Below are 57,671 nucleotides of genomic sequence, written 5' to 3'. Positions count from 1 at the left end.
ATGCTTATTATGAAAATTTACAGAGCTCTTTACAAGATGATTAAATATCATTTGTCTAAATTTAGTGACAACTTTTCCTGATAACCAAGAAAGACAATACGTTGAAGCATAATTAGACAATCCACGTAAAGCAATTAAACCAATAATGGCTATAGCTATTGAAATCAATATAGCGTAATTCTTGTTCATTAAACCATTATCAAGTAAAGGTTTAGTAAGTGATATTAAGGTAGAATCAGTAATAGCATTCAATATAAGCCCTATTATCGCAACAAATAAAGCTTTTTTGTGTGGTTTTACAAATGGCCAAAGTTGTATAAGGGCAGTCAAAGAGTTATATTTTTTGGGCATATTTTAAATATTTAAAAAAGAATATTAGTTAGATTATACTATAAAAATTTAGTATTAATTAAATTATTGAACTTTTCTAATTAAACTATGATTTAAAATTAGTAAATATGAAAAAATTAATGAATAAGAGTGAACAGTAGATAAATTATAGATCAACTTCATAAAATAATACTCTAATTTTCCATAACAAATTAAATAAGCATAATTAGAACAAATGCAATTTTAACTCTAATTTTTTTGGAAAAATTTATAAAAACTAGTATTAATCTCAAGATACATATTAAAAATACTATTTGTATTCATGAAGATATGATTTAATTCATATCTTCATATTTTAAAAATATGATAAATTTTTTCAAATTCAGGACATTTATGTATTAAAAAATATATACTAATAATTAAAAATAAATAGCTATTAAAACTTTTTTTATAAATTTTTAATCAAACGGCGAACATAAGCAATTTTTTCTTTAAATTTTTTCCTTTTTTCTTTATATCTCTTACGTTTTTTTCCCCAGCATATTTTAGATAATATTTTATAATATACATATTTAGCTCGAATTTTATTATAATTAAAAATATCTTTAAATTCTTTAGATAATACAGTTTTATCAGATACATCAGTATCCATATTTTGTAAATTTTTTTTCAAGTTATCAAAAATAATTCGTTCATAAAAAATCGTTTTTCTAGCATAAAACCAAAAATCTGAAGCTAAATCATTATTCGGTTGAAACCAAGGTTTAACGGCACCAGCATAATGAATGATATAAGGTTTATGTCGACTCTCTATATACTCGTTTAATATTGAACAAGGTAATTTGTTCTTCCAATTCTTATCCCATATAGGAATTTGATATAAAACATTCCATTTTAAATCTAGGAATTTAACTCTATTTTCACAAACAATATTTAAAATGTCTTGATCAACTAAAACGGGATTTTCAATTCTATCTAGTGTATTAAGAAATGCTTCCAGAGAGTTCTCTGTAATCATTTGTTGAATATTAAAAATAAGAACGCCTGAATTAAAATAATTTTCAATATTTCTAATATCTAATTTATTGGTTACATAATCATACCAAAAACCATTATCTATACGATTTAAAGTTAATCGCATCATCTCGACATCCTTGACTGCTGCAATTAAAAAATTTGATGATAAATCCGTGTTATATAATTCACTTATATCATGATTAACAATTAAATCAGTATCAATATACACAATTTTTTGATAATTTTGAAAAATGTAAGGGATAAAAAAACGATAATAAACAGCCTTCGAAAAATGTCCTATTACAAAAAACTTATCTAAAAGTTTATCAGATAAAATATTTTCAATATCAATAAAACGTATAGAATGATTATCTTCATTAGCAATTGATAAAATTTCTTTTTGTTGCCAAATACTAATATTTGATTGAAGAATAACAATATCATAATTATACATTTTGTTTGCATTAGCAAGTAAAGAAGTAATTGCTACACCTAAATAATTTACATAGTTTTTATCACAAGATAAAACGATCGCAATATTATTTTTTTTAAATGCAGGGCGAAGAAATTCACGTTTCACATCGTAATCGGTATTATGTACAAATGTTCTTTTTAGCTCCAAAGATTTATAATTATTATTTTGCATCAGATGAGTATACCAAATACCAAATAACCATTCAGATATATAAGCTAATGCTCTAATTTCTTGAATATTATATTTTGATGTATTAATAAATTTTTCTGCTTCAAAAATAATTGAAAAAAGCCATTTTGCATACTCATTGAACAATTCTTTTTTAAGGATAAAAATATTTGCAAAATAAGCAAAACGTGAAGCATTATATTCTTTAATACTATAACTGTATTCAGGATATAAACGCTCCACTATATCAAGAACTAAATCATAATCTTTTATATGTAATATATCGGGAGAAGTTCTACGATAATGATCATAAGTATTTTTCATGCCCATTCTAGTAACATCAACTTTTTCACCGACTATAACATCATATTCTTTTACTAACGAATTGATATTTTCTTCAGTTAATCCATATTTATCTATATATTCATCATTTATAACATCAGAATACAATAATCCAACATCGTTAGCTTTTTCTTCACATTTTAAATTGAAGCATAAATGTCTTCGATAATGCATGAAACCTATATAATCAGGATTATTCAATTTATCAAAATTCTTCCAGGCCCAATAAATAGATGTTAGCTCACAGAGTTCACGATTTTTTTCTGATATATTATCTCCCGTATCATCGCCAATCATATTTGATAATAACCATTCATAATCAACTTCATCATTTGTTTCATCTTTAGACACTTTACTTACTAAAGATCTTCCCAAATGTATAGGAATAAAAACATCATTTTTTAATAGTGTACTTGGTTTATGATAAGAGACTAATATTTTTAATCCTGACATTTATTTTCACCTATTAATTTCGTCTAAAGTATTGAATAATGTTAATGCTCTTTCAACAACTTGGTCCATATTATAATATTTATAGTCGGCCAAACGTCCTAAAAAATAGATATTTTTCAATTGTTTGGCTTTTTCAAGATATTTATTATACAGTTGATGATTCCTAGCATTTGGAACAGGATAATATCTTTCATTAACACCTTTTTGATAGGCTTCTGAATATTCATATGAAACTATGGTACTTTCAGAGCGTTCATCTAAAAAATATTTATATTCAACACTTCTTGTAAAGTCATAGCTTTCTGGATAGTTTATTTGTGGACCTGATTGAAAGTATTCTTTATCATAATTAACAAATCTTAAATCTAAACTCCTATAGGGTAATTCACCAAACTCATAATTAAAAAATTCATCTATTGGCCCCGTAAAAAAAAGACGTTCATACTTTATTAATTTTTGGATTTCAGAAAAATCAGTATGCAACTTTACACTAATTAATGAGTTGTTAAGCATGTTTTCAATCATTTTAGTATATCCATATGAAGGAATAGCTTGATATTTATCCTGAAAGTATCTTCCATCCCTACTTATATAAATTGGTACACGTGAACTAACTGATTTATCTAAATCTTCAGGCTTAACTCCCCACTGTTTAATAGTATAACCAAGAAACACCTTTTCATAAATAAATTCGGCTAAAAATTTTAAATCAGCATCATCACTTTCATTTAATTCTAAAATAGGTATTTTTTTGTTAAAACCAAAATGTTCTATTACTTTTTTCTCTAATCTATCTGAGATAAATTTTGGAAAAACTTTATGAATAGAATCTATATTAAAAGGAATATTAACTTCATTACCATCAATAACAGCCTTAACTCTATACATGAAATAATGCCATGAAGTAAATTGACTCAAATAATCCCAAACTAGTTTATTATTTGTATGAAATACATGAGGACCATACTTATGAACATTTATTTTTGAAATGCTATCTTTATAATCATAGATATTTCCTCCAATATGTGAGCGTCTGTCCAAAATCAATACTGGTTCATTCAATTGACTAGCTATTCTTTCTGCTATTACTACTCCTGCTAAACCACAACCAACAACTATATTTTTATAATACATATTTAATATTTCCTATTTAGTTCCCAAGTCCAAGCTGTAGATATAATTTCTCTAATATCATTATATTTTGGTACCCAACCTAATATGTTTTTTGCTTTATCATTAGTTGCAAATAGTTGAGCTGGATCACCTTTACGTTTTGCAACATATTCAACTGGACATGTTTTACCAGTTATTGCTTCAGCCGCAGATATAATCTCTTTAACAGAGGTACCAATACCTGTACCTAAATTAATACAACCTGAGTAATTATCTAGTTTCTCAATCGCCAGTTGATGAGCTATTGCTAAATCTTCAACATGGATATAATCTCTTATGCAAGTACCATCAGGAGTATTATAGTCTGCACCAAAAACCTTTATTGGTTTATCTTGATTAATAATTGCTTGTAAAACTAACGGGATTAAATGTGTTTCAGGAGAATGACTTTCACCTATATCTCCATCTTTAGAACAACCTGCGGCATTGAAATATCTTAAAGATATATATTTCAAATTATACGCCTTATGATAATCATACAGTATTTTTTCAATCATTAACTTTGAACGACCATAAGGGTTTATAGGATCTTGTGGATGTGATTCATCTATCGGGATATATTTAGGTTCCCCATAAGTTGCACATGTACTTGAAAAAACGATTTTTTTAATGTTATTATTTAACATAGCTTCAAGTAAATTTAAAGTTCCTAATACATTATTTTCATAATATTTCTTAGGTTCTATTACACTTTCACCTACATATGCAAAAGCAGCAAAGTGCACAACAGAATCAATATGATATTTATTAAATACCTCATTTAATAAATTTTTATCCATTAAATCAACTAGTTCAAAATATGAAGCCTGAATTGCTTCTTTATGTCCATAAACTAAATTATCAATAATTATACAATTGTAACCACTTTTTGATAGCTGTTTTACAGTATGTGAACCAATGTATCCTGCACCACCTACTAGTAATATATTCTTCATTATTTACCTATCCTATTATAGGAAAAGCCTAATTTTTCAACGATTTCAAGATCAAAAAGATTACGTGTATCAAATATAATTTTATTTCTCATTTTTGATGAAATTCGCTCTAAATCACAACATCTAAAATCATCCCATTCAGTCAATATGACTAAAATATCGGCATTATCAGCGACAGAATACATATCATCTGCAAATTCAATTCTATCACCAAGAATTTCTTGAGCATTTTTTATTCCTTTCGGATCAAATGCTATAATATCAATATTACATTTTAGTATTTCAAAAATTATTTCCATAGCTGGACTTTCTCGACAATCATCAGTTCCACCTTTAAATGCGAGACCCAAAACTGCAACTTTAGGTGATTTTATATGACTAACTTTAGAAATTATTTTTTTGGCTATATTTTGTTTACGTTTTTCATTACCTTTTATAGCAGCTTCGATAAGAGTTAAATCCACACCATTTTGCTTAGCCATAAAATGCATAGCATGTGTATCTTTTGGAAAACAGCTTCCACCATAGCCTGGCCCAGGATTAAGAAACTTATTTCCAATACGGGAATCTAATCCCATCCCTTTTGAAACCTCCTGAATATCAGCATTTGCTTTTTCACAAAAATCAGCCATTTCATTAATATAATGAATTTTTATGGCTAAAAATGCATTAGATGCATATTTTATTGTTTCGCTAGATCTTCTTTTTACAAATAATAGCTCTGATTTTTCCGCAAATGGTTGATATAATTCCCTTAGTAATAATTTAGCTCTTTCTGAATCGGTACCTATGACAATTCTATCAGGATTAAAGAAGTCATAAACAGCAAAACCTTCTCTTAAAAACTCAGGTAAAGATACTACATCAAAATCTGCTTGTGGATTTGTTTTAGTAATTAAACATTCAATAGCATCACCAGTACCGACAGGAACCGTTGATTTTGTTGCAATGACAGTATATTTATTTAAATATTGGGCTAGTTCTGTTGCAGCGGCATGAACATATTTCATATCTGCTTCTTTGGTAATAGGGTGAGGAGGGGTACCAACTGCAATTAAAACAATATCAGCATTATTAATTCCTTCTTTCATTGAAGTTGTAAAATGTATATTGCCATTTTGTAAATTCTTTTTTAAAAGATCTTCTAATCCATTTTCAAATAGAGTAATTTCACCTTTTCTTAATTTTTCTATTTTTGATTTTTCTCTATCAATACATATTACTTTATGACCTAAGTCAGCTAAACCAACGCCAGTAGGCAAACCCACATAACCAGTTCCAATAATAGCAATTTGCATTATTTTTTACCTCTGCTTTGTATTTCATTTTTAAAATATTCAATTGTTTTATCTAGACCTTCATCGAGATTGATTTGAGGACACCAACATAATTTTTCTTTAGCTAACGAAATATCGGGTCTACGCTGTGTTGGATCATCTTTAGGTAAATCACAATATCTAAGTTTTGAGTTTCCACCTATTTTTGCTATTACCTTTTCGGCAAGTTCCTTAATAGTAAATTCCCCTGGATTACCAGTATTAACAGGTCCGACAAAATCATCAGGACTTTGCATCATTTTAATCATAGCGTCGATTAAATCATCGACATAACAAAATGATCGAGTTTGCGTGCCTTGTCCATAGATAGTAATATCTTCACCTCTTAAAGCTTGACAAATGAAGTTACTCACTACACGCCCATCTTTAGGGTCCATACGAGGACCGTAAGTATTAAAAATACGAATTACTTTTATTCGTACATTTTCTTCGCGATGATAATCAAAAAATAAACTTTCAGCACAACGCTTTCCTTCATCATAGCAAGCTCTTATACCAATAGAATTAACATTTCCACGATAACTTTCATTTTGTGGATGCACTAAGGGATCTCCATATACCTCTGAAGTTGAAGCTAATAAAATCTTAGCATTCTTTTTTTTTGCTAATTCTAAAAAATTTATTGCACCATATACACAAGTTTTAGTCGTCATTATAGCTGCTTTTCCTTGATATGCTGGAGGTGAGGCAGGGCAAGCTAAATGATATATTTCATCGATGGATTCATTAAGTTGAACTGAATCAATTACATCATGTTTTATAAACAAGAAATTAGGATGATTAATTATATTTTCCAAATTTTTCATCCTACCTGTATAATTATTGTCTAAACAAATAACTTTATTACCTTCGTTAATTAATCTCTCACATAAATTTGCTCCAAGAAATCCACTTCCACCTGTTACCAAAATGCTTGCCATTCATTATCTCCGATATTAATAACTCTATTATTTATTTGACTAAACAGATAATTGCTTTTTACATTTCTATTCCTTTACTTTTTTAATTTATCTTTGAAATTTTCTTAAATTCGTTTTAATTTAACGATTCCAGAATAAAGGATTTTTGTTCTGTTTTTAGCAATTTTTTTTTTTGCGCGCATGAGTATAACTATTTTAGCTTATTTTTGACAATAAATTTTGTAATAATTTCAGTTAAAATGGGATAGTAATAGATTTCTTAACATATTTTTTCATTAATAACTGAATAAAACTCCATATAAATAATACTAAAAGTTAAGTTATTTTTGGAAAAAATATTTGGTTTTTTTGTAAACAATGTTACTATTAATAAATTATCATTATTAATGAATATTTTCCATACCTAGCCTTCATGGTTTTTTTGATATATGCATCATATTCCATATACTAAAATTTATTAAGAAGTTAGCAAATGAATATAACAACTATAATCATTTTATATAATTCCAGTATTGAAGAATCTAGTACTATTCAATCTTTACTTACTTCAAATATTACTAATATTAATTTAAAAGTTATTATTTGGAATAATGGTCCCAAACCTTTAATGAAAGATGAATATTTAAAATTTAAAAATATTTTTGATTCTTATAAAATTCAACTTTCAATATTTGAAAATATTCATAATATAGCTTTAAGTAAAATATATAATTTTTTCGTAACTAAGAAGCAGTTTGATTTTTTTTCCATTTTAGATCAAGATTCCAAATTAAGTTCAGATTTTTTTCAGAATATCAAAAATAATAGTGACTATGATGTAATTGTTCCAGCGATCTACTCATCTGGTTGGAGAACTAAAGAAAATTCTTTATGTTTTCCAATATACCATAAATCACGAGATCTGTTTGATAAACAAATTTTTGAAATGGGAGAAATTGAATCTATTTCATCTGGACTAACAATATCAAAACGATTAAAAGATCGTTTAAATGAAAATAATAATCAAATTTTTAACGAAAGATATGCACTTTATGCTATTGATACATGCTTTTTTATTGACCTAAAATCACTAAGTGATTCAATTTACAAAGGAATTTGCTTAGGCAAAATCGATCACTCCTTAGATTTTAAACTACAAAATCCCAATAAAATCAGCTCATCAAGAAAACTTGAGATGGAATATTCTAAAGTTTTGAACAAAATTTTATATGCTAAAAAAAGCAAGTTAAATGTTTTTCTTTATCTACTTAGAAAATTAGTAAAGCAGAAGTATTCTTTTTACGTATTCATAAAACTTGTTAAATGTCTTATTAAGCATAAACACCCTAGATCTAGTATTCCAATAACAATGAAACAATTACTCTAGTTTAATCTTAGATATAACATGGACTAAAGCTTTCTTCCAATCAGATCCTTCTATATTTAATGATCTTATTTTATCCATGTTTAAAACTGAATACAGAGGCCTTTTTGCTTTAGTAGAATATTGACAAGTCAAAATAGGTTTAACTATTGGCTTTTTGATTCCAGTTAAATTTAACTTTTCTGCAATTGAAAATATTTCTAAACAGAAATTAAACCAACTTACAATTTGGTCACCACAATAATGATAAATACCACCACGGATATTATTCATAAGAATTTTTAAAATTGCATTTGCAATATCTCCAGCATAGGTAGGACATCCTAACTGGTCATCAATAATAGATAATTTATTATGTTTCAATGAAAGTGTTAACATTGTTTTGACAAAATTATTGCCATATTCACTAAATACCCAAGAAGTTCTTATTACAATTGCTGAAGGATCATGTTGAATAACCGCAAGTTCGCCTTCTCGTTTTGTTTTACCATAAACATTAATTGGATTAGTTAAATCAGTTTCAAAATAAGGCGTTTTTTTTGTTCCATCAAATACATAATCTGTTGAGATATGTATTAATTTAATTGAATATTTATTTGCAACTATAGCTAAATTTTGCGGTCCAATAGCATTTACCTTATAGGCTAATTCATCCTCATCTTCAGCTTTGTCAACTGCAGTATATGCAGCCGCATTGACAATGGCATCTGGTTTGCTTATAGCAATGCAAGCTTCAACCGCTGAGAGATCAGTTATATCTAATTCTTGACTATCTTTTGTAATTAATGACCAATCATGAGGGAATATATCTTGAAAACAAGATCCTAATTGACCTTTTACTCCAGTTAATAACACTTTCATAAATTAATTATAATTCCTTTAAATGTTTACCAAGTTTATCTTTTGAGGATAATATAGGTGTTAAAATCGGCCAATCAATATTAACTTCTGGATCATTCCAGAGTAAACATCCTTCAGATAAAGGATCATAGTAATTAGTACATTTATATTCAAAATCTGCAATATCTGATAATACTACAAAACCATGTGCTAATCCCGGAGGGATCCATAATTGAGTTTTATTATTTTCTGAAAGTACAACACCAACCCATTGCCCATAAGTTTTTGAATTTTTTCTAATATCTACTGCAACATCAAAAACCTCACCTCGAACAACTCTCACAAGTTTACCTTGAGGGTTTGAATATTGAAAATGCAATCCTCTTAAAACATTTTTTTGGGAACGTGAATGATTATCTTGAACAAAATCAAGTTGTATTTCTAACATTTCTTGATAACGTTTTTTTTCAAATGTTTCTAAAAAAAAGCCTCTTTCATCCCCAAAAACTTTAGGATGTACAATTTTTACATCTGGAATATCAGTTTGAACAATTTTCATCACAACCTCTATTATAAGGAGCTATCAATTTTGCTAAGTATTGACCATATAATGTTTTACTTAAATAAGTAGCCTCTTCTTTTAGCTGTTCAATAGTTATCCAATCGTTTCTAAATGCTATTTCTTCTAAACAAGCCACTTTTAGACCCTGCCTTTTTTCAATGATTTGTACGAATGATGATGCCTCAAGTAAACTATCATGCGTTCCAGTATCAAGCCAAGCAAATCCACGCCCAAGAATTTCTACATTTAAAAGTCCTGCATCTAAATACATTTGATTGAGCGTAGTTATTTCTAATTCCCCTCGATGAGAGGGTTTTACTTGTTTGGCCATTTCAACCACATTTTCATCATAAAAATAAAGTCCGGTTACAGCCCAGTTTGATTTCGGTTTGGTAGGCTTTTCTTCTATTGATAATGCTTTAAAGTGTTTATCAAATTCAACTACACCAAATCTCTCAGGATCGACGACTTGATAACCAAATATTGTTGAACCGTATTGTTGATGTACAACTTTTGCTAATTTCATTCCAAAACTTTCACCAAAAAATAAATTATCTCCAAGTACCATTGCGCAACGTTGTTTCTCAATAAAATCTTCTCCAATTAAAAAAGCTTGAGCCAAACCTTCTGGTTTATGTTGCTGAGCATAACAAAGTTTTATGCCAAAACGAGAACCATCACCTAGTAATCGTCGAAACATAGGTAAATCTTCCGGTGTTGTAATAATTAAAATATCACGAATACCAGCTAACATCAGTACAGATAAGGGATAATAGATCATAGGTTTATCATAAACTGGCAACAATTGCTTAGAAACCCCACGAGTAATAGGGTGAAGACGAGTACCTGAACCACCGGCCAATACAATACCTTTCATAAATATACCTATTATTAAATAATACCTTGACGTGTTCTTGAATATGATCCATTTTTTATACGATCACACCAATTTTTGTTATTTAAATACCATTGAACTGTTTTACGCATACCTGATTCAAAAGATTCTTTAGGCTTCCAGCCTAAATCATTAAATATTTTAGACGCATCAATAGCATATCGTTTATCATGCCCAGGTCTATCTGTTACATAAGTTATGAGATCTTTAAATTGCTTAATTCCTTCTGGTTTTATGGCTACTAATTCTTCAAGTAATTCACAAATTATATTAACGACATCAATATTTCTTTGTTCATTATTCCCACCGATATTATAAGTTTCGCCGACTTGTGCTTTGGTAGCTACGAGATAAAGGGCTCTAGCATGATCTTCCACATATAACCAATCTCTTATTTGATGGCCATTACCATATACTGGTAATGGTTTACCTTCTAGCGCATTAAGTATCGTTAATGGAATAAGTTTTTCTGGAAAATGGTAAGGACCATAATTATTTGAGCAATTAGTAATAATTGTGGGTAAACCAAACGTCCTATGCCATGCACGAACAAGATGATCGCTAGAAGCTTTTGACGCAGAATAAGGGCTACTTGGAGAATAAGGAGAATTTTCAGAAAATAAATCTTTTGTTCCATGCAAATCACCATAAACTTCATCAGTTGAAATATGATGAAAACGAAATACTGATTGCTTGCTCTGTGTCAACGTTCGCCAATAAGCTAAAGATGCTTCTAATAACGTATATGTGCCTATAATATTTGTTTCAATAAAAGCTGATGGATGATCAATTGAGCGGTCAACATGGCTTTCAGCAGCAAGATGCAAAATAATATCAGGACAAAAATCATTAATTACATGATCTAATGTTGATCTGTCACAAATATCAATTTGTTTAAAATTGAATCTTGTATTTTTAGATATTTCTTCTAATGATTCCAAATTCCCTGCATATGTTAATTTATCAATGACTAAAACTTCATCTTGAGTATTTTCAATAATATATCTAACTAAAGCAGAACCAATGAAACCTGCCCCGCCAGTAACGATTACCTTCATTCAATATTCCTCATTAAACTTATTCGTGAAATGATAATAACAAAGTTAATAAATAGCAATATTTAGAATAAACTATTCATAATCTTTCAATTCCCAGTGATATTGTAATTTTGACATCTACATCTTAAGAGATTGTATTTACAATTCTATATATGTTATATTGTTGCCAATTTCAGATCTAAATCTGTTTCAAATATCAAAATGAAAATAAATGTATTAATTATCTTGTATAATTGCTCCTTATCGGAGTCAATGACAATCAAATCTATTTTGGGATCAGAATTAAATTCTATTCAATTAAATATGATAATTTGGAATAATGGTTCAACTTTACTTGAAGAAAATGACATAGTTAATCATCTTGAAGCTTCTCAGAAAAAAGGAATAAGTTCATTCATATATCAAGATATTAGGAACACATCATTAAGCAAAATTTATAATTACTTTATTCAAAAATTAAACTATGATTTTTTTGTAATTTTTGATCAAGATTCAAATGTTCAATTCTCTTTTTTTCAAAATATATATCAATATACTAATTTTGCTATTATTTGTCCTGCTATCTATCCTAAACAAAAAAATGATAAGCAATGTTTTCCTTCAGATTTTGAACAAAGAGAGTTAGTTATACTTAAAGGTGAATTTAACCTAGGTACAACTAGAACAATAAATTCTGGTACTGCAATTTCTAAAAATTTAATTGAGATATTGTTAGACAAACATAATTATGTATTTGATGAAAAATTTGCATTTTATCATACAGATCATCGCTTATTTGATTTGATCCATGAAACGTCAGAAACAGCTTTACTAAAAGGATTGTGTATTGGTGAGATGTATCATGACATGACATGTGAACTTCCATTAGAAAATTTAAGTCAACATGCAAGATTAGAAATAGCCTTTGCAAAAATGCTAATGCGTATGTATCGCACCCAAAATCCCAAACAACAGATAATTCGTAATCTTTTTTATGCATATAAAATGAAAAAGAAAGATCAATTGAATTTCAATAGTTTTTTAACATTACTTAAATGTGTGATAACAAAAGAGCATCCTCGTTCTAAAGTCACTATTGATAATAACATAAAACCGACTCATAGTTATGTCGTTAATTAACTAAAATGAATCATGATAAAAATCCAAAAACAGTTATTAATCTTTCAATCATAATACCTTGTTATAATGTTGAAGATTATATTGAGCAATGTTTAATATCTATTATCAAACAAGATTTTTTACCTAAAGAAATATTATGTATAGATGATGGTGCCACAGATAGTACAGCAAAAATTATTAAAGTTCTTGCTTTAAATCATCCTTGCATTAAGTATGTGTATCAGAAAAATCAGGGGGTTAGTGAAGCTAGAAATACAGGGTTATCACTTGCTTCTGCAAAATATATTCAGTTTGTCGATCCCGATGATATTTTGCATTGCGATATATTAAAAAAATTTTTCATTTGTTATGAAAAAAATCGTGATATTGAATTGTTTTATTTTGAACATGAATGCTTTGAAAATGATAAAAGTATAGATTATTCTTACTATCAACATGATGATTATTTCATATCTTTTAAGTCCGGTAATGAATTATTTACCTATTTAATTAAGAAAAAAAAATATCCTGGGGCTTGTTGGAAGTATATCTTTATGAAAGATATACTCAATCTTAATTTTGTGGGTAAAAATCATGAAGATCATTTGATTACTTTAGATATACTTACTTCTGCAAATTTGAGCTATTACTATAAAACTCCACTTTATTTTTATAGAAAAAGGGATAACTCTTTAAGTAATAAAAAAAATATTAACAAAAATTATGTTTCTCTATTCTCTCAAGTTGTAATTCAATGTTCTAATTATCTAAAATTCAAAAATCTATCTAATTATACCAAGCAACAATATATTAAATTTCTACGCTTAGATTATCTTTTTAATATTGATATCTATTATTTAGAAACCCAAAAACCAACTATATTGAATGCATATACCCATATTTATACTCGATTATTCATTAAAAATAAATTAAAAACAATAAGTAATATTTGGTATATAATTTGTTATGGTAAAAAAAATAACGTTCCTATCAAACACATTATGATTCTTCTCCAAGTTGCTTTAAATAAGGATATAAATTTCATAACAAACAAAATAAACGCAATGCTGGAGTAATATTTTCATAAACAGAATTGAAGATCAAAATACTTTTAATTGCATACCAACGTTACCGCCCTATCCCATAATCCCGTAATTTATTGGCGATTGCAGTATGTGAAACGCCTAACCGTTTCGCCAGTTTACGAGAACTTGGATACTTATCGTATAACTGTAATAAAATCTCTTTTTCAAACTGCTTGGTCATTTCATCTAATGTCTTATTTTCGATATTATCGATGCCTGATATTCTTGATGAAGTTTGCACAGGTAGCTCAATATCATTGACGGTCAATTTAGTTGAAGTCAACTGAGATAGAGCGCAATATAGGATATTTTTTAGTTGTCTTACATTCCCTGGCCATGAGTAACGGGCTAAATAATCAAAAACTTCATTATCGATATCAGGAGCAGGAATGCCTTGTTTATCGGCAAATTCATTGACAAACATCATGGTTAGCGGAGCAATGTCTTCTTTGCGCTCCCGTAATGAAGGAAGATGTAATGAAAGCACATTGAGCCGATAATAGAGATCTTTTCTAAATTTTCCTTGTTCGACTAAATCGGCTAAATCAACTTTGGTGGCACAAATAATACGTACATCAACATACACCTCATTATCATCACCAACCCGACGAAAATAGCCATCATTGATGAACCGTAATAACTTGGTTTGCATCTGAAAAGACATTTCGTCAATGCCATCAAGTAAAACCGATCCGCCATTAGCCTGTTCAAAAAAACCTTTTTTACTTTCTACGACCCCTGGGTAAGCACCAGCAGCATGACCATAAAGCTCACTTTCAACCACTTCGTCTGGCATTGCAGCACAATTTAACGCTAGAAAAGTCTGATCCCCTCGAGGGCTGTATTGATGACAAGCATAAGCAAGCAGATCTTTTCCAGTGCCTGTTTCGCCCGAAATTAACAACGGTTCACGTTGCATCGCAAACGCTTTTGCTTGTGCAACTAATTTTTGCATGGCATTACTTTGGGTCGCAAAAATGTCAAAAGCCTGATTTGCCACAACATGAATTTTAGATAACCTTTTTTTAAGATATTCTATGGGTTGGATGATAAAAATAGTTTTTGATGTTTCGTTAACTTTTTGTAACAGATAATACTGAGCATTAAGTACAATAATGGTATCATCTAGCTCATTAACACTTTGCATCTTATCCAGATGAAATATTGCCTGAAAATCGAAAGGTTGCTGTAACGTTAACAAAGTCGATGAAAGTAACGCTTGAGCCTTGTCATTATATGCTATAAGTCGTTTATTATGATCAATTTCAATGATGGCTACTTGCATTATAGTCCGCCCATTTTTCGTTTAGTTTCATGATGTTGTTGTATCGATTTTGCCAATCAACCGTTTTGATTAAATCCTCATGGCTGATTTTGTTTTGTGTCAACAGCGATTGCGCTTTAGTTGATCTTAAGGATTGTTGTTTATCTAAACTATTCAATTCCTCTAAAATTGCTAATGTTCCTTGTCGGTTATTACACGCTAACAACAGATCACAGCCTGCCTCTAATGCATTTTTTGCTCGCTCAGCATAATTTCCCATGACAGAAGCACCTTCCATCGATAAATCATCGGAAAAGATGATACCATCAAAATGTAATTGTTGACGAAGCACTGTTTTGAGCCAAAAGCTTGAACCGCTCGCAGGTTTATCATCAAACGCTGGATAGATAACATGCGCTGGCATAATTGCATCAAGTTTTTTATCAGCAATTAATCTGGAAAATATCTGCATATCATGTTCTATTAATAATTGATTGCGATGATCAACTGGCGTTTCTTTATGAGAATCAGCAATAACATGACCATGGCCCGGAAAATGTTTGCCGGTTGTTTTCATTCCTGCACTATGCATACCATCAATCATTGCAGATGCAATTTGATATGCGATATTGGCATCTTGATGAAACGAACGTGAGCCGATAGCTAAACATTCATGACCTAAATCCAATACGGGGGCATAACTCAAATCGATATCAAAGGCAATTAGTTCCATTGCTAACAACCAACCGGCATCAAAAGCTAAGGTCTTTGCTTGTTCAATATCATTTAGCAACGCATACGATTGGGCTGGTGGAATTAACGTAAAACCTTGTCTAAAACGCTGAACTCGTCCCCCTTCATGATCAACCGAAATGAGTAATCGTTCTGGGGATATTGAACGAATCTCTTTTATTAATTCTGATAATTGTTCTACATTCTGAAAATTACGGCTAAATAAAATGACACCAGCAACTAAAGGATTTTGTAAAAGCTCTTGATCTTCTTTAGTTAAGGTCGTCCCCTCAAAATCAATTAATAGTGGTCCCATTACTCATTAGCCTCTGGTTGATTATTATCAGTTTGCGTCTTTGGCTGAACAAAATCTTTCGAAGTTACTCTCCCTAAAATTTCGCCATTTTGGGTGTAAAGTAATTCCATTGAAAGATTAGCATCTGTTCCATTATCATCATTAGGTAATTGATAAAGTGTGGTAAACAAAACATATTGCGCATTCATTGATTTAGCTAACCCAATCATTTTTCCTCGAGAAACTAACGTATCATCTGAAGCAATACCGATTGCCTGTTTAGCTTGATTAATTGATTGTTTATTTGCAACTGAAAAAATTTGTTGTTTACTCATTAATTGGTGTAAAGCTTCATCAATTTGATTATTTGCAACAAAGTCACCTGTACGATTTTGTATATCACTGATTAATAATACTCTATTGCCTTCAGGGATTGATGAGGATTGTAGTATTTTAGTAATAAATGGTGATAAAATACTTCGCCAATCTGTTTTTTTAACAATTTGCGGTGGAGTTTCAATAATGCCGACGGGTGAATTATCAATTGGAGGAATATCGACTGTTTTTTCGGAATCAAGAAGATGACACCCCGCCAATAAACTGACAAATGAACTAAATGCTAATAACCTTATAATTTTTTTCATATTAATTAACCTATTAATCGCCCCAAATTTTTTCCACCTAATAAATGCATATGAATATGAAAGACCTCTTGTCCCGCATCTTTATTACAATTCATAATTAATCGATAACCATTTTCATTAATACCTTCTTGTTTAGCAATTTTAGCTGCCACAATCACCATATGTCCAAGTAACTGTTCATCTTGTTCAGTAACATGATTAACGGTTGGAATAAGTTTGTTTGGGATGATTAAAATGTGAGTGGGGGCTTGCGGTGAAATATCTCGAAAAGCGGTAACTTTATCATCTTGAAAAACGATATCTGCTGGAATTTCATGTCGGATAATTTTACTAAAAATAGTTTCTTCTGCCATTATGTTTTCCTTATAAAACCCGATAAAAGTGAAATTAGTGAAAGCATAACATATTTTTATTATAAAAGTGTATAGATAACGTTACAATTTACAGAAACAAAAAATCCAATTTAAATCAATTATCATTTAAAAAAATACATCATAACGCTAGGAAATAATTAATTTTAAGGCCAATAACAACAAGAAAACACCAAACAACCTAATCAGTTTATCCACTGAAATTCTTTGCGCTATCAGTACGCCCACTTTTGCCATAGGAATACTGGCTAGCATAATGGCTAACACTGCAGGAATATAAACAAAACCAACGCAATATTTGGGTAAAGGCATTACATACCACCCCGAAATGATGTAACCTATCGTGCCACCTATGGCAACCGGTAGCGTAAAAGCTGCTGATGTGCCGATTGCTTTACGCATACCAATACCGCATTTTTTTAGAAAAGGCACGACTAATACGCCTCCACCTACGCCAACTAAAGCAGCAAAAAGACCAATAACACCGCCCATTGCGATATAAATACTAGTATTCAACTTTACCACTTCAGTAGCGTGATTGTGCGCAACTTGACGGGTTTTAAAAACAAATTGACTACCAACATAAATCATGAAAATGACAAAAATCCATTTTAACCAAACACCTGGTATCAAAGGCGTAATGTAGGATCCTACGATAGTACCAATAATACAACCTAAAACCATTCTTTTTAAAATAGACCACTCGATATTGTGGTTTTTATTATGCATCCAGCTTGAAGACAAACTCGTCCCAATGATTGTCGCTAAGGACGTGGCTATAGCGATATGGTTTGTCCAAACACTATTAACGGTAAAGTGGTTGAGTGTAAAAATTAGCGCTGGCACAATCAAAGCGCCTCCACCGATACCAAACATGCCGGCTAACAGACCTGCTGCCGCCCCAATGCAAAGAAACAGAATAAATTCTAGTATCATAAAGCATCCTTTTGATTTAGTAGCTAACATTAAAATCGAGATCATTAATTCATATTTTAAAGAATATTTCAAATAATCATTTGGTTATATATCGAAATTGTACGGTTTTACAGGGTTAATATTTGACAGACCACCTAAGTTTAACATGACAATGTATTCAGTCATGATCAAATAGTGACAGATGACAAAAAATCGCTTATGTTAATAGAAAATCAATGAATAAAATAAATTTTTAAAAATGAAAATGGTAAGGAGTACATCATGAAAGATCGATTAAAATGGGTTGATGAATTTTGTTTTATGGGCGAAACAGCAAGCGGGCATGCCTTAATCATGGATGGCGGAATTGAACACGGCGGTCGCAATCGTGGCGCTCGTCCAATGGAACTATTACTGCATGGTGCTGCAGGTTGCATGGCTTATGATATTGTCGCTATTTTAAAAACAGCTAAAAAAGATATACGGGATCTGTGGATTGATATCGATAAAACTCAAGCTGATTCTTCCCCTAAAGTTTACACCACAATTAACTTTCATATTGTCGTCACAGGTAAAAATATTGACAACGAAGCCGTCGAAAAAGCCATAAAACTTGCATCTGAAAAATATTGTAGTGCCTCAATTATGTTAGGTAAAACAGCAAAAATGAGTTACACCTATGAAATAAGAGAGCACCATTAATCATATAGATCGAAAAGTTATATATAAATAACAAGTTGATCTTAGCTGTATAACCATTCATCCATTAACATATTGAACGTATGCTTTGATTTTAAATGAGAATGGTTATGCCGCAGTTAACAAAGAGTATGCGATTTCGAGATCTGGTCATTCTTGGATTGCTTTTTATTGGACCCGCAGCCCCAGTTGGATTATTTGGGGTATTGGATGCAACGAGTGATGGCGCCACGGCGTTAGTGTATATAGTAGCGACATTAGTTATGGGGTTTACAGCATATTCTTATGCCAGAATGGCAAATGCGTTACCCCATGCCGGATCGGTTTATGCTTACTGTTCAGCGGGAATTCATCCTCATGCTGGTTTTTTAGTCGGTTGGTTATTATTGCTTGATTATTTGTTTATTCCAGCTGTGGCTTATCTATTTAGTGGAATATCCCTTAATGCCCTCATGCCTGATATTCCTGTTTGGCTATGGACGGGTTTAGCGGTTATTGTGACAACAGCACTCAATTTAATAGGGATTAAAAAATCGATTAATATCACTTTAGTTATATTAATTCTTGAAGTCTTAATTTTATTAGCGATTTTAACTGTGGGAATTTGGGTATTATTAACAAGTGATATTGAACGAGACTGGTTAAGACCATTTACAGGTGGACAATTATTTACTTGGGAAAAATTATTTAAAGCGGTATCCATTGCCGTGTTATCGTATTTAGGTTTTGATGCCATCGCAACTTTTTCTGAAGAAAATCGAGGTGAACGCAATTTAGTCAGTCAAGCTATCCTAACTTGTTTATTCATAGCCGGCTTACTGTTTGTTATTCAAATTTATGTCGGTTCATTACTCAGTCCCTACTCTCCCGAATATCTGCAAACGCATACAGAATTACAAGGAAAAGCCTTTTACAATATTGTTAACCAAGAGATAAGTCTATGGCTTGGATGGGCGTTAGGTTTAATGAAAGCAATAGGTGCATCATTTGCTGCCATGGTCGGACAAGCTGCTTCTAGCCGTTTACTATTTAGTATGGGTCGAGATAAACGCTTACCTGCAATGTTTGCGAAGGTCGGTAAGCAAAGCGGTGTACCGACTATCGCAATTTTATTTGCAGCAATTTTTAATTTAGGCTTGGCAGCGATTGCAGCAATCAGTCCAAAAGGATTGCCAACTTTAATTTCATTTGTTGATGTTGGTGCACTCACTGCATTTATTATGTTACACCTTTCAGTGATCGGCTATTTCAAGTTTAAAAAACAGAATTTCAACTATCGTATTTCTTCTTTTATATTTGATATATGTTTGCCTATTATCGGTATCTTGGTCTTAATACCGGTATTACTTCATATTGATAATCAAGCCAAAATAGTGGGGATTATCTGGTTAACAATAGGCATTGTTGTTCTGATTTTTAATCAAGGAAAATGCCAATTAACGGCATTCACTAAAGCGAATATATAACCTAATCAACTTTAATTTATATCAACGATGCTATAGTGTATTGAATAATAGAATGGAATATATCAAAATAACAATTAAATACATTTAAAGGATTATTACACTATGTTGGCGGAAATATTACGGGGAGCGATGATCTCCGGTAGTCTTATTATTGCTATAGGTGCACAAAATTTATTTGTACTAAAGCAAGGTTTATTAAAAAATCATATATTCTTTGTGTCAGCTCTCTGTTTTATATGTGATTTTACCTTAATGTCAATTGGCATCATGGGAGTAGGAACATTTATTAGTGCCAATCCTTTAATTACCAATATCCTTGCCATTTTAGGGGCACTTTTTTTGATATGGTATGGATTTAACGCATTAAAAAGTGCGATTAAAGGCACAAGTAGTATGCAAATTGAATCTCAAGATACAAAAAACAATAGTTTACTGAAAGTCGTGCTTGCGACTTTAGCAGTGACGTTACTCAATCCACACGTTTATTTAGATACGGTTGTTATTGTTGGGGGAATTGCAGGAACGTTAACCAGTGAGCAGAAAATAGCATTTCTAATTGGTGCTGTTTGTGTTTCATTTATCTGGTTTTTTGGTATTGGCTACGGCGCCAGACTTTTAACCCCCCTATTCAAACAAAAAAGAATGTGGGTTATTTTAGATTGCTTGGTCGGTTTGGTGATGTTTTATATCGCTTATCGGTTAATTATGTATGTTTTCCAAGGCATTTAATCAACTAAAAGAATTAATAGGCAATAGTTAACCATCCTAATTTTTCTAAAACTTGTGATCATTACCCAGATCACAAGTTATTCTGGGTATATTTATCCTGTCAGCTAATTATTTTGTTCCAATATATGAATAATAACTAATTTAAATCATCTTTTTGCTTCAATGACGCCCCAAACTAAAAAATTAATTTAAATCTCTGCAATAAACTATTTTAAAGCTAGTTTTTCTAACCAGTTATTTTTTATCATTATTTTTTAAGGCATTAAGCCTGTTTTTTGCATTATTATTACCTTGTAAAGCAGCTTTTTCATACCAATATTTTGCTTTATTTAAATCAGGTTTAGTTCCTTGTCCTTTGTCATACAACAATCCCAAATTATATTGAGCGTTAACATAATTTTGACCTGCTGATTTTTCGTACCATTCTCTCGCTTTTACATAATCTTGGGTTACACCATGGGCTTTATCATACATCACACCAAGGTTATTTTGAGCTTTTGCATTACCCCTATGCGCTGCTTTTTCATACAATTCTTTCGCTTTAGCATAATTTTGCTTAACACCATTGCCAACATGATACATATAACCTAAACTGGTTTCAGCATCGATATTATTTTGTTTAGCGGCTTCTTCATATAATTGTTTTGCTTTCGCAAAATCTTTTGTAACGCCATATCCTTTGTCATACATAACTCCAAGATTATATTGAGCTTCAGCGTAACCTTGACGGGCCGCTTTTTCGTACCATTCTTTCGCTTTAGCATAATCTTGTGTTACACCGTATCCTTTATCATACATCACACCAAGATTATTCTGAGCTTTTACATTACCTAGTAAGGCAACTTTTTCATATAATCCTTTCGCTTTTGCATAATCTTGAGTTACACCATATCCTTTATTATACAACACAGCTAGATTATATTGAGCTTCACCATAACCTTTAAAAGCCGCTTTTTCATACCATTCTTTCGCTTTTGCATAATCTTGAGCTACGCCATGTCCTTTATCATATAGTATACCAAGGCTATTCTGAGCTTTTGCATTACCTAATGAGGCTGATTTTTCATACCATGTCTTCGCTTTTTCATAATCCTGAGTTACACCATATCCTCTGTTATACATTGTGCCAAGATTATACTGAGCTTTATCATTACCCTGAAGCGCAGCTTTTTCATACCATTCTTTGGCTTTAGCATAATCTTGCTTTACCCCAAATCCTTCTTCATACATAATGCCGAGATTATTTTGTGCTTTACTATAACCTTGAAGTGCAGCTTTTTCGTACCACTCTCTAGCTTTTTTGAAATTTTGAGTTACACCTCGACCTTCATCAAACATAATACCTAGATAATATCTAGCTTGAGCATATCCTTGCATGGCTGCTTTTTCATATAACTCTTTTGCTAAATTTAAATTTTGGGGAACGCCATGTCCTTCATCATACATACGAGCAAGATTAAATTGCGCTGTTACGTTATTCGATTTTATTGCTTTCTCATACCACTCTTTTGCTTTTGTAAAATCTTGATTAACACCTAGTCCATTATCATATAAATAAGCAAGATTATTCTGAGCTTGTGCATTGCCCTGAAGCGCGGCTTTTTCATACCACTCTTTTGCTTTAGCATAATTTTTACTTACACCATTACCATTATGATACATAAAACCTAGATTAACTTGCGCTTCAGGATGATTTTGCATGGCTGCCTTTTCATACCACTCTCTAGCTTTAGTTAAATCTTCAGGGACTCCTAATCCTTTATTATAGATATAACCAAGATTATTTTGCGCTAACACATTTCCTTGTTGAGCAGCTCTTTCATACCACTCAATAGCTTTAACATAATCTTGTTCAACTCCTTGTCCTTCATCGTACATTGAACCGAGATTATATTGCGCTATAGCATGACCTTGTAGCGCAGCTTTTTCATACCATTCCTTCGCTTTACTAAGATTTTGAGGAACGCCTTCGCCTTGATCGTACATGGAACCCAAATTAAATTGAGCATCAGCATGACCTTGTAACGCTGATTTTTCATACCATTCTTTTGCCTTGCTATAATTTTTGGCTATTCCTTTACCTTCATCATATAAATATCCTAGATTATATTGAGCTGAAGCATTTCCTTGACTAGCCGCTTTTTCATACCACTCTTTTGCCTTACCAAAATTCTGAGTAACACCATTGCCATTTTCGTACATATAGCCAAGGTTATTTTGAGCCAACGCATTATTTTGAAGTGCTGATTTTTCAAACCATTTTCTTGCTTTGTCGAAATCTTGTTTGACTCCATCACCGTTATAATACATTAATCCAAGATTGATTTGTGCAAGCTGATTGCCTTGAAGTGCTGATTTTTCATACCATTCAAAAGCCTTTTTATGATCTTTTTCAACCATTTGCCCATAATAATACATCAACGCTAAATTATATTGAGCCTCAGGATCATTATTATCATTTGCTTGTTGGTAGATACTTTCGAAAGTTATTGGCACTGTTTCTTCAGCTTGGGCGGAGAAGATAAAGCAAGTAAAGCACATTGATTGTAACAATATTGTAAGTTTTTTATTCATTTCATTTCCATTTCTAACATAATTTATTATTGTGTTTTATATTTCTGATATTTTCTAAAAAAAGCATTTCAAATAATTTTAATTAATTATATCAGTATTATAAAATTATAATTTTATTATTACTCATTTATTTTAACTACAATAGATTAAATAATAGTAAGTATCTTATTAATCTATTCCGATCTTGTCTCTTAAATCTTTTTATGATCGGTTAAAGCTACTTAAATTCTTGTATTATAATTATATTAAGCTTTAACATTATTTAAAAGATGTGTTTTTAACTGTTAGATTTTATCAACACCGCAAACTGTATTTTTCGGGAAAACCAATAAAATTATGATTTAATGATCATTAACTAAGATTTTGAATTGAATCTTCACACTTGCAATATTTTAGAATTGTGAAAAGGCTATTATAGCGGTTTTAATGATTTGGGTTGGGAATTGTACTAAAAAACTAATTTAATTCAAAAATGATAATATTCGAAAGAATAGCAAAATTGACCTGTTAGATTAGATTGATATAAAGGAAAGAAAGTGGTGGGTCGTGAGCTTGATTATTCAGCACTTCGTGTGCCTCACCCCTTCGGGGCCAACACTTCGTGTTGTTCAAATTCGTTCCAGACGAATTTGTCGAACGCTTGCGTTCTCATCGCTTATGTTTACTTAAATTAGTCTCGTTAACTATATTACGAAAGAGGAAAGAAAGTGGTGGGTCGTGAGCGATTCGAACGCTCGACAAACGGATTAAAAGTCCGCTGCTCTACCGACTGAGCTAACAACCCATAGAAAATTACTAAAAGTGGTGGGTGATACCGGGTTCGAACCAGTGACCCCCTCCTTGTAAGGGAGGTGCTCTCCCAACTGAGCTAATCACCCCAAATGTTTTATTGCTAAAACGTCACGGTAAAGATTGGTGGGTGATACCGGGTTCGAACCAGTGACCCCCTCCTTGTAAGGGAGGTGCTCTCCCAACTGAGCTAATCACCCTTACCGTGTGGATGTGCATTATAAGGCACGTCTTATTTCAGTCAACCTTTTTTTTCATAATTTCGCAAAATTAGCCTTGTTCGATTTAATTTTAACCTTATTTTGCGTAATACTTCGCAAAAATTCCTATTTCTCATTTTTATTTGTCCAATGTTGACTATGATTGGCAGGAAATTATTTAAGGTGAAAAGAAATAAATTGAATATGTTTATTAGCAAATGTCGTATTAAAATTCATATTGAACCCGAACTTTTACAATATGAAATGATTTATTTGAATAAAAATAAATCACACAAAGAAAACCAAACAATTGCTTATTATCCCTATCAAAATTTTAACGATGTGGAAAAATTTATAAATGAGCTGAAAAAATGCCTTCCTCGACAAACGGTATTTGAACTTTATCTTGCTGAAAATACTATTCAAACAACGGAACTTGAACTACCTAAGATAAAACTAAAGTCCGAAGAGCTGACTTTATATGTTGAAGCATCAATTTATAAACTATTTGAAATACCAGCTCAAAATATCTATTTCGATTTTATTTATACGACAACGCAAAGTTATATCATCGTTAGCATATGTAATCGTAATGACATAAATGAATGGCTTAATTTATTTAAAAAACATAAGTTAAAATTAAACTTTATTGGCGGATTGATAAATGAAGAAAAAATCAATTTTTTACCTTGGCGACAAAATAAATTTAAAATACATAAGGTTAGTTTAATCTTGGTCGTTATAAGTATTATCGGGATATCCAATGGTCTGTTATGTTATTTATGGCAACAAACACAAACTGAATTAAATCATTATTTATTGTTAAACTCACAACAACAAAAAATAAAAAAGGAATTAACTGAACAAATATCTACCTTTATCCCCAATCTATCGATCAGCCAAAAACAACTTTATCAAACTTTATTGTTACTTTCCAAGCAATTACCTTCAGTGATTTGGTTGGACTCTTTAGAATATCAAATTAATCGAGTCATTATTAAAGGTAACAGCCTACAATATATTGATATTATCAATTTTAGTCATGCTATTTTAAAATTTACTGACATAATAAAATGTCGAATCCTGCAAGTTTGGACTAATAAAAATCATTTATCGTTTGAAATGGAAATTGAATTCAATGAATAATGATTTTTTTTATCGTCCTATTTGGCAACAATACGGTATTTCTTTTTGTGTTGTCATGACAATATTTTTCTTCAACTACCTATTTTTTCTTGAATGATATAACTCAAGAAGTAAACCAACAAAAATTACTTTCACAAACAAACAATCAAGAAATTAATAGATTGCAAACAACCATAGAGAGATATCGGCAAAATCACAATACGATGTTAAGGTTAATTTCTGAAAAAGATTTAGCTAAAGCAATAAATAAAAATCATTTAATCTTAAATTCTTTTAAATATTACAAGGCAAATTCCATTCAAAACTGGGATATAGAATTAAAGGGAAAATTCTTAAATTTTTTGTCTTTTATAAAATGGATGAAGGATAACGATTATTACATTGATATAAAAAATTTAATGATTAATCGAGAAATTAATGATTTAACCATATCATTCACCATAGTATTTGATATAGGAAAAGCATGAAGTATTATCCCGTTTACCTAATAATTTTTAGTATCATTATTAGTTTTTATGTCAATGCTGACAACACTTTGTCACGCGATCCTTTTAACCAGCTTTATCCCATTTCTTGTGCTACACAAGCAGATATATTGCAGGAACAAATACAAAGCTGGCAACTCAAAGGTATGATAAAACGACAAAACAGTAATTATTATCAAATTTGGTTATATTCAAATCAACAATGGTTAACAATAACAAATAATGAAGTTCCCCATGTTTTATTTCCATGGCAAATAAAAGCATTTTTAAGTGATAAAGTGATTTGGCAAGCTAACCTGGCTCTACCATGTAAAGATAGTCTTGCCTGGACTATGTCATTTAATCCATGAGACTAAGGTACAATCTAATGGCAAAAATTCAATTTTATTTTAAAAATCTTTGTAAAAAATGGGAGTTGTTCATTATTATCTTATCAATATTTTGTGTGAACTGTAGCTTCGCAAATGTTAATAAATTTGCTGAATCAACAAAATCCGATCTTATTACTCTGAATTTTCATCAAACTGAAGTTGCTATCATTTTGCAAGCTTTAGCCGATAGTAAGCAACTCAATTTGATCGTGACTGACGATCTTTCTCAAAAACAAACAATCAAACTTCACGATGTTAATTGGAACAAAGCACTGACAATAATACTTAATGCAGCTAAATTACAAGCGAAAATCGAAGATAATATCTTATTTGTTTCTAAAACCGTTGATCCTCAAACTTTACTTCAAAAACAAAAAATAACGCAATTAGAACAAGAGAAAGAACTTCCACTTGATACGCTTACCATCGAAGTAAAACATGCTGATCCAGCAATAATACATGAAACAATTTTACAGCAAGGTATACTCTCTGAACGAGGAAAAGTCTTAATCGATAAACGAACTAATTCAATCATTATTACTGATCTCTCAAAACGATTTAACAATATAAAAAAACTAGTTAAAACCCTCGACAAACCTATACCGCAAGTTCATATTTCAGCTCACATTGTTAATATGAGTGATGAAAGCATGTCTGAACTTGGTATAAAATGGGGATTTTCAGGTCGTTCATCACAAGTGCTAAATAAATTTGATGTTGATTTAAATGTAACAAATCCAAGCACTAATATAGGTTTTAACCTAACTAAAATTTCAGGTAGTTTACTTAATTTAGAGTTATCTGCTTTACAAGCGGAAAATCAACTTGAGATTATTGCTAGTCCAAATCTACTCACCGCTAATCAAAATATGGCATCAATCAAACAAGGAACAGAAATCCCTTACGAAGTATCCAACGGTAACAGTGGCTCGACCTCCATTGAATTCAAACAAGCTGTTTTAGGATTGGAAGTTACACCTAAAATAGTTGGGAACAATATGATGATTTTAGATCTTTATATAACACAAAACACGGCTGGACAAGCGATTAAACGCAGTGATGGTGGTGAATCACTCGCCATAGATACGCAAGAAATAAAAACACAAGTCAAGGTTAAACATGGAGAAACAATTGTTTTAGGCGGAATCTTTCATCAGATTAATAGTCAAAATAATCATAATGTGCCAGGTGTCAGTAAAGTTCCCATTGTAGGTAATCTTTTTAAATACAAGAATAAAAAACAACAAAAACGAGAATTAGTGATTTTTATCACACCACATTTAGTTGAGTAAATGTTAACAGAGTTGTATCATACTTTAACCTATATTTTGAACTTTTACTTTAACAGAGAAATTGGCTTCAAAGTATTGTTTTACATCATTATGATTATCAATTTTTACAATAGCAGAGAATATTATGTTTCAAGTTGTCGCTTCGGATTTAGATGGCACTTTATTAACGCCTGAACACAGTCTTTCACCTTATACCAAACAAGTTTTGCAAGCATTGCGTCAAAAAGGTATTCATTTTATTTTTGCCACAGGGCGACATCATATTGATGTTGCACAGATGCGAGAAAATATGGAAATTGATGCTTATATGATAACTTCAAATGGAGCCAGAGTTCATGACAGTCATGGAAACTTAATTTTTAGCCAAAATGTTGAACCTTCGCTTGCCAGTCAAATCGCCCAAGAGTGCACCGACGATCCATTAGTGTTTACCCATATTTATCGAGGCGATCAATGGTTAATTAATAAAGAAGACACCTATTCACTCAGTTTTCATCAAGAAAGTCATTTTACTTATGAGTTTTTTGATCCTTATAAATTTGAAACAGATGATATTGCTAAAATTTATTTCACGACAAGTGATGATGCCCTTCATCCACATTTAGTCAAATTAAAAAATCGACTTGATGAAAAGTATGGCGATCAAGTCAGTATTGCTTTTTCATCATTAAATTGCCTTGAAATTATGGGGGCAAATGTTTCCAAAGGTAGTGCATTAAAAAAAGTGGCCGACAAATTAGGATTATCGTTAAACGATAGCATTGCGTTTGGTGATGGCATGAATGATTATGAAATGTTAAAAATGGTAGGAAAAGGGTGTATAATGCAAAATGCAACCCCAGATTTACGACAAAAATTACCTGAATTAGAAGTAATTGGTTCAAACGCTGATGATGCTGTACCTCATTATCTTAATAAACTTTTTTCAATAAATCTTTAACCAACATTATTGATAAATATGAAAGCAGACAAAGAACTTAATACAATTGGATTACGCTGTCCTGAACCCATAATGATGGTTCGCAAAACAATGAGAGAGCTTGCTATTGGGCAAGTTCTACTTGTTATTGCTGATGATATGGCAACGACTCGTGATATCCCAAGCTTTTGCAGACATATGGATCATGAATTACTCAGTTCTCAAATTGAATGTCAACCTTATTATTACTGGATAAAAAAAACTCATTAATAACATATAATATGTGTTAATGTTCTATCTTGATTAATCAAGTTAAATCAATTTGATATAAGTAGTAACGAAGCGTTCGCCAATCATCAGGCTTAAGATTATTAGTGATTAAAAAAAGGGTACATCGATGCCCTGTACGTCGTGACTTTAAATTTAAAAGAATAATATACCGAAATATCAGCGGTCTATGCATTAAATACCAGCGCTGATTATGCCAATAGATCTGATTAATATGATGAAATAACGCAAGCTCTCCTGTAATTGTTTGAAAATAACAGATACTACGCCACCACTCAATAATTAATGCTACATCGACTATAAACGTATAAGAGTTTAAATGAGTATCAGCAAATAAAAAAAGGCTGGTCATCATTAGAAACAAATAAAAACTTGAAGAAATGATAATTTGCAAGTAAGATTGATTAAGTTTTGTACTCCACATAATTTCTAACCAATAAAATTAAAATTTAACTATTTCATATTTTGATTAGAGTCATTTGAAATAAAATAATAATTTGTGAAATGATTCTCAAAATAGATGGCGTATTATTGATTGAATGATTCAATTTTAAAGCTAATAGTTTAATTTATAAAACTACGATTAAGCTTTTAAAAACAATTTTTAACTAAAATGTAATATTCATCATTGAGCGTTAATAAACTTTTTTTATTCGAAGAGATAGTTCAAGCATCAAAAATATTAAACAAATGGATAATTTTAAATATGAAGAATTAATATTTTGTTGAATAATGCTTTACACAGTTAAAAAAGAAAACGTTTTCATTAAAGTTCAGTAATCAGAAATATTTTAAACAGAAATACAATATATTTCTCAATAACTAAAACGAATTTCAACAGCTATTTATTTTGTGCAAATTAGTATATTTAGTATATACTCATCACCTTAAAAATATAGAAACCGTAAAGGCAAAATAAATTTTAAATTTATGTTTTTATGCCTTAAGTCAATTGGTTAGGAATTATTTGTAATGTTTATTCGAGTATTAAAATTTCTTCTCAAATTTTTTGCTGGTTGTTTTCTTTGTGGGCTAATTATCGGTATTGCCGGTTATGCCTATTATTCAAAGGATCTACCAGATGTCACTACGCTAAAAGATGTGCAATTACAAACACCGTTACAAGTACTCAGTAAAGATGGTGAGTTAATAGCTATTTTTGGTGAACGTCGACGCACGCCGCTTAAATATGACAAAATCCCTAAAAACGTTATAAACGCTGTAATCGCTACAGAAGATTCTCGATTTTATGACCATTTTGGTGTTGATCCAATTGGTATTATTCGCGCAATGTACATTGGTTTGAAGCAAAAAGGCTTTTCACAAGGCGGGAGTACCATTACTCAACAAGTTGCCAAAAACTTTTTTTTAACATCCGAAAAAAGTATTTCTCGAAAAGCCAGAGAAATAATTTTGGCTATTCGTATGGAAAAAGAACTATCCAAAGATGAAATTATGGAATTATACTTAAATATGATCAACTTTGGATCGCGAGCTTATGGCGTTGCAGCCGCTTCTTATACATTTTTTGGTAAAACACCAGATCAATTAACGTTAGATGAAGCCGCATTATTAGCCGGTCTACCTAATGCACCTTCTGCTTATAATCCAATTTCTCATCCACAAAAAGCATTAATAAGACGCAACTGGGTACTGGGAAGGATGTTAGATCAATCTTATATTACTCAAGCAGAATATAATGAGGCCATTAAAAAACCATTAACTGCCAGTTATCATTCACCGCAAATTGAATTTTCAGCACCTTATGTCGCTGAAATGGCACGCCAATTTATGTTTGAAAAATTTGGTGAAGAGGCTTATACAGATGGATACAAAATCTATACAACCATCACCAAACAAGATCAACTTGCCGCAACAGATTCAATCCAAAAACATATCATAGATTATGACATCCGACATGGTTATCGTGGTGCAGAAAAAGTATTATGGAATGCTACAGAAACCCCATGGAATGAAGAAAAAATACAGAAAACGTTAGATGGATATCATTGCTATAGCGGTATCTGTCCAGCTGTTGTTCTACAATCTTCTGACAAACAAGCTACAGCTATACTCAGTGATAAATCAAACATTGAGATTTTGTTTGAAGGGATGAAATGGGCAAGACCATTTATTAGTGATACAAGACAAGGAGCATACCCGAAAAAAGTGTCAGACACGTTAAAAGCAGGACAACTTATTTGGGTTAAAAAGTCTGATGAAAAATGGGAATTATCACAATTACCTGCAGTAAATGCAGCATTAGTATCATTAGATTCAGAAAATGGTGCAATCAAGGCCATTGTTGGTGGTTTTGACTTTAATTTAAGTAAGTTCAATCGAGCCACGCAGGCACTTCGTCAGTTAGGGTCAAATATTAAGCCATTTATTTATACCGCTGCTCTCGAACAAGGTTTAACCATGGCTACACTTCTTAATGATGCTCCGATAGTTCGTAGTGCAGGTAGTTCGACTTGGCGACCTAAAAATTCACCTCCGCAATATGCTGGCCCTTTACGCCTAAGAATTGGATTAGGTATGTCTAAAAACGTAATGATGGTACGTGCTTTGCGTGCAGTAGGTATTGAATATGCAGCAACCTATTTAGAACGGTTCGGTTTTCCTAAAGAAAACATTTCACACAACGAATCACTAGCTTTGGGCTCTGCATCATTTACACCATTACAAGTTGCCAGAGCATATTCTGTAATTACAAATGGTGGTTACTTAATCACTCCATATTTGATCGAAAAAATAGAATACAATAGCGATAATAAAGTTATTTATCAACATCAACCTCTTATCGCTTGCCATGATTGCAAAGACGATATGACTATTGATGCATCATCTACATCAATATCTTTAAATGATGTTGAAGATACGACTAATGAATCAGAAAATGAAGAACCAGAACAAGCAAATCTCAAAGCTGACGATAATATTATTATTCCAGACATTGAGATTACTAATAAAGAGGCCAACACAAATATTACACCAATGTATGCACCTCACACATTAAGTCGTGATATTGCCTTTATTATGAAAGATGGTTTGCGTTCAACTGTTTTTGGAGGCTCTGATTGGCAAGGTACGGCCTGGCGTGTTAAAGCCTTAGGTCGTAGAGACGTTGGTGGAAAAACAGGAACGACGAATGCTTCTAAAGATGTATGGTTTTCTGGATTCGGTGGAAATATAGTGACGACGGTTTGGATGGGATTTGATGACCATCGTCGTGTACTCGGTAAAACTTATCGAGCTGAAGGAGGAGCTAATACAGCAAATCCTATATGGGTTGACTATATGAAAGTAGCATTAAAAAATGTTCCAATTGTTGTCGATCGAAGACCGGAAAATGTTATTAGCGTAACCATTGACCAAAAAACGGGATTATTACCATTATCAGATTCAAAAACTATGTCAGAATATTTTATAAAAGGCACTGAACCAAAACAGTATGCAACAAAAGAAGTTGGTACAGAAGTGACTGATTCAGATGGTAATACTAGTGAATTATTCTAAATAAGGATTTGAAATGACTGGTTCAATTAGAATAATTGGCGGAAAATGGCGTGGACGTAAATTAGCTGTACTTGACAAGCAAGGTTTGCGTCCAACTACGGATCGAATTAAAGAAACACTATTTAACTGGCTAATGCCAGTTATTCATGATAGCGCCTGTCTCGATTGTTTTTCAGGAAGTGGTTCATTGGGATTTGAAGCTGCTTCACGGGGGGCTAAAAGTGTAACGTTACTTGAAAAAGACAAGCAAGTCGCAAGTCAACTCAACAAAAATAAACAGCTTATTGCATGTAATGCTATCGATATTTACCACACGGATACATTAAATTGGTTGAATAAACCTGCGCCAAGAAAGTTTGATATCGTGTTCATCGATCCCCCCTTTCATCAAGATTTAGTTGCCGATACGGTAAACTACCTTGAGAAAAATAACTGGCTAAACGCCTCATGCTACCTCTACATTGAGACGGAAATCGATCACAATGTATTGAGTTACATTCCGAATAACTGGCATTTACATCGTGAAAAAACTGCCGGTCAAGTTCATAGTTATCTATTTATACGAGAAGAAATTTGATGTTCATATTACTTGGTAAGATTTTTTATTCTATAGTTTGGCTATTTTTATTTGTCAATTTAATCCACCCCTACCCAACTCCAGCCAATGTTGTAGCCTATGTTGGATTACTCATTTTTACGCTTTTGCACGGTTTACAAGCTTGGATTCTTTACTCAACGATGACCAATCAAGAAAAGCGAGAGGATAAATTTAAACCACTTAGATTATTTATTTTTGGTTTTTTTGAATCACTTAGCTGGAAATATAAAAAATAGTTAAAAAAAAATCTTGCGACCTCAAAAATTTTTTGTATAATGCTCACCACTTCTTACGAAGAATTCCAAAAAGCGGGAATAGCTCAGTTGGTAGAGCGCAACCTTGCCAAGGTTGAGGTCGCGAGTTCGAACCTCGTTTCCCGCTCCAATTTCATTTTAATAACATACTCCATACATCTTCATTTATTAAATTATTCTATTGTATATAACAATGATTAACCATTATATCGTCTAGGTAATTCTCGATTGATACTCATTGGTGCTTATTATTTGTACAATCAAATGTACATTGTCACTACCATTGGTACATTAATTTTATTGACTCCCTTTGCTTCAACACTTACTCTTTAAGCACAAAAGCAAACAGTCTTCAATAAGGAAGTTATACTAACTAATATACTCATAAAAATATTTACCTAATAACTACAAGGCATTCACGCTTCGTGATATTCAGGGATTAAATTTTTATATTTCTGCACAAAGAACTATGGAAACCAGTAGGTTATTTCTACTGTATTAGTAGAACGAAGGAAAAGTAAGAAGATTGGGTGATGTACGAAGCGTATGGCAGAAATAACAATATTAGGTTTTCAACTCGCAACTGCTGAATAAACAAGCAGTCATTGACGGCTATGGATCGGTCACAACCCTAAATAGCGACACTTAAGCGGTTAAACGAGTATCCATCCTTCCACAATTGGCGATTAGCTATCCGCCTATGTATCTCTATTATCCCCAAAATAAACATAAAACACCGGCGATGATTGCTCTCATAGAACAATTACGTTGGCAAAATAGGAATTCAATTTAACGGAGTAGATCTCGTATCTCAAAAAAATCGCCTGATGTGATGTGTAAGTTTTCAATGTTGTGCAACACATGAATCAATTCATGGCGCGTTGTTGGGCAGTTACTATATAGCCTTCGATTTTAGATAAACGTTATGAACTAAATTGGTATCAACAAGCTATTTCTTGTATATCTCCATTCACTTTTTAGAATTAATATTTTTAAATAATTTATAAACAATATATGGATGTATAATAGAAACAGGTACCATATATAATCTTCCCCAAAAATTGTGAATCTTAACCGAAGTTATGAGGTATAATTTTTTTTTATGGTCATTCGTTTCAATAATACGAAGACATAAACAAACATCGAGATGAAAATCCCTTATAATTAAGGTAAACGTATCTCTCGTTTTCTCAATAATTGTGAAAAAATGAACTGTACTACCTATATCGGGTTCTTTTTCTGCCAGATTATCAAATCCATTAATAGGTTTGATTCCGATACTTTTTCCTAAAAAATCTCTAATTTTAAACAGCCCTACTAACCATTTAGGTTGATAGGAAGTCATCATTTTATAGACCTCGAATGCAGTAATATTTTTACAAACATCCAGACTCTGATAGCTTAAATAATCAACCTTTTCGTCTATTAATGTTATATTATTCAACAAACTCTTGAGTAGTTTAATAGTAGCCTTTTGCTTTTTTTTCATAAGCTAACTCAATTAATTTTTTATATTGTTTTTCTTTAGGAATATATTCTGAAAAAATATACTCATGGTAATCTTTAAAAATAGCATCCAATCGAGCCAGTTCTTTAATAAAAGCTAAACCATAAATAAAATAAGATAGGTATATGTACCACCAACATACCCAATTGGTTGTTTGAAAGTTTCTTAATAATTTATTAATAGACACTCCTACAACATCGCCAGAGGGATGCATTTGTCGTTAACCTATAAGGACAAACTTTTGTATCACTCATGTTATCCTTTCTACTAAACGACTAAAAACTATTTGTTGTTTTAAAACCACCCCCACCTGATGAGGAACTTGATCTAAATCCACTACTTCTTGAGGAAGAACGCCATGACGAAGAACGACTAGACGATGAACTACTCACTGACCAACCTGATGAATGAGTTTGTTGTTTTACTACTCTATAAGCTAAGAGTGTTTGAATAATGCTTTCAGGGAAAACACGACTATTGAATAAGCTATTCAATAAATCATCAAGTTTTGATGATGATAGATTAAATTCATAGATCGAACTTGGAATATTATTTTCTTTAAAAATATAGAGTGCTTGTTCAAAGCGGTTATAAGTATTCTCTAATTCTCTGATCGTCTTTAATAATGTGATAATATTCATTTCTATATTCTTTATTTTTTTATTTAATAAAAGAATATTTTCTAATAATGCATCATCTTCAAGCGATACTGTCTGCGAGGTAAAATTTGCTAACTTATTGAATGACTGTTCTTGAAATAACTTAGCTAGTTGATTTGATATTGTTCTAAACTGAAAACTTTCGCCTGAACGTACCTCTTCCAGTGTTTTTTCAATATCATGTTTTTGTTTTTTAACGTTCGCTAAATCCTGTTCAGTTTGTACCAACTCTACTTTCAATTCGGGTAATTTTAATTTTTTTTCAACTTCATATTCTTTCTGTTCTTTCTGTTTTAACGCCTGTTCGTATTCCCTAGTTTTATTTTCAAAACGCAATTGAGATTCTTTTATTAACGCTTCAAGTATTGTCTGGTTTTTGTAGTTTTCAGAAAAATTGATAAATCTAGCTACCCAAGAATCTAAATTACGAAATACCCAAAAACCTTTATAGCTACTTTTGCCGAATTGACGTTTAATCAGATAATTATAGTAACGATTTTGTTTATACTGTGCCAATTTAGTTGAAAATTCTTGTTGTGACGCCTCATAGTTTTTTGTTTCTTTTGTTAACGCTATTTTAGTATCGTTATAATGATTAAATAATGAGACATAATCAGCATCACTTTCAAGTTGCAAAACCTTTTTTGTTGTTAATTCATCTAATCGCAAAAGTACATCTGCCATTTTTTGATTATACTCTTCAATGACATGATCTAATTCACCTGATTTGTCTTTCAAATGATGCGATAACTTTTGTAATTGTTGTATGAAATGTTGAATCTGAATATCATCATTTTTAGGCGATTCTAATAAATAAATCGTCGCTATTTTCTGATATATTTCGACCTGTTCGTTTTTCATATCCAAAATTTTTTGACGACAATCTTGCAACTCATTTTTGGTTTTTTTTAATGAATTATTAATACCTGAAAGTTTATCCTCAATATTATTCTCGATTTTTTTAGCTTGCATCTGTTACCACTCCAAAATCCGTCCTGACTTAACCCGATTAGGACAAATAAACGCTAAACGTCCTTTCGGTTTATTGCATAACTGATTGTTATCAATATGCCCATCATCAATTTTATCTGCTCTCACGCTTTTATAGGCTTTTTCAGTTACTTGCTGGCCAAACATATCCACAAATTTTGTTTCACCTGTTTCAATACTTTTTACCCATAGTGAAGTGGTTTCTCCATTAGGCAATGTTGGAGTAACAATAATATACCAAGATTTTCCATTCGTATTTTCATGTGTACGCTCAACACCCGATTTGTAATTTGGGTTATCAACAATCGTTAATGTCAAATTTGTTTGAGCAAGCTTAAGATAATAAGCTATCATTTTTTTATAATTTTCCACATTATCGAAATTGAGATTTTTTAAATCTGCTTGTAAAGCATCTTGTAATGCTATAACTGGTCCCATCTCCGAATTGGGCACTTTAAGTTCTAAAAATTGATTTCTATCAGCTTGAATTTTATTTTCAATAGCTTTTGCTCTTTCAATGGAATTATAAAATACTTCAATTTGACTAAAATCGACAACCTCTTGCCCTTGATTGAGATTGTCAATAATTGTATCAACCGCATGTTGTAATACGGGATACTGTTTACTTGCTTCGATAAATTGGTCACTTTCAATTAATTTAGCTAATCGTTTATCATCTTCAAATAACTTATTTAACGTCTGTATTTGCAAACGTACCTCAGACAATTTATTACTAACGGTAAGACTGATTTGCTTAAATTTTTTATATGCTTCTTTTTCATTTTCGGTAATAAAGGAACCCGCAACCGATGGTTTAGTCACGTTCGGAATGAAATCTTGATTAAGCAGATTGGTAATTGAAGTTTTTAACTTTTTGGCTGGAATCTGTGCATAATGAATAGGATACTTATCAATTTCTGAAAATTGATTTTTTAACTCAACTAACGTGTTCTTTGACGTCAAAATTTGACTATATCCGCTTTCTATTTCAGATTTGACTACTTTTGTATGATTTAAACTACCAAATACCATCAATGTGGCAGAAAGGGAAAATACGCCAATAACTGTTGATACCACCTTTCTATTGAGATAACAACGTACTAATAAATGCTGGAGCCAAGGACGCTTAGGAGCAATGAATCGTAACCGATTATCAAACCAACGATTAATGCCTTCATCGATAATTTTATCATCGACATTTTGACCTCTGGCTTGATAAAAAGCTTTTATACTTTCTTCTAAATTATGACGTAATTCATCACGATCAAGGTGTTCAAGTAATAATTGTTGCTTTTGGTAAAGTTCATCAATTATCGCCATTGCACCTAATTGATCACTAAGCTTAACGTCCAACATTAACTCTCAACCTTTAAAATTATACTATTAAAGCGTTGTTTTCCGTCCTCAACAATACGATCAATTTCTTTAGCATTTTCGATAGATTCATTTCTTAGCTCGGAAATCAATTGCTGACTTGATTCTTGATAATTAACAATTGCTTCAACCAAAGCACGTAAAGAATCAGCTTTAATTGTCGCCCCATAACCAGCTCTTAAACCTTCATCAAGTTGCTTATTACCTGCTGAAGCAATGCTCTCAATACCTTTGTTCATACCTTCTTTCATTGCCTCTAGAGTTTTAGTACTCTCACTTAATCCTGTTAATGAAGTAATAGAGGCACTTAAAGCAGTAAATACAATTTCATTGGTTGAAAAAAAGCTAACACTTTGTTGATAAACACGCTCTTTCACAGAGGTAGTTTGCTGTAATCGGGCAAATACTGCTTCGGCAGAATTATAAGAAACAGTTAAATTATTGGCGAGATCCAAAACGATTTGATAACGACTATCTTCTTGTTGAACATTGCGCAATGCTTCGTCTCTAAGAAGTTCTAAGCGAGCACGTGCGACATGATTATCAGAAGTAAAATTGTCAACTTCAGCAATAGCTTCCGTCAATTTTTGCTTGCATTCTTCAAGACGAGCTCCAGCAATTTGTAACACTTCTTCAGCAACTATTTGAGCCTGTTTAAGACCAAAACGAAAATCTTGGTAGGCATTTAAAATGATATGCTCACGCTCAACTTGATTTCCCGTTTCTTTTGAAACTTCTAAATATGTTTTTTTTATCAAATTAAAACGATCAGGGATAGATCCCCTTTGAAAAGTCATCCAACCCATTTTGATTTTTTCAAAGAAATCTAACTTACCATCTTCAAGCCAGCCTAACATTTTTTCCATATCTGTGCGAATACTATCAAAATGCCCGACAACTTTTGTATAACGATCAGAGACATGTACTCCGTCTATTTGTTCCCTGACTACTTCATTGAAAGCACTTTGCTGTTGAAGAGTACGTGCAATGGCAACAATACGATTTTTATCAATAACAGCAACATTATCCAATAATTTTAAAATCGGTGCATCGGCTTGAGGCTTAATCATAATACCGATTTTATTTAATAATTGTACAGCTCTATCTACATATGAAACAACCTGACTTGACATCCTTTTTATCCCTTTTAACCAATTTATCTTTAATATTAATCGCTTAAGCGAATCAGTTGAATTATATCTTAATAAAAAACTAATCACAATTTGTGATTAGTTTTTGGAAAAAGTTACTTCTTATGCTTTTCAAGTTATAAAAAAATAAATTTACAACAATTATATTTATCTTATTTGCCTAAACCATATATTGAAGTGTCTCGCTATCCCTTTGATAAGCCTATTTTTTTATAATTTCGCTAACTTTTCCTGCCAGTATTGTTGATATTGTGGCAGGCGTTTTTGTGCTGTTTGGTACACCTGTTTTAGTTCAGTAGTATCGAGTTTTCTTTGTAGTTTCTCCATGGCATAATCTAGTTTTTTCTGCTGCATATATGCCATAAACAATAATGAGGCATCATACACTTCGCCCATATCTGGTGTGATTTTTTCAAGCTGTTTGATTGCCCGATAATTATTATCATTAAAAATTCCGGCGACTAAAGCTTCATCCAAATACATTATACCAAGCTTGGATTTATCAATGTTTGGGCTTCCTTTGGGACTATCGAAGTAATAGTGTTGTTTTCGCAGTGCGAGTAATTTTTCTTTATCAGGCGCTTGTTTGTTCATTGCAACAGCAATCTTAGCAAAATCCATTACACCATAAATTAGTTGAGCTTGGTTTTTACCATAAATTCCCATACCCACCTGATAAGGGGTGCCACTGAAATCAATCACGATTTTTTTTCCAAAGCAATACGCCTGTTCTCCACCCCAAATAATAGTAGACTCGGGATTTATTTTATTCTGCACTTTATAAAATTGGATAATAGCGTCGAAAATGTAGGGATTCGTTATCGTTAATGGTGCAAAAATAATTGCTCTCCATGGGGAATCATAAGTTTGCAATTCACCAACATCAAACCCGCGTTTTTTAGCTTGTAATGGTGTAATGATACAAGTTGGATTTTCGATAAAATCTTGCTCATCGATGATTAACGTTTCGGAATCGCTTTTTGGTTTAGGTGGTGTAAATTCAATTTTATTACCCACCGCTTTATTTTTTTCATTCAATGCTTCCCAAACCAGATCATGAAAATCAGCATAAATTAGTTTTTCGTCGAAATCGCTAGCAGAATTAAATAACTCTTTAATTTTTCTTAAAGCTTTTATACTTTTTATATCCGTATCATCTTCAAAGCCAAACCAAAATAAACGGCTGGCAATCTCTATAATCTTATTACTATTATGGTACATTGAACCATGTTGGAAAAATTCAGTTAATGCAGCAAGATTCTGTGGTACTTTATAATATTGACTTGATAAACCACCAGATAACCAGTCAAAACTCAATTTTAACAAGGCAATTGCGACCGCTGTTTCTGGTGTTATACCCCAGTGTTTTGCAAGAATATTGCTAAAACGGCTTGCTAAAAATTCATGTTCACCGTCAGTTTCATTAGCATATTTGATTGCCACATCCATATATTTCACATCGGTCATGGCAAGTGAAATGGCGGCAAATGCTCCCGCCACCGATGATTCTTCATCCTGTAAATCTAAACTGTAGTGATATTGATACATAGTTAATTCAACAAACTCTCGAATTTTATCATGTAAGCTTTCATACATGGCAGCTTTGCGGAAAAAGGCATGTGAATTACTCGCCAGCCCAGGGTATTGTTTGATAATGCGAGCAAATTCAGGATAGTATTCAGGCTTGGCAACAAAATAAATATGAAGCCAATAACCCTCAAATATTTTTGAATAACCTTTTGCCATTAAGCTATTTAAATAATCAAGCGCATCGGAATATGCCTGTTCACTTTCTTGTTTAAAGCGTAAGTAAATTTCACCGCCCCATGGCATGGCTCTGGCGATAATGGTGTCAGTTTCACAAAATACATCAGTTTCAGTAAAAGTATCATAAAAACGTTCGGTTTCTGATTGATTGTCTGAATCGTCTTTTTTTCCTGACTTACTATCTCTAATGCCCAGCTTATCCCACGCTTGTTTTTGTAGAATTGCTGGTTCATATCCTTTATCAACTAAGTCTTGAATATATATATCAGCATATTTAAATTCAAAATTTTCCCATTCAAACTGTAAATAAACTAACCACCATTTTTTAAAATCAACATGAGTGTGTTTCCATAACAGAGAACGTCCTGTAGATTCAGCCTCTTTTTCACCTGAATAAAGATATTTTTTTAATAATGCTAAAATTCTATCGGTATCGTATTGCTCAATGATTCTATTATAAGCAAAATATTCTTCTACAGTGTCAGTTAGCAAATCTACATCGTATTCATCTGATTGCTCCAGATTTTTCAGATCTCTTTCAAGCTCAAGTATCTTTGTTTGTTGGTAGGTTTGTTCTATTGGTGTTTCAATGAAAATATTGTCCTTATTGCAGAAAGCAATTCTAAAATAATGATCTGTAATACCTTCAAAAAAACCATTATCCAGCATTTTCTGGAGTCTTTCGGTAAGTAGTAGGATAAAATATTGATTATTTATCTGATCACTATACTGAGGCGCATTATACTCTAGATCATTGATAGCAAATGATCGATAACTTTTTGGATTCTCGCCTCGAATTAAAGCGAGTATTCTTAGATATCCTTCATCAAAGGTAATATAAAAACCATAAACATGATTCGGTAATTTAAAAGCTGGAATATTATCTTCACCACCAGCTCGAATAGTGTCAACAATGTGTTGTAACGTGTTGGCTATTTTATCTGCCATTTGTACTGGATAATCGTTAAGATATTCTTCAGCCAGGCGATGAATTGAATCGGGACGGGTTCGATGATTGTCATAAATATATTTTAATACCCCTTGAGCATAAAAATCTTTCACTACAATGTTGGTATCTTTGATTGCTAGAAGATAGGTTATACAATCAAAATGCATTGAGGATATTTTATTGATGAATTTTGAAAAAATAACTTCAAGAGTATCTTTAACTAACGTTTGAAATATCTCAGTACTTGGACTCAACACTTTTAATTGTCCAAACGTCGCTTCGATATCGAACTGCTCACCTTCTTTAATATATTTTCGTAACAAAACTTTTAAGTTATCAAATTTTTGTTCTTGTGGTGTTTTGGTGACTGTCTCTTTTTTAATGGGGGTATTACTTTGTTTTGGTGGTTGTTTAACTGGAGCAACTTTTTTAGGCGGAACTTTACGTAACTCTTCAAAATCAAATGGATTAGGTTTACCTTCATCAACCCATTCGTCGAGGTCAAACCACGGTTTTTCTTTACCGTCATCAATCACATCTTTGGGTGTTGTGGGTTTGGGGTGGTTTTTCGGTTTTGGGGCGTCGGGCATTTTGACAATTTGACTTAATCGGGCTATCGCGGGCAATAGGGTTGTTGGTATGGTTTTTTCTTGGTAACCCTTTTTAATTTTTGATTTTATTATTTTGCAGGCTTCTTTTTCTGCTTCCGCTTGCGAGGCAAAAGTCTTAGTGTGCTTTTGCCCTTCGGTTCCAACCGCACCGTAAAGCACCGTGTAAAGGTTATCTTTTTGCTCAATATACCAAAATTTATTATTCACTTCATCAATGCATTCAAAATATTGATTCATTGTTTTATGCTCTCCTTATACTTATCTTTTTTATATTTATCAGAATAATTTGAATTTATCCTGTTTATTGGGGCATAAGCCCCTTTTTATGATTTTATTTTTTATAATTTGGCTAACTTTTCCTGCCAGTATTCTTGATATTGTGGCAGGCGTTTTTGTGCTGTTTGGTACACCTGTTTTAGTTCAGTAGTATCGAGTTTTCTTTCCATTCTCTCCAATGCATAATCTAGTTTTTTATGCTGCATATATGCCCTAAACAGCAGTGAGGCATCATAGACTTCGCCCATATCCGGGGTGATTTTTTCAAGCTGTTTGATTGCCCGATAATTATTATCATTAAAAATTCCGGCGACTAAAGCTTCATCCAAATACATTATACCGGGCTTGGTTCTGTCAATGTTTGGGCTTCCTTTGGGACTATCGAAGTAATAGTGTTGTTTTCTTAGTGCGTATAATTTCTCTTTATCGGGCGCTTGTTTGTTCATTGCAACAGCAATCTTTGCAAAATCCATTACTCCATAAATTAGCTGAGCTTGGTTTTTACCATAAATTCCCATACCCACTTGATAGGGAGCGCCACTGAAATCAATCACGACCTTTTTACCAAAACAGTACGCTTGTTCAGTGCCCCAAATGATAACAGAGCGGACACCTATGTTATTTTGCACTTTATGAAATTGGATAATAGCGTCGAAAATGTAGGGATTCGTTATCGTTAATGGGGAAAAAATTACTGCTCTCCATGGGGAATCATAAGTTTCCAATTCCCTAACATCAAACCCGCGCTTTTTAGCTTGCAATGGTGTAATGATACAAGGTGGATTTTCGATAAAATCTTGCTCATTAATGATTAGCGATTCGGCATCGCTTTCTGGCTTAGGTGAGATGTTATAAATAATTGGTTGACCGCTAACTTCATCTTCATCCTTAAGAGCTTCTAAAACTAAATCATGAAAATCTGCATATATCAACTTTTCTTGCGGATCCGTCGCATTATTAAATAATTTTTTTAACTTTTTAAGACTATCACCAGGTTCACCAAAAAGATATTTTACTAAATAAGTCAATTTACAATATGGATTTTTTGGCTCATTCCTTCTGTAATAATCCGTAAAACTAGCTAAATTTTGCGGAATTTTATAAAATTGACTGGATAATTCAGACATATGTTGACCTTGAGTTAATTGCAATAGCGCAATCGCAACCGCTGTTTCGGGCGTAATACCCCAATATTTTTCAAGAACAATACCAAAATTACCTGCCAAATATTCATGGTCACCATCGGTTTCAAGTGCAAATTTAATAGCCAAATCCATATGTTTCACATCCGTCATTGCCAGGGCAATAGCAGCAAATGCCCCGGCGACTGAACTATATTCATCTTGTAAATCAAAACTATAATCAAGTTCATACATGGTTAAGTCAACAAACTCTCGAATTTTATCATGTAAACTTTCGTACATCGCTGCTTTGCGGAAAAAAACATGTGAACAACAAGCTATCCCCATCCCTAGTTCATATTCTTCAAAGTGTACATATTTTTTAACGTATTTAGCGAATTCAGAATAGTATTCAGGCTTGGCAACAAAATAAATATGAAGCCAATGCCCCTCAAATATTTTTGAATAACCTTTTGCCATTAAGTTATTTAAATAATCAAGCGCATCGGAATATGCCTGTTCACTTTCTTGTTTGAAGCGTAAGTAAATTTCACCGCCCGTAGGCATGGCTCTGGCGATAATGGTGTCAGTTTCACAAAAAACATCAGTTTCAGTAAAAGTATCATAAAAACGTTCGGTTTCTGATTGATTGTCTGAATTGTCTTTTTTTCCTAACTTACTATCAATAATGCCCAGCTTATCCCACGCTTGTTTTTGTAGAATTGCTGGTTCATATCCTTTATCAACTAAGGGTTGAATATGTATATCAGCATATTTAAATCCAAAATTTGCCCATTCAAACTGTAAATCAACTAAACGCCATTTGTTATAATCAAAATCTTCGTATTTCCTTAACAAAGAACGTCCCTTCGATTCAGCCTCTTTTTCACCCGAATAAAGATATTTTTTTAATAATGCTAAAATTCTATCGGTATCATAATGATCAATAATGCCATTGAAGGCAAAATATTCCTCAACCGTGTTAGTTAGCAAATCTGCATGATATTCTTCTGATTGCTCCAGATATTTTAGGTCGCTTTCAAGCTCAAGTATCTTGGTTTGTCGGTAGGTTTGTTCTATTGGTGTTTCGATAAGAATATTATCCGGTTGACAAAGACTAATTCTGAAATATTTACTAGTCATATCACCAAAAAAACCATCATCCAGCATTTTTTGAAGTTTTTCGGTAAGTAGTGGAACTAAATATTGATTATTTATCTCAACACCATAAATACTCGCATTATATTCTAGCTCATTTATACTTTCTGAATAATAGCGTTTGGAATTTCGTTCATTGAATAAAGCATAGATTTCCAGCGTTTTATAATCAAAGGTGATATTAAAGCCACAAACATTTTCAGGGAATTTGTTAGCTGGAATATTTTTTTCATCTTCTGCCTGAGTAGTATCAAAAATGCTCTGTAATGCGTTAACTATTTTATCCACCATTTGTATCGGATAATCGGTAAGATATTGTTCAGCCAGACGATGGATTGATTCGACGTGAGTCTTGTTGTGGTCATAAATATATTTCATCACGCCTTGGGCAAAGATGCCTACAAATTTATTTTCTGGATCTCTAATTTTCAAAAGATAAGTAATGCAATCAAAATGCATAGGTGAGATGTTCTTCATAAGTTTTGAAAAAATGAGTTGAAGCATCTCTCTGATAAAAATTTGAAATTTAAGATCATTTGGACTTAATGCTTTTAATTGTTCAAATGTCGCTTCGATATCGAATTGCTCACCTTGCTTTATATAGTTTCGTAACAATATTTTTAAGTTATCAAATTCTTGTTCTTGTGGTGTTTTAGTGATTGTCTCTTTTTTGAACGGCGCATTACTTTGTTTTGGTGGTTGTTTAACTGGAGCAACTTTTTTAGGCGGAACTTTACGTAACTCGTCAAAATCAAATGGGTTAGGTTGATCTTCACCAACCCATTCGTCGAGGTCAAACCATGGTTTTTCTTTACCGTCATCAATCATATCTTTAGGTGGAATTGGTTTTGGGTGGTATTTCGGTTTTGGGGCATCGGGCATTTTGATAATTTGACTTAATCGGGCTATCGCTGGTAATAGGGTTGTTGGTATGGTTTTTTCTTGGTAACCCTTTTTAATTTTTGATTTTATTATTTTGCAGGCTTCTTTTTCTGCTTCCGCTTGCGAGGCAAAGGTCTTAGTGTGCTTTTGCCCTTCGGTTCCAACCGCACCGTAAAGCACCGTGTAAAGGTTATCTTTTTGCTCAATATACCAAAATTTATTATTCTCTTCATCAATGCATTCAAAATATTGGTTCATTGTTTTATGTTTTCCTTATACTTATTTTATTAATTATATTTATGAGAATAAATGAAACTTATCCTATTGTTTTTGGGGCATAAGCCCCTTTTTATAATTCCGCTAACTTTTTCTGCCAGTATTCTTGATATTGTGGCAGGCGTTTTTGCGCTGTTTGGTACACCTGTTTTAGTTCAGTAGTATCGAGTTGTCTTTCCATTCTCTCCAATGCATAATCTTGTTTTTTCTGCAGCATATATGCCATAAACAGTAGTGAGGCATCATAGACTTCGCCCATATCCGGGGTGATTTTTTCAAGCTGTTTGATTGCCCGATAATTATCATCCTTCAAAACCCCAGCGCCTAAAGCCTCATCCAAATACATCATACCGGGCTTAGAGTAATCAATGTTTGGGCTTCCTTTGGGACTATCGAAGTAATAGTATTGTTTTCGCAGTGCGTATAATTTTTCTTTATCGGGCTCTTTTTTGTTCATTGCATCTGCAATCTTAGCAAAATCCATTACTCCATAAATTAGCTGAGCTTGGTTTTTACCATAAATTCCCATACCCACTTGATAAGGTGTGCCACTAAAATCAATCACGACCTTTTGACCAAAACGGTACGCTTGTCCAGCGCCCCAAATGATAGATGAGTTAGCGGTTATTTTTTTCCTAGGTTTAATAAATTCAATCAGATGGTCAAATAGATAAGGATTAGTTATCGTTAATGGGGCAAAAACAAATGCTTCCCACGATGAACCATCAGAATCTAATTCATCGATATTAAACCCACGTTTTTTAGCTTCCAATGGCGTAATGACACAAGGTGGATTTTCGATAAAATCTTGCTCATCGATGATTAACGGTTCGGAATCGCTTTCTGGCTTAGATGAGATGTTATAAATAATTGGTTGACCGCTAACTTCATCTTCATCCTTAAGAGCTTCTAAAACTAAATCATGAAAATCTGCATATATCAACTTTTCTTGCGGATCCGTCGCATTATTAAATAATTTTTTTAACTTTTTAAGACTATAACGAGGTTCACCAAAAAGATATTTTACTAAATAACTCAATTTACAATATGGATTTTTTGGCTCGTTCATACTGTAATAATCGGTCAAACTAGCTAAATTTTGCGGAATTTTATAAAATTGACTGGATAATTCAGACATATGTTGACCTTGAGTTAATTGCAATAAAGCAATCGCAACCGCAGTTTCGGGCGTAATACCCCAATATTTTTCAAGAACAATACCAAAATTACCTGCCAAATATTCATGGTCACCATCGGTTTCAAGTGCAAATTTTATTGCCAAATCCATATATTTCACATCCGTCATTGCCAGGGCAATAGCAGCAAATGCTCCGGCGACTGAATTATATTCATCTTGTAAATCAAAACTATAATCAAGTTCATACATGGTTAAGTCAACAAACTCTCTTATTTTATCATGTAAACTTTCGTACATGGCTGCTTTGCGGAAAAAGACATGTGAACAACAAGCTATTCCTCCTGCCCCTAGCTCTAATTCTTCAAAGTGTACATATTTTTTAACGTATTTAGCGAATTCAGAATAGTATTCAGGCTTGGCAACAAAATAAATATGAAGCCAATGCCCCTCAAATATATTTGAATAACCTTTTGCCATTAAGTTATTTAAATAATCAAGCGCATCGGAATATGCCTGTTCGCTTTCTTGTTTAAAGCGTAAATAAATTTCTCCGTCAGTTGGCATGGCTCTGGCGATAATAGTGTCAGTTTCACAAAAAACATCAGTTTCAGTAAAAGTATCATAAAAACGTTCGGTTTCTGATTGATCGTCTGGATCGTCTTTTTTTTCTGGTTTAATATCAGGCTTGTTATCAATAATGCCCAGTTTATCCCATGCTTGTTTTTGTATAATTGCTGGTTCATATCCTTTATCAACTAAGCATTCAACACCGTTATAAGCATATTTATAACTAAAATTTTCCCATTCAAACTGTAAAGAAACTAAACTCCATTTGTTATAATCAAAATCTTTGTATTTCCTTAACAGAGAACGTCCTTCCGATTCAGCCTCTTTTTCACATGAATAAATATATTTTTTTAGTAATGCTAATATTCTATCGGTATCGTATTGCTCAATAACGCCATTAAAGGCAAAATATTCCTCAACCGTGTCAGTTAGCAAATCTGCATAATATTCTTCTGATTGCTCGAGATATTTTAGGTCGCTTTCAAGCTTAAATATCCTTGTTTGTCGGTAGGTTTGTTCTATTGGTATTTCAATAAGAATATTATCTGTTTGGAAAAGGGCAATTCTGAAATATTTATCAGTCATACCACCAAAAAAACCATCATCCAGCATTTTTTGAAGTTTTTCGGTAAGTAATGGAACAAAGTATTGATTATTTATCTCAACGCCATAACTAGTCCCATCATATTCTAGCTCATTTAGACTTTCTGAATAATAGCGTTTGGAATTTCGTTCATATAATAAAGCATAAATTTCTAGCAGTTTATAATCAAAGGTAATATAAAAACCACAAACATTTTTAGGGAATTTGTTAGCTGAAATATTTTTTTCACCTCCTGTCTGGGTAGTTTCAAAAATACTCTGTAATGCGTTAACTATTTTATCCACCATTTGTACCGGATAATCGGTAAGATATTGTTCAGCCAGCTGATGGATTGATTCGGCATGAGTCTGATAACGGTCATAAATATATTTCATCACACCTTGCGCAAAGATTTCTTGGAAGAGAATTTCTGGATCTCTGATTCTCAAAAGATAAGGAATGCAATCAAAGTGAATAGGTGATATTTTCTTCATAAATTTTGAAAATATCATTTGAAGCATATCTTTGATGAAAATTTGAAATTCCTTATTGTTTGGACTTAACGCTTTTAATTGTTCGAACTTAGCTTCAATATCGAACTGCTCACCTTGCTTTATATATTTTCGTAACAAAACTTTTAAGTTATCAAATTCTTGTTCTTGTGGTGTTTTGGTGACTGTCTCTTTTTTAATCGGGGCATTACTTTGTTTTGGTGGTTGTTTAACTGGAGCAACTTTTTTAGGCGGAACTTTACGTAACTCGTCAAAATCAAATGGGTTAGGTTGACCTTCACCAACCCATTCGTCGAGGTAAAACCATGGTTTTTCTTTACCGTCATCAATCACATCTTTAGGTGGAATCGGTTTTGGATGGTATTTCGGTTTTGGGGCATCGGGCATTTTGATAATTTGACTCAATCGGGCTATCGCGGGCAATAGGGTTGCTGGTATGGTTTTTTCTTGATAACCCTTTTTTATTTTTGATGTTATTATTTTGACAGCTTCATTTTCTGCTTCTTCCTGCGAGGCAAAGGTCTTAGTATTCTTTTGCCCTTCGGTTCCAACCGCACCATAAAGCACCGTGTAAAGGTTATCTTTTTGCTCGATATACCAAAATTTGTTTGATTGTAAATCGCTATATTCTAGATACTTTTTCATTGTGTTATGTTTACCTAATACTTATCTTTTTTATATTTATCAGAATAAATTGAATTTATCCTATTGTTTTTTGGGGCATAAGCCCCTTTCTATAATCCTATTTTTTATAATTTCGCTAACTTTTCCTGCCAGTATTCTTGATATTGTGGCAGGCGTTTTTGCGCTGTTTGGTACACCTGTTTTAGTTCAGTAGTATCGAGTTTTCTTTGCAGTTTCTCCATGGCATAATCTAGTTTTTTTTGCTGCATATATGCCCTAAACAGTAGTGAGGCATCATAGACTTCGCCCATATCTGGGGTGATTTTTTCAAGCTGTTTGATTGCCCGATAATTATCATCCTTCAAAACCCCAGCGCCTAAAGCCTCATCCAAATACATTATACCGGGCTTAGAGTAATCAATGTTTGGGCTTCCTTTGGGACTATCGAAGTAATAGTATTGTTTTCGCAGTGCGTATAAATTCTCTTTATCGGGCTCTTTTTTGTTCATTGCTTCTACAATCTTAGCAAAATCCATTACTCCATAAATTAGCTGAGCTTGGTTTTTACCATAAATGCCCATACCCACTTGATAGGGGGTACCACTGAAATCAATCACAACCTTTTTACCAAAACGGTACGCTTGTTCAGCGCCCCAGATGATAGATGAGTTAGCGGTTATTTTTTTCCTAGATTTAATAAATTCAATCAGATGGTCAAATAGATAAGGATTAGTTATCGTTAATGGGGCAAAAACAAATGCTTCACACGATGAACCATCAGAATCTAATTCATCGAGATCAAACCCGCGTTTTTTAGCTTCCAATGGCGTAATGACACAAGGTGGATTTTCGATAAAATCTTGCTCATTAATGATTAGCGGTTCGGCATCGCTTTCTGGCTTAGGTGAGATATTATAAATAATTGGTTGACCGCTACCTTCTCCTTCTTCCTTAAGAGCTTCTAAAGCTAAATCATGAAAATCTGCATATATCAACTTTTCTTGCGGATCTGTCGCATTATTAAATAATTTTTTTAACTTTTTAAGACTATAACGAGGTTCACCAAAAAGATATTTTACTAAATAACTCAATTTACAATATGGATTTTTTGGCTCGTTCATACTGTAATAATCCGTAAAACTAGCTAAATTTTGCGGAATTTTATAAAATTGACTGGATAATTCAGACATATGTTGACCATGAGTTAATTGCAATAAAGCAATCGCAACCGCAGTTTCGGGCGTAATACCCCAATATTTTTCAAGAACAATACCAAAATTACCTGCCAAATATTCATGGTCACCATCAGTTTCAAGTGCAAATTTAATAGCCAAATCCATATGTTTCACATCCGTCATTGCCAGGGCAATAGCAGCAAATGCCCCGGCGACTGAATTATATTCATCTTGTAAATCAAAACTATAATCAAATTCATACATGGTTAAGTCAACAAACTCTCGAATTTTATCATGTAAACTTTCGTACATGGCTGCTTTGCGGAAAAAGACATGTGAACAACAAGCGATTCCTCCTGCCCCTAGCTCTAATTCTTCAAAGTCTTCATATTCTTCAACGTATTTAGCGAATTCAGAATAGTATTCAGGCTTGGCAACAAAATAAATATGAAGCCAATGCCCCTCAAATATATTTGAATAACCTTTTGCCATTAAGCCATTTAAATAATCAAGCGCCTCCGAATAGGCCTGTTCACTTTCTTGTTTGAAGCGTAAGTAAATTTCACCACCCGTTGGCATGGCTCTGGCGATAATGGTGTCAGTTTCACAAAAAACATCATTTTCAGTAAAAGTATCATAAAAACGTTCGGTTTCTGATTGATTGTCTGAATTGTCTTTTTTTCCTGACTTACTATCAATAATGCCCAGCTTATCCCACGCTTGTTTTTGTAGAATTGCTGGTTCATATCCTTTATCAACTAAGTCTTGAATATGTATATCAGCATATTTAAATCCAAAATTTTCCCATTCAAACTGTAAATAAACTAACCACCATTTTTTAAAATCAACATGGGTGTGTTTCCATAACAGAGAACGTCCTTTAGATTCAGCCTCTTTTTCACCTGAATAAAGATATTTTTTTAATAATGCTAAAATTCTATCGGTATCATAATGATCAATAACGCCATTATAGGCAAAATATTCGTCAATCGTGTCAGTTAGCAAATCTACATCATATTCATCTGATTGCTCCAGATATTTTAGGTCTCTTTCAAGCTCAAGTATCTTGGTTTGTCGGTAGGTTTGTTCTATTGGTGTTTCAATGAAAATATTGTCCTCATCGCAAAAAGCAATTCTAAAATAATGATCTGTAATACCTTCAAAAAAACCATTATCCAGCATTTTCTGGAGTTTTTCGGTAAGTAGTGGCACAAAATATTGATTATTTATCTGATCACTATACTGAGGCTCATTATACTCAATATCACTAATAGCAAATGATTGATAACTTTTTGGGTTTCTATCTCGATTTAAAGCGTATATTTTCAGATATTTTTCATCGAAGGTGATATAAAAACCATAGGTATGATTCGGTAATTTGAAAGCTGGAATATTATCTTCACCACCAGCTCGAATAGAGTCAACAATGTGTTGTAACGTACTGGCTATTTTATCTGCCATTTGTACTGGATAATCGTTAAGATATTCTTCAGCCAGGCGATGAATTGAATCGGGACGGGTTTGATAATTGTCATAAATATATTTTAATACCCCTTGAGCATAAAAATCTTTCACTACAATGTTGGTATCTTTGATTGTTAAAAGATAGGTTATACAATCAAAATGCATTGAGGATATTTTATTGATGAATTTTGAAAAAATAACTTCTAAAGTATCTTTAACTAACGTTTGAAATACCTTAGTACTTGGACTCAACACTTTTAATTGTTCAAACGTCGCTTCGATATCGAACTGCTCACCGTCTTTAATATATTTTCGTAACAAAACTTTTAAGTTATCAAATTCTTGTTCTTGTGGTGTTTTAGTGACTGTCTCTTTTTTGATCGGTGCATCACTTTGTTTTGGTGGTTGTTTAACTGGAGCAACTTTTTTAGGCGGAATTTTACGTAACTCGTCAAAATCAAATGGGTTAGGTTGACCTTCACCAACCCATTCGTCGAGGTAAAACCATGGTTTTTCTTTACCGTCATCAATCACATCTTTGGGAGGAATCGGTTTTGGGTGATATTTCGGTTTTGGGGCATCGAGCATTTTGATGATTGTTTTTTCTGTGCAGGTTGATTGTTCAAGCGTTGGTGGGATCGCTTTTTCCTCATAGCCCTTTTTGATTTTCGATTTGATCAGTTTGTTGGCTTCTTTTTCCGCATCGTAAGGCGAAGAAAACGTTTTAACTTGTGTTTGTCCTTTTGTCCCTATCTTACCAAATACGATTGTTAGCGATTCGTCTTGTTGGGTGATATACCAAAATTTGTTTGATTGTAAATCGCTATATTCTAGATACTTTTTCATTGTGTTATGTTTTCCTAATACTTATCTTTTTTATATTTATCAGAATAAATTAAATTTATCCTATTGTTTTTTGGGGCATAAGCCCCTTTCTATAATCCTATTTTTTATAATTTCGCTAACTTTTCCTGCCAGTATTCTTGATATTGTGGCAGGCGTTTTTGTGCTGTTTGGTACACCTGTTTTAGTTCACTATTATCGAGTTTTTTGTGCAGTTTCCCCATGGCATAATCTAGTTTTTTCTGCATCATGTATGTCCTAAACAGTAGTGAGGCATCATACACTTCGCCCATATCCGGGGTGATTTTTTCAAGCTGCTTGATTGCCCGATAATTATCATCCTTATAAATCCCGGCGGCTAAAGCCGCATCCAAATGCATTATACCGGGCTTGGATTTATCAATGTTTGGGCTTCCTTTGGGACTGTCGAAGTAATAGTGTTGTTTTCGCAGTGCGAATAATTTTTCCGTATCGGGGGCTTGTCTATTCATTGCAACAGCAATCTTAGCAAAATCCATTACACCATAAATTAGCTGAGCTTGGTTTTTACCATAAATTCCCATACCCACTTGATAAGGTGTGCCACTAAAATCAATCACGACCCTTTTACCAAAACAGTAAGCTTTTTCAGCGCCCCAAATGATAACAGAGCGGGCACCTATGTCATTTCGCACCTTATAATATTGGATAATAGCGTCGAAAATATAGGGATTAGTTATCGTTAATGGGGCAAAAATAACGGCTATCCATGAGGAATCACAAGTTTCCAATTCTCTAACATCAAACCCGCGTTTTTTAGCTTGCAATGGTGTAATAACACATGGTGGATTTTCAATAAAATCTTGGTCAACTATTGTTAACGGTTCAGATTCGCTTTCATATTTAGGTGGGAGATTATAGATAATTGGTTGACCACTACCTTCTCTTTCTTCCTCAAGAGCGTCTAAAACTAAATTATGAAAATCAGCATAAATCTCTTTTGCTAAAGGATCAGTTGCACGATTGAACAAATTTTTTAACTTCTTCAAGCTATATTTGCCATCCCCCCAAAGACATTCTACCAAGGTAATAATTTTGCGACTTTTAAAGGGGATATCACAGCTATTAAAATAATCAGCTAGCTCAGCAAGATTTTGCGGTATTTTATAAAATTGACTGGATAAATCAGGGGGATCTTGTTGACTTAACTGCAATAATGCAATCGCAACTGCTGTTTCAGGCGTAATACCCCAATATTTTTCAAGAACACCACCAAAATAACTTGCAAAAAAATCGTGTTCATCATCGGTCTCAAGCGCAAATTTAATTGCCATATCCATATGTTTCACATCCGTCATTGCCAAGGCAATAGCAGCAAATGTCCCAGCGACAGAATTATCTTCATCTTGGAGATCTAAACAACAATGAGATACCTCCATTGTTAATTCAATAAATTCTCGTATTTTATCATGTAAACTTTCGTACATCGCTGCTTTGCGGAAAAAGGCATGTGAATCACTGGCTAATGTTTCAAATTCTTCAATAATCTTGGCTAATTCAGGATAGTATTCTGGTTTAGCAATAAAATAAATCCTAAGCCAATACCCTTTAAATATTTTTGAATAACCTTTTTTCATTAAGCCATTTAAATAATCAAGTGCATCTGAATATGCCTGCTTGCTTTCTTGTTTAAAGCGTAAATAAATTTCACCGTCCGTTGGCATGGCTCTGGCGATAATAGTGTCAGTTTCACAAAATATATCATTTTCAGAAAAAGTATGATAAAAACGCTCCGTTTCTGATTGATTACTTAAATAGTCTTTTTTTTCTGGCTTGCAATCATTAATGAGCTGCTGTTCCCACGCTTGTTTTTGAATAATTGCTGGCTCATATCCTTTATCAACTAAGTCTTGAATATGTATATCAGCATATTTAAATCCAAAATTTTCCCATTCAAACTGTAAATCAACTAAACACCATTTGTTATAATCAAAATCTTCGTATTTCCTTAACAGAGAACGTCCTTTCGATTCAGCCTCTTTTTCACCCGAATAAAGATATTTTTTTAGTAACACTAAAATTCTATCTGTATCATGTGTTCTTACAATACCATCAAAAGCAAAATATTTATCAACAGTATTAGTTAACAAATCTGCATCATATTCATCTGATTGCTCCAGATATTTTAGGTCTCTTTCAAGCTCATATAACCTTGTTTGTCCATAGTTTGGTTCAAGTGGTGTTTCAATAATAATATTGTTTATTTGACAAACTACAATGTTAAAATAATTATCAGTAATACCATCAAAAAAACCATCGTTTAGCATTTTTTGGAGTTTTTCGGCAAGTAGTGGAAAAAAATATTGATTATTTATTTGATCACAATAACTTTCCGGATCATATTCAAGCTCATTTATATTTTCTGAATAATATGTTTTTTGATTGCATTTATATGTTAAAGAATTTATTTCTAGAAATTTATCCATTCCCCGATTTTTATAATCAAAAGTAATATAAAAACCATTAATTTGATTCGGTAATTTGTAAGCTGGGATATTATCTGCGCCACCTGCTCGGATAGTATTCACAATGCATTGTAATGCGTTAACTATTTTATTTACCATTTGTACCGAATAATCGGTAAGATATTGTTCCGCCAGACTATGGATTGATTCAGAGCGAGTCTTGTAGTGGCTATAAATATATTTCATTACTCCTTCGGCAAAGAGCCCGCTGAAAGTAATTTTTGGATCTTTGATTCTCAAGAAATACGTAATGCAATCAAAGTGAATAGGCGAAATATTCTTGATAAATTTTGAAAAAATGAGCAGAAGCATCTCTTTAATAAAAATTTGAAATTCATTATTGCTTGGGCTTAATGCTTTTAATTGTTCAAACGTCGCTTCGATATCAAACTGCTCACCTTGCTTTATATAACCTCGTAACAATAATTTTAAATTATCAAATTTTTGTTCTTGTGGTGTTTTGATGGCTGTCTCTTTTTTAATCGAGGCATGAATTTCTTTTGGTTGTGGCTGAATAGGAGTAACTTTTTCAGACGACATCTTACGTAACTCTTCAAAACCAAATGGATTAGATCGACCTCCATATGACCATCCTTGAAGATTAAACCACGGTTTTTCTTTACCATCATCAATAACATCTTTGGGTGGAATGGGTTTGGGGTGTTGTTTTGGTTTTGGAGCATCAGGCATTTTGATGATTGTTTTTTCTGTGCAGGTTGATTGTTCAAGCGCTGGTGGGATTGCTTTTTCCTCATAGCCCTTTTTGATTTTTGATTTGATCAGTTTGTTGGCTTCTTTTTCCGCATCGGCAGGCGAAGAAAACGTTTTAACTTGTGTTTGTCCTTTTGTCCCTACCTTACCAAATACGATTGTTAGCGATTCGGCTTGTTGGGTGATATACCAAAATTTGTTTGACTGTAGATCGCTATATTCTAAATACTTTTTCATTGTGTTATGTTTTCCTAATACTTATCTTTTTTATATTTATTAGAATAATTTGAATTTATCCTGTTAATTGGGGCTTAAGCCCCAATTAGTAAGCCTTTTTAATAATTATAATTTGGCTAACTTTTCCTGCCAGTATTCTTGATATTGTGGCAGGCGTTTTTGTGCTGTTTGGTACACCTGTTTTAGTTCAGTAGTATCGATTCTTTGCAATATCTCCATGGCATAATCTAGTTTTTTCTGCTGTATATATGCCATAATCAGTAGTGAGGCATCATACACTTCGCCCATATCCGGCGTAATTTTTTCAAGTTGCTTGATTGCCCGATAATTATCATCCTCAAAAACCCCGGCTCTTAAAGCTTCATCCAAATACATCATACCAGGCTTAGATTCATCAATAACAGGACTCCCTTTTGGACTATCGAAATAATAATATTGTTTTCGCAGTGCGAATAATTTTTCCGTATCGGGGGCTTGTCTATTCATTGCAACAGCAATCTTTGCAAAATCCATTACTCCATAAATTAGCTGAGCTTGATTTGTTCCATAAATTCCCATACCCACTTGATAAGGTGTGCCACTAAAATCAATCACGACCCTTTTACCAAAACAGTATGCCTGCTCAGCGCCCCAAATGATAGTCGAGTGATAGGAATTTCTTTTATTCTCTACTTTATCAAATGGGATGCACGCTTGTTCAGCGCCCCAAAGGATAACAGAGCGAATACCTATGTCATTTTGCACCTTACAATATTGGATAATAGCATCGAAAATGTAAGGATTAGTTATCGTTAATGGCGCAAAAATAACTGCTCTCCATGAGGAATCATAAGTTTCCAATTCTCTAACATTAAACCCACGCTTTTTAGCTTCCAATGGCGTAATGACACAAGGTGGATTTTCGATAAAATTTTGGTCAACTATTGTTAACGGTTTGGAATCGTTTTCATATTTAGGAGGGAGATTATAGATAATTGGTTGACCGCTAACT

At 32.5% G+C, this 57,671-nt stretch carries 43 protein-coding genes and 4 tRNA genes (1 of these 47 running past the window's edge); 16 read left to right on the top strand and 31 right to left on the bottom strand.

Annotation, left to right across the window (positions count from 1 at the left end):
* The 6 genes from msbA to ACKJXD_RS03795 form a co-directional block, all read right to left on the bottom strand.
* Positions 1 to 351 carry the 5' end (the start) of a lipid A export permease/ATP-binding protein MsbA gene (gene msbA / locus ACKJXD_RS03820; protein WP_430875581.1) on the bottom strand. Its footprint begins 1,386 nt before the window's first position, so 351 of the gene's 1,737 nt are visible here — the first part of the coding sequence; it begins with the start codon at positions 349 to 351; its stop codon lies beyond the left edge, outside the window.
* Between the two features lie 427 nt (positions 352 to 778).
* Positions 779 to 2,785, bottom strand: a complete 2,007-nt coding sequence (locus tag ACKJXD_RS03815; RefSeq protein ID WP_430875580.1) for a DUF4422 domain-containing protein — start codon at positions 2,783 to 2,785, stop codon at positions 779 to 781.
* 6 nt (positions 2,786 to 2,791) lie between these two features.
* Complete coding sequence (glf, locus tag ACKJXD_RS03810) at positions 2,792 to 3,919, bottom strand: UDP-galactopyranose mutase (protein WP_430875579.1); 1,128 nt, start codon at positions 3,917 to 3,919, stop codon at positions 2,792 to 2,794.
* A 2-nt stretch (positions 3,920 to 3,921) separates the two neighbouring features.
* Positions 3,922 to 4,893 carry a UDP-glucose 4-epimerase GalE gene (gene galE / locus ACKJXD_RS03805; RefSeq protein ID WP_430875578.1) on the bottom strand — a complete coding sequence of 324 codons (972 nt, stop codon included), beginning with the start codon at positions 4,891 to 4,893 and terminating at the stop codon, positions 3,922 to 3,924.
* Positions 4,893 to 6,191 carry a UDP-glucose dehydrogenase family protein gene (locus ACKJXD_RS03800; RefSeq protein ID WP_430875577.1) on the bottom strand — a complete coding sequence of 433 codons (1,299 nt, stop codon included), beginning with the start codon at positions 6,189 to 6,191 and terminating at the stop codon, positions 4,893 to 4,895. Before ACKJXD_RS03800 ends, galE begins: the two co-directional genes overlap by 1 nt.
* Positions 6,191 to 7,150: a UDP-glucuronic acid decarboxylase family protein gene (locus ACKJXD_RS03795; RefSeq protein ID WP_430875576.1), complete on the bottom strand. Its 960-nt coding sequence runs from the start codon at positions 7,148 to 7,150 to the stop codon at positions 6,191 to 6,193. The genes ACKJXD_RS03800 and ACKJXD_RS03795 overlap by 1 nt, the downstream gene beginning before the upstream one ends.
* Positions 7,151 to 7,622: 472 nt before the next feature.
* On the opposite strand from ACKJXD_RS03795, the gene ACKJXD_RS03790 reads away from it, so the two are divergent.
* Entirely contained in the window at positions 7,623 to 8,516 is an 894-nt protein-coding gene (locus ACKJXD_RS03790; protein WP_430875575.1) for a hypothetical protein, read from the top strand.
* Here ACKJXD_RS03790 and rfbD read toward each other — a convergent pair.
* The 4 genes from rfbD to rfbB are packed head-to-tail and all read right to left on the bottom strand — an operon-like array spanning position 8,508 to position 11,868.
* Positions 8,508 to 9,374, bottom strand: a complete 867-nt coding sequence (gene rfbD / locus ACKJXD_RS03785; RefSeq protein WP_294829662.1) for a dTDP-4-dehydrorhamnose reductase — start codon at positions 9,372 to 9,374, stop codon at positions 8,508 to 8,510. The genes ACKJXD_RS03790 and rfbD overlap by 9 nt on opposite strands.
* Before the next feature lie 7 nt (positions 9,375 to 9,381).
* The gene (gene rfbC / locus ACKJXD_RS03780; RefSeq protein ID WP_294829661.1) at positions 9,382 to 9,912 is read right to left on the bottom strand and encodes a dTDP-4-dehydrorhamnose 3,5-epimerase; all 531 of its coding nucleotides are present in this window, start codon (positions 9,910 to 9,912) and stop codon (positions 9,382 to 9,384) included.
* Positions 9,893 to 10,792 (bottom strand): glucose-1-phosphate thymidylyltransferase RfbA, encoded by a 900-nt coding sequence (gene rfbA / locus ACKJXD_RS03775; RefSeq protein WP_294829660.1) that lies wholly within the window; start codon positions 10,790 to 10,792, stop codon positions 9,893 to 9,895. The genes rfbC and rfbA overlap by 20 nt, the downstream gene beginning before the upstream one ends.
* Positions 10,793 to 10,806: 14 nt before the next feature.
* Positions 10,807 to 11,868: a dTDP-glucose 4,6-dehydratase gene (rfbB, locus tag ACKJXD_RS03770; protein ID WP_294829658.1), complete on the bottom strand. Its 1,062-nt coding sequence runs from the start codon at positions 11,866 to 11,868 to the stop codon at positions 10,807 to 10,809.
* A gap of 252 nt (positions 11,869 to 12,120) precedes the next feature.
* Between rfbB and ACKJXD_RS03765 the strand changes: the two genes are divergently transcribed.
* Entirely contained in the window at positions 12,121 to 12,987 is an 867-nt protein-coding gene (locus ACKJXD_RS03765; protein ID WP_430875574.1) for a hypothetical protein, read from the top strand.
* 5 nt (positions 12,988 to 12,992) lie between these two features.
* Positions 12,993 to 14,042, top strand: coding sequence for a glycosyltransferase family 2 protein (locus tag ACKJXD_RS03760; protein ID WP_294828677.1), 1,050 nt, complete (start codon positions 12,993 to 12,995; stop codon positions 14,040 to 14,042).
* A 52-nt stretch (positions 14,043 to 14,094) separates the two neighbouring features.
* On the opposite strand, the gene ACKJXD_RS03755 is transcribed toward ACKJXD_RS03760, so the two are convergent.
* From ACKJXD_RS03755 to ACKJXD_RS03735, 5 genes are all read right to left on the bottom strand, one after another.
* Entirely contained in the window at positions 14,095 to 15,336 is a 1,242-nt protein-coding gene (locus ACKJXD_RS03755; protein ID WP_294828680.1) for a sigma 54-interacting transcriptional regulator, read from the bottom strand.
* Positions 15,317 to 16,363 (bottom strand): beta-N-acetylhexosaminidase, encoded by a 1,047-nt coding sequence (nagZ, locus tag ACKJXD_RS03750; RefSeq protein ID WP_430875572.1) that lies wholly within the window; start codon positions 16,361 to 16,363, stop codon positions 15,317 to 15,319. The genes ACKJXD_RS03755 and nagZ overlap by 20 nt, the downstream gene beginning before the upstream one ends.
* Positions 16,363 to 16,986, bottom strand: coding sequence for a hypothetical protein (locus ACKJXD_RS03745; RefSeq protein WP_220216732.1), 624 nt, complete (start codon positions 16,984 to 16,986; stop codon positions 16,363 to 16,365). Before ACKJXD_RS03745 ends, nagZ begins: the two co-directional genes overlap by 1 nt.
* 5 nt (positions 16,987 to 16,991) lie before the next feature.
* Positions 16,992 to 17,339 (bottom strand): purine nucleoside phosphoramidase, encoded by a 348-nt coding sequence (gene hinT, locus ACKJXD_RS03740; RefSeq protein WP_430875571.1) that lies wholly within the window; start codon positions 17,337 to 17,339, stop codon positions 16,992 to 16,994.
* Between the two features lie 147 nt (positions 17,340 to 17,486).
* Positions 17,487 to 18,293, bottom strand: a complete 807-nt coding sequence (locus tag ACKJXD_RS03735; protein WP_430875570.1) for a sulfite exporter TauE/SafE family protein — start codon at positions 18,291 to 18,293, stop codon at positions 17,487 to 17,489.
* A gap of 261 nt (positions 18,294 to 18,554) precedes the next feature.
* Here ACKJXD_RS03735 and ACKJXD_RS03730 point away from each other — a divergent pair, with 261 nt between their 5' ends.
* The 3 genes from ACKJXD_RS03730 (at position 18,555) to ACKJXD_RS03720 (ending at position 21,166) form a co-directional block, all read left to right on the top strand.
* Positions 18,555 to 18,974 (top strand): OsmC family protein, encoded by a 420-nt coding sequence (locus ACKJXD_RS03730; RefSeq protein ID WP_065559191.1) that lies wholly within the window; start codon positions 18,555 to 18,557, stop codon positions 18,972 to 18,974.
* 107 nt (positions 18,975 to 19,081) lie between these two features.
* Positions 19,082 to 20,437, top strand: a complete 1,356-nt coding sequence (locus ACKJXD_RS03725) for an APC family permease (protein ID WP_430875569.1) — start codon at positions 19,082 to 19,084, stop codon at positions 20,435 to 20,437.
* A gap of 102 nt (positions 20,438 to 20,539) precedes the next feature.
* The gene (locus ACKJXD_RS03720) at positions 20,540 to 21,166 is read left to right on the top strand and encodes a LysE/ArgO family amino acid transporter (protein ID WP_220216728.1); all 627 of its coding nucleotides are present in this window, start codon (positions 20,540 to 20,542) and stop codon (positions 21,164 to 21,166) included.
* A 234-nt stretch (positions 21,167 to 21,400) separates the two neighbouring features.
* On the opposite strand, the gene ACKJXD_RS03715 is transcribed toward ACKJXD_RS03720, so the two are convergent.
* The 4 genes from ACKJXD_RS03715 to ACKJXD_RS03700 form a co-directional block, all read right to left on the bottom strand.
* Positions 21,401 to 23,740: an SEL1-like repeat protein gene (locus ACKJXD_RS03715; RefSeq protein ID WP_430875568.1), complete on the bottom strand. Its 2,340-nt coding sequence runs from the start codon at positions 23,738 to 23,740 to the stop codon at positions 21,401 to 21,403.
* Between the two features lie 708 nt (positions 23,741 to 24,448).
* Positions 24,449 to 24,524 (bottom strand) — tRNA-Lys (locus ACKJXD_RS03710).
* An 18-nt stretch (positions 24,525 to 24,542) separates the two neighbouring features.
* A tRNA-Val gene (locus tag ACKJXD_RS03705) sits at positions 24,543 to 24,618 on the bottom strand.
* A gap of 35 nt (positions 24,619 to 24,653) precedes the next feature.
* Positions 24,654 to 24,729: transfer RNA gene (locus tag ACKJXD_RS03700), tRNA-Val, on the bottom strand.
* Positions 24,730 to 24,912: 183 nt separating this feature from the next.
* Between ACKJXD_RS03700 and ACKJXD_RS03695 the strand changes: the two genes are divergently transcribed.
* The 6 genes from ACKJXD_RS03695 (at position 24,913) to tusA (ending at position 29,212) form a co-directional block, all read left to right on the top strand.
* A complete protein-coding gene (locus ACKJXD_RS03695; protein WP_430875567.1) occupies positions 24,913 to 25,875 on the top strand; it encodes a PilN domain-containing protein in 963 nt (320 codons plus the stop codon).
* Positions 25,876 to 25,964: 89 nt separating this feature from the next.
* Positions 25,965 to 26,342, top strand: coding sequence for a hypothetical protein (locus ACKJXD_RS03690; protein WP_430875566.1), 378 nt, complete (start codon positions 25,965 to 25,967; stop codon positions 26,340 to 26,342).
* On the top strand, positions 26,339 to 26,710 hold the full coding sequence (locus tag ACKJXD_RS03685) for a hypothetical protein (RefSeq protein ID WP_430875565.1): 372 nt from the start codon (positions 26,339 to 26,341) through the stop codon (positions 26,708 to 26,710). Before ACKJXD_RS03690 ends, ACKJXD_RS03685 begins: the two co-directional genes overlap by 4 nt.
* A 17-nt stretch (positions 26,711 to 26,727) precedes the next feature.
* The gene (locus ACKJXD_RS03680) at positions 26,728 to 28,023 is read left to right on the top strand and encodes a secretin N-terminal domain-containing protein (RefSeq protein WP_430875564.1); all 1,296 of its coding nucleotides are present in this window, start codon (positions 26,728 to 26,730) and stop codon (positions 28,021 to 28,023) included.
* 124 nt (positions 28,024 to 28,147) lie between these two features.
* Positions 28,148 to 28,963 (top strand): Cof-type HAD-IIB family hydrolase, encoded by an 816-nt coding sequence (locus ACKJXD_RS03675; protein ID WP_430875563.1) that lies wholly within the window; start codon positions 28,148 to 28,150, stop codon positions 28,961 to 28,963.
* An 18-nt stretch (positions 28,964 to 28,981) separates the two neighbouring features.
* Positions 28,982 to 29,212 (top strand): sulfurtransferase TusA, encoded by a 231-nt coding sequence (gene tusA / locus ACKJXD_RS03670; RefSeq protein ID WP_220216721.1) that lies wholly within the window; start codon positions 28,982 to 28,984, stop codon positions 29,210 to 29,212.
* Positions 29,213 to 29,249: 37 nt separating this feature from the next.
* On the opposite strand, the gene ACKJXD_RS03665 is transcribed toward tusA, so the two are convergent.
* A complete protein-coding gene (locus ACKJXD_RS03665; RefSeq protein ID WP_430875562.1) occupies positions 29,250 to 29,654 on the bottom strand; it encodes a protein YgfX in 405 nt (134 codons plus the stop codon).
* Positions 29,655 to 30,202: 548 nt separating this feature from the next.
* On the opposite strand from ACKJXD_RS03665, the gene ACKJXD_RS03660 reads away from it, so the two are divergent.
* The 4 genes from ACKJXD_RS03660 to ACKJXD_RS03645 all read left to right on the top strand — a co-directional run bounded on the left by ACKJXD_RS03660 (position 30,203) and on the right by ACKJXD_RS03645 (position 33,731).
* Positions 30,203 to 32,749 (top strand): penicillin-binding protein 1A, encoded by a 2,547-nt coding sequence (locus tag ACKJXD_RS03660; RefSeq protein ID WP_430875561.1) that lies wholly within the window; start codon positions 30,203 to 30,205, stop codon positions 32,747 to 32,749.
* A 13-nt stretch (positions 32,750 to 32,762) separates the two neighbouring features.
* The gene (rsmD, locus tag ACKJXD_RS03655; RefSeq protein WP_430875560.1) at positions 32,763 to 33,326 is read left to right on the top strand and encodes a 16S rRNA (guanine(966)-N(2))-methyltransferase RsmD; all 564 of its coding nucleotides are present in this window, start codon (positions 32,763 to 32,765) and stop codon (positions 33,324 to 33,326) included.
* Positions 33,326 to 33,583 (top strand): DUF1145 domain-containing protein, encoded by a 258-nt coding sequence (locus ACKJXD_RS03650; protein WP_220216717.1) that lies wholly within the window; start codon positions 33,326 to 33,328, stop codon positions 33,581 to 33,583. The genes rsmD and ACKJXD_RS03650 overlap by 1 nt, the downstream gene beginning before the upstream one ends.
* A 72-nt stretch (positions 33,584 to 33,655) precedes the next feature.
* Positions 33,656 to 33,731 (top strand) — tRNA-Gly (locus tag ACKJXD_RS03645).
* An 840-nt stretch (positions 33,732 to 34,571) separates the two neighbouring features.
* Here the strand turns inward: ACKJXD_RS03645 and ACKJXD_RS03640 are convergent.
* From ACKJXD_RS03640 to ACKJXD_RS03590, 11 genes are all read right to left on the bottom strand, one after another.
* On the bottom strand, positions 34,572 to 35,090 hold the full coding sequence (locus ACKJXD_RS03640) for a DUF2867 domain-containing protein (protein ID WP_220216716.1): 519 nt from the start codon (positions 35,088 to 35,090) through the stop codon (positions 34,572 to 34,574).
* Positions 35,062 to 35,322, bottom strand: a complete 261-nt coding sequence (locus tag ACKJXD_RS03635) for a hypothetical protein (RefSeq protein WP_220216715.1) — start codon at positions 35,320 to 35,322, stop codon at positions 35,062 to 35,064. The genes ACKJXD_RS03640 and ACKJXD_RS03635 overlap by 29 nt, the downstream gene beginning before the upstream one ends.
* 61 nt (positions 35,323 to 35,383) lie before the next feature.
* On the bottom strand, positions 35,384 to 36,739 hold the full coding sequence (locus tag ACKJXD_RS03630) for a hypothetical protein (protein WP_430875559.1): 1,356 nt from the start codon (positions 36,737 to 36,739) through the stop codon (positions 35,384 to 35,386).
* Positions 36,740 to 36,742: 3 nt separating this feature from the next.
* A complete protein-coding gene (locus ACKJXD_RS03625; protein ID WP_430875558.1) occupies positions 36,743 to 38,113 on the bottom strand; it encodes a DUF6384 family protein in 1,371 nt (456 codons plus the stop codon).
* Complete coding sequence (locus ACKJXD_RS03620) at positions 38,113 to 39,264, bottom strand: merozoite surface protein 3b (protein WP_430875557.1); 1,152 nt, start codon at positions 39,262 to 39,264, stop codon at positions 38,113 to 38,115. Before ACKJXD_RS03620 ends, ACKJXD_RS03625 begins: the two co-directional genes overlap by 1 nt.
* Positions 39,265 to 39,492: 228 nt before the next feature.
* Positions 39,493 to 42,846, bottom strand: coding sequence for a DUF6138 family protein (locus ACKJXD_RS03615; protein ID WP_430875556.1), 3,354 nt, complete (start codon positions 42,844 to 42,846; stop codon positions 39,493 to 39,495).
* 101 nt (positions 42,847 to 42,947) lie between these two features.
* The gene (locus tag ACKJXD_RS03610) at positions 42,948 to 46,304 is read right to left on the bottom strand and encodes a DUF6138 family protein (RefSeq protein WP_430875555.1); all 3,357 of its coding nucleotides are present in this window, start codon (positions 46,302 to 46,304) and stop codon (positions 42,948 to 42,950) included.
* A gap of 91 nt (positions 46,305 to 46,395) precedes the next feature.
* Positions 46,396 to 49,767 carry a DUF6138 family protein gene (locus ACKJXD_RS03605; protein ID WP_430875554.1) on the bottom strand — a complete coding sequence of 1,124 codons (3,372 nt, stop codon included), beginning with the start codon at positions 49,765 to 49,767 and terminating at the stop codon, positions 46,396 to 46,398.
* Positions 49,768 to 49,871: 104 nt separating this feature from the next.
* A complete protein-coding gene (locus ACKJXD_RS03600) occupies positions 49,872 to 53,231 on the bottom strand; it encodes a DUF6138 family protein (RefSeq protein ID WP_430875553.1) in 3,360 nt (1,119 codons plus the stop codon).
* 104 nt (positions 53,232 to 53,335) lie between these two features.
* Positions 53,336 to 56,680: a DUF6138 family protein gene (locus ACKJXD_RS03595; RefSeq protein WP_430875552.1), complete on the bottom strand. Its 3,345-nt coding sequence runs from the start codon at positions 56,678 to 56,680 to the stop codon at positions 53,336 to 53,338.
* 105 nt (positions 56,681 to 56,785) lie between these two features.
* A partial coding sequence (locus ACKJXD_RS03590; protein WP_430875551.1) for a hypothetical protein occupies positions 56,786 to 57,671 on the bottom strand: 886 nt, incomplete at its 5' end.

Source organism: Gilliamella sp. G0441 (genome assembly GCF_050589305.1).
Taxonomy (GTDB): Bacteria; Pseudomonadota; Gammaproteobacteria; order Enterobacterales; family Orbaceae; genus Gilliamella.
This window is presented reverse-complemented; position numbering and strand designations above follow the sequence as displayed.

What these genes read in the sequence shown, in the direction of transcription:
- ACKJXD_RS03815 (WP_430875580.1), bottom strand. Translation starts at nt 2,785, where the DNA reads ATGTCAGGATTAAAAATATTAGTCTCTTATCATAAACCAAGTACACTA.
- glf (WP_430875579.1), bottom strand. Translation starts at nt 3,919, where the DNA reads ATGTATTATAAAAATATAGTTGTTGGTTGTGGTTTAGCAGGAGTAGTA.
- galE (WP_430875578.1), bottom strand. Translation starts at nt 4,893, where the DNA reads ATGAAGAATATATTACTAGTAGGTGGTGCAGGATACATTGGTTCACAT.
- ACKJXD_RS03800 (WP_430875577.1), bottom strand. Translation starts at nt 6,191, where the DNA reads ATGCAAATTGCTATTATTGGAACTGGTTATGTGGGTTTGCCTACTGGC.
- ACKJXD_RS03795 (WP_430875576.1), bottom strand. Translation starts at nt 7,150, where the DNA reads ATGGCAAGCATTTTGGTAACAGGTGGAAGTGGATTTCTTGGAGCAAAT.
- ACKJXD_RS03790 (WP_430875575.1), top strand. Translation starts at nt 7,623, where the DNA reads ATGAATATAACAACTATAATCATTTTATATAATTCCAGTATTGAAGAA.
- rfbD (WP_294829662.1), bottom strand. Translation starts at nt 9,374, where the DNA reads ATGAAAGTGTTATTAACTGGAGTAAAAGGTCAATTAGGATCTTGTTTT.
- rfbC (WP_294829661.1), bottom strand. Translation starts at nt 9,912, where the DNA reads ATGAAAATTGTTCAAACTGATATTCCAGATGTAAAAATTGTACATCCT.
- rfbA (WP_294829660.1), bottom strand. Translation starts at nt 10,792, where the DNA reads ATGAAAGGTATTGTATTGGCCGGTGGTTCAGGTACTCGTCTTCACCCT.
- rfbB (WP_294829658.1), bottom strand. Translation starts at nt 11,868, where the DNA reads ATGAAGGTAATCGTTACTGGCGGGGCAGGTTTCATTGGTTCTGCTTTA.
- ACKJXD_RS03765 (WP_430875574.1), top strand. Translation starts at nt 12,121, where the DNA reads ATGACAATCAAATCTATTTTGGGATCAGAATTAAATTCTATTCAATTA.
- ACKJXD_RS03760 (WP_294828677.1), top strand. Translation starts at nt 12,993, where the DNA reads ATGAATCATGATAAAAATCCAAAAACAGTTATTAATCTTTCAATCATA.
- ACKJXD_RS03755 (WP_294828680.1), bottom strand. Translation starts at nt 15,336, where the DNA reads ATGCAAGTAGCCATCATTGAAATTGATCATAATAAACGACTTATAGCA.
- nagZ (WP_430875572.1), bottom strand. Translation starts at nt 16,363, where the DNA reads ATGGGACCACTATTAATTGATTTTGAGGGGACGACCTTAACTAAAGAA.
- ACKJXD_RS03745 (WP_220216732.1), bottom strand. Translation starts at nt 16,986, where the DNA reads ATGAAAAAAATTATAAGGTTATTAGCATTTAGTTCATTTGTCAGTTTA.
- hinT (WP_430875571.1), bottom strand. Translation starts at nt 17,339, where the DNA reads ATGGCAGAAGAAACTATTTTTAGTAAAATTATCCGACATGAAATTCCA.
- ACKJXD_RS03735 (WP_430875570.1), bottom strand. Translation starts at nt 18,293, where the DNA reads ATGATACTAGAATTTATTCTGTTTCTTTGCATTGGGGCGGCAGCAGGT.
- ACKJXD_RS03730 (WP_065559191.1), top strand. Translation starts at nt 18,555, where the DNA reads ATGAAAGATCGATTAAAATGGGTTGATGAATTTTGTTTTATGGGCGAA.
- ACKJXD_RS03725 (WP_430875569.1), top strand. Translation starts at nt 19,082, where the DNA reads ATGCCGCAGTTAACAAAGAGTATGCGATTTCGAGATCTGGTCATTCTT.
- ACKJXD_RS03720 (WP_220216728.1), top strand. Translation starts at nt 20,540, where the DNA reads ATGTTGGCGGAAATATTACGGGGAGCGATGATCTCCGGTAGTCTTATT.
- ACKJXD_RS03715 (WP_430875568.1), bottom strand. Translation starts at nt 23,740, where the DNA reads ATGAATAAAAAACTTACAATATTGTTACAATCAATGTGCTTTACTTGC.
- ACKJXD_RS03685 (WP_430875565.1), top strand. Translation starts at nt 26,339, where the DNA reads ATGAAGTATTATCCCGTTTACCTAATAATTTTTAGTATCATTATTAGT.
- ACKJXD_RS03680 (WP_430875564.1), top strand. Translation starts at nt 26,728, where the DNA reads ATGGCAAAAATTCAATTTTATTTTAAAAATCTTTGTAAAAAATGGGAG.
- ACKJXD_RS03675 (WP_430875563.1), top strand. Translation starts at nt 28,148, where the DNA reads ATGTTTCAAGTTGTCGCTTCGGATTTAGATGGCACTTTATTAACGCCT.
- tusA (WP_220216721.1), top strand. Translation starts at nt 28,982, where the DNA reads ATGAAAGCAGACAAAGAACTTAATACAATTGGATTACGCTGTCCTGAA.
- ACKJXD_RS03665 (WP_430875562.1), bottom strand. Translation starts at nt 29,654, where the DNA reads ATGTGGAGTACAAAACTTAATCAATCTTACTTGCAAATTATCATTTCT.
- ACKJXD_RS03660 (WP_430875561.1), top strand. Translation starts at nt 30,203, where the DNA reads ATGTTTATTCGAGTATTAAAATTTCTTCTCAAATTTTTTGCTGGTTGT.
- rsmD (WP_430875560.1), top strand. Translation starts at nt 32,763, where the DNA reads ATGACTGGTTCAATTAGAATAATTGGCGGAAAATGGCGTGGACGTAAA.
- ACKJXD_RS03650 (WP_220216717.1), top strand. Translation starts at nt 33,326, where the DNA reads ATGTTCATATTACTTGGTAAGATTTTTTATTCTATAGTTTGGCTATTT.
- ACKJXD_RS03640 (WP_220216716.1), bottom strand. Translation starts at nt 35,090, where the DNA reads ATGAAAAAAAAGCAAAAGGCTACTATTAAACTACTCAAGAGTTTGTTG.
- ACKJXD_RS03635 (WP_220216715.1), bottom strand. Translation starts at nt 35,322, where the DNA reads ATGCATCCCTCTGGCGATGTTGTAGGAGTGTCTATTAATAAATTATTA.
- ACKJXD_RS03630 (WP_430875559.1), bottom strand. Translation starts at nt 36,739, where the DNA reads ATGCAAGCTAAAAAAATCGAGAATAATATTGAGGATAAACTTTCAGGT.
- ACKJXD_RS03625 (WP_430875558.1), bottom strand. Translation starts at nt 38,113, where the DNA reads ATGTTGGACGTTAAGCTTAGTGATCAATTAGGTGCAATGGCGATAATT.
- ACKJXD_RS03620 (WP_430875557.1), bottom strand. Translation starts at nt 39,264, where the DNA reads ATGTCAAGTCAGGTTGTTTCATATGTAGATAGAGCTGTACAATTATTA.
- ACKJXD_RS03615 (WP_430875556.1), bottom strand. Translation starts at nt 42,846, where the DNA reads ATGAATCAATATTTTGAATGCATTGATGAAGTGAATAATAAATTTTGG.
- ACKJXD_RS03610 (WP_430875555.1), bottom strand. Translation starts at nt 46,304, where the DNA reads ATGAACCAATATTTTGAATGCATTGATGAAGAGAATAATAAATTTTGG.
- ACKJXD_RS03605 (WP_430875554.1), bottom strand. Translation starts at nt 49,767, where the DNA reads ATGAAAAAGTATCTAGAATATAGCGATTTACAATCAAACAAATTTTGG.
- ACKJXD_RS03600 (WP_430875553.1), bottom strand. Translation starts at nt 53,231, where the DNA reads ATGAAAAAGTATCTAGAATATAGCGATTTACAATCAAACAAATTTTGG.
- ACKJXD_RS03595 (WP_430875552.1), bottom strand. Translation starts at nt 56,680, where the DNA reads ATGAAAAAGTATTTAGAATATAGCGATCTACAGTCAAACAAATTTTGG.